This window comes from Salinicola sp. CR57 (assembly GCF_003206585.1).
Lineage (GTDB): Bacteria > Pseudomonadota > Gammaproteobacteria > Pseudomonadales > Halomonadaceae > Salinicola > Salinicola lusitanus.
Genome location: NZ_PZJL01000015.1, coordinates 74,688 through 130,003 on the forward strand (window position 1 = coordinate 74,688; position 55,316 = coordinate 130,003).

General features: G+C 62.2%; 58 protein-coding genes and 1 tRNA gene (1 of these 59 only partly in view). 29 read left to right on the forward strand and 30 right to left on the reverse strand.

Annotated features, from left to right (window positions below; genetic code table 11):
* The 3 genes from DOM56_RS18835 to DOM56_RS18850 all read right to left on the reverse strand — a co-directional run.
* Positions 1–384, reverse strand: a 384-nt coding sequence (locus DOM56_RS18835) for a hypothetical protein (RefSeq protein WP_198655841.1), incomplete at its 3' end; no start/stop codon positions are given.
* Positions 385–393: 9 nt separating this feature from the next.
* A complete protein-coding gene (locus tag DOM56_RS18840) occupies positions 394–897 on the reverse strand; it encodes an ogr/Delta-like zinc finger family protein (protein ID WP_110710504.1) in 504 nt (167 codons plus the stop codon).
* 382 nt (positions 898–1,279) lie between these two features.
* On the reverse strand, positions 1,280–1,486 hold the full coding sequence (locus DOM56_RS18850; RefSeq protein ID WP_110710506.1) for a hypothetical protein: 207 nt from the start codon (positions 1,484–1,486) through the stop codon (positions 1,280–1,282).
* A gap of 90 nt (positions 1,487–1,576) precedes the next feature.
* Here DOM56_RS18850 and DOM56_RS18855 point away from each other — a divergent pair, with 90 nt between their 5' ends.
* The 3 genes from DOM56_RS18855 to vsr all read left to right on the forward strand — a co-directional run bounded on the left by DOM56_RS18855 (position 1,577) and on the right by vsr (position 5,306).
* Positions 1,577–2,233 carry a LexA family transcriptional regulator gene (locus DOM56_RS18855; RefSeq protein WP_157958285.1) on the forward strand — a complete coding sequence of 219 codons (657 nt, stop codon included), beginning with the start codon at positions 1,577–1,579 and terminating at the stop codon, positions 2,231–2,233.
* A 659-nt stretch (positions 2,234–2,892) separates the two neighbouring features.
* On the forward strand, positions 2,893–4,863 hold the full coding sequence (locus DOM56_RS18860; protein WP_110710508.1) for an ATP-binding protein: 1,971 nt from the start codon (positions 2,893–2,895) through the stop codon (positions 4,861–4,863).
* Positions 4,864–4,886: 23 nt separating this feature from the next.
* Complete coding sequence (gene vsr, locus DOM56_RS18865) at positions 4,887–5,306, forward strand: DNA mismatch endonuclease Vsr (RefSeq protein WP_110710557.1); 420 nt, start codon at positions 4,887–4,889, stop codon at positions 5,304–5,306.
* Here vsr and DOM56_RS18870 read toward each other — a convergent pair.
* Together DOM56_RS18870 and DOM56_RS18875 are read right to left on the reverse strand one after the other, a co-directional pair.
* A complete protein-coding gene (locus DOM56_RS18870) occupies positions 5,218–6,294 on the reverse strand; it encodes a DNA cytosine methyltransferase (RefSeq protein WP_110710509.1) in 1,077 nt (358 codons plus the stop codon). The genes vsr and DOM56_RS18870 overlap by 89 nt on opposite strands.
* A 66-nt stretch (positions 6,295–6,360) precedes the next feature.
* Positions 6,361–6,960, reverse strand: a complete 600-nt coding sequence (locus DOM56_RS18875) for an HNH endonuclease (protein ID WP_232822362.1) — start codon at positions 6,958–6,960, stop codon at positions 6,361–6,363.
* A gap of 177 nt (positions 6,961–7,137) precedes the next feature.
* On the opposite strand from DOM56_RS18875, the gene DOM56_RS18880 reads away from it, so the two are divergent.
* From DOM56_RS18880 to DOM56_RS18885, 3 genes are all read left to right on the forward strand, one after another.
* A complete protein-coding gene (locus DOM56_RS18880; protein ID WP_280951305.1) occupies positions 7,138–7,569 on the forward strand; it encodes an SOS response-associated peptidase family protein in 432 nt (143 codons plus the stop codon).
* Positions 7,524–7,793 (forward strand): SOS response-associated peptidase family protein, encoded by a 270-nt coding sequence (locus tag DOM56_RS20065; RefSeq protein ID WP_280951306.1) that lies wholly within the window; start codon positions 7,524–7,526, stop codon positions 7,791–7,793. Before DOM56_RS18880 ends, DOM56_RS20065 begins: the two co-directional genes overlap by 46 nt.
* Before the next feature lie 155 nt (positions 7,794–7,948).
* Positions 7,949–8,428, forward strand: coding sequence for a CopG family transcriptional regulator (locus tag DOM56_RS18885; protein ID WP_110710511.1), 480 nt, complete (start codon positions 7,949–7,951; stop codon positions 8,426–8,428).
* Between the two features lie 23 nt (positions 8,429–8,451).
* On the opposite strand, the gene DOM56_RS18890 is transcribed toward DOM56_RS18885, so the two are convergent.
* A complete protein-coding gene (locus tag DOM56_RS18890; protein WP_232822363.1) occupies positions 8,452–8,781 on the reverse strand; it encodes a DUF4113 domain-containing protein in 330 nt (109 codons plus the stop codon).
* A gap of 139 nt (positions 8,782–8,920) precedes the next feature.
* On the opposite strand from DOM56_RS18890, the gene DOM56_RS18895 reads away from it, so the two are divergent.
* Positions 8,921–9,286 carry a hypothetical protein gene (locus DOM56_RS18895; protein ID WP_110710513.1) on the forward strand — a complete coding sequence of 122 codons (366 nt, stop codon included), beginning with the start codon at positions 8,921–8,923 and terminating at the stop codon, positions 9,284–9,286.
* Positions 9,287–10,284: 998 nt separating this feature from the next.
* Here DOM56_RS18895 and DOM56_RS18905 read toward each other — a convergent pair.
* The 7 genes from DOM56_RS18905 to DOM56_RS19795 all read right to left on the reverse strand — a co-directional run bounded on the left by DOM56_RS18905 (position 10,285) and on the right by DOM56_RS19795 (position 17,823).
* Positions 10,285–11,292, reverse strand: a complete 1,008-nt coding sequence (locus DOM56_RS18905) for a contractile injection system protein, VgrG/Pvc8 family (protein WP_110710515.1) — start codon at positions 11,290–11,292, stop codon at positions 10,285–10,287.
* The gene (locus DOM56_RS18910) at positions 11,289–11,732 is read right to left on the reverse strand and encodes a phage tail protein (RefSeq protein WP_110710516.1); all 444 of its coding nucleotides are present in this window, start codon (positions 11,730–11,732) and stop codon (positions 11,289–11,291) included. Before DOM56_RS18910 ends, DOM56_RS18905 begins: the two co-directional genes overlap by 4 nt.
* Before the next feature lie 170 nt (positions 11,733–11,902).
* On the reverse strand, positions 11,903–14,230 hold the full coding sequence (locus tag DOM56_RS18915; protein ID WP_110710517.1) for a phage tail tape measure protein: 2,328 nt from the start codon (positions 14,228–14,230) through the stop codon (positions 11,903–11,905).
* 168 nt (positions 14,231–14,398) lie between these two features.
* Positions 14,399–14,734: a phage tail assembly protein gene (locus DOM56_RS18925; RefSeq protein ID WP_110710519.1), complete on the reverse strand. Its 336-nt coding sequence runs from the start codon at positions 14,732–14,734 to the stop codon at positions 14,399–14,401.
* Positions 14,735–14,818: 84 nt separating this feature from the next.
* On the reverse strand, positions 14,819–15,331 hold the full coding sequence (locus tag DOM56_RS18930; protein ID WP_110710520.1) for a phage major tail tube protein: 513 nt from the start codon (positions 15,329–15,331) through the stop codon (positions 14,819–14,821).
* A gap of 40 nt (positions 15,332–15,371) precedes the next feature.
* Entirely contained in the window at positions 15,372–16,556 is a 1,185-nt protein-coding gene (locus DOM56_RS18935; RefSeq protein ID WP_110710521.1) for a phage tail sheath protein, read from the reverse strand.
* Positions 16,557–16,920: 364 nt separating this feature from the next.
* Positions 16,921–17,823 carry a BRO family protein gene (locus tag DOM56_RS19795; protein WP_157958286.1) on the reverse strand — a complete coding sequence of 301 codons (903 nt, stop codon included), beginning with the start codon at positions 17,821–17,823 and terminating at the stop codon, positions 16,921–16,923.
* Positions 17,824–18,192: 369 nt separating this feature from the next.
* Here DOM56_RS19795 and DOM56_RS19800 point away from each other — a divergent pair, with 369 nt between their 5' ends.
* Entirely contained in the window at positions 18,193–18,474 is a 282-nt protein-coding gene (locus tag DOM56_RS19800) for a hypothetical protein (protein ID WP_157958287.1), read from the forward strand.
* Positions 18,475–18,504: 30 nt separating this feature from the next.
* On the opposite strand, the gene DOM56_RS18945 is transcribed toward DOM56_RS19800, so the two are convergent.
* The 8 genes from DOM56_RS18945 to DOM56_RS18980 are packed head-to-tail and all read right to left on the reverse strand — an operon-like array spanning position 18,505 to position 25,883.
* Complete coding sequence (locus DOM56_RS18945; protein ID WP_110710523.1) at positions 18,505–18,867, reverse strand: HEPN domain-containing protein; 363 nt, start codon at positions 18,865–18,867, stop codon at positions 18,505–18,507.
* Positions 18,867–19,718 carry a hypothetical protein gene (locus DOM56_RS18950; protein ID WP_157958288.1) on the reverse strand — a complete coding sequence of 284 codons (852 nt, stop codon included), beginning with the start codon at positions 19,716–19,718 and terminating at the stop codon, positions 18,867–18,869. Before DOM56_RS18950 ends, DOM56_RS18945 begins: the two co-directional genes overlap by 1 nt.
* Before the next feature lie 23 nt (positions 19,719–19,741).
* Positions 19,742–20,362 (reverse strand): DUF4376 domain-containing protein, encoded by a 621-nt coding sequence (locus tag DOM56_RS18955; protein ID WP_110710525.1) that lies wholly within the window; start codon positions 20,360–20,362, stop codon positions 19,742–19,744.
* Positions 20,359–23,427, reverse strand: coding sequence for a hypothetical protein (locus tag DOM56_RS18960; protein WP_110710526.1), 3,069 nt, complete (start codon positions 23,425–23,427; stop codon positions 20,359–20,361). Before DOM56_RS18960 ends, DOM56_RS18955 begins: the two co-directional genes overlap by 4 nt.
* 10 nt (positions 23,428–23,437) lie before the next feature.
* A complete protein-coding gene (locus DOM56_RS18965) occupies positions 23,438–24,001 on the reverse strand; it encodes a phage tail protein I (RefSeq protein ID WP_110710527.1) in 564 nt (187 codons plus the stop codon).
* Positions 23,994–24,893 (reverse strand): baseplate J/gp47 family protein, encoded by a 900-nt coding sequence (locus DOM56_RS18970; protein WP_110710528.1) that lies wholly within the window; start codon positions 24,891–24,893, stop codon positions 23,994–23,996. Before DOM56_RS18970 ends, DOM56_RS18965 begins: the two co-directional genes overlap by 8 nt.
* Position 24,894: 1 nt before the next feature.
* Positions 24,895–25,245 (reverse strand): GPW/gp25 family protein, encoded by a 351-nt coding sequence (locus tag DOM56_RS18975; protein ID WP_110710529.1) that lies wholly within the window; start codon positions 25,243–25,245, stop codon positions 24,895–24,897.
* Complete coding sequence (locus DOM56_RS18980; protein ID WP_110710530.1) at positions 25,245–25,883, reverse strand: phage baseplate assembly protein V; 639 nt, start codon at positions 25,881–25,883, stop codon at positions 25,245–25,247. Before DOM56_RS18980 ends, DOM56_RS18975 begins: the two co-directional genes overlap by 1 nt.
* Before the next feature lie 141 nt (positions 25,884–26,024).
* On the opposite strand from DOM56_RS18980, the gene DOM56_RS18985 reads away from it, so the two are divergent.
* Both DOM56_RS18985 and DOM56_RS19995 read left to right on the forward strand, forming a co-directional pair.
* Positions 26,025–26,714, forward strand: a complete 690-nt coding sequence (locus DOM56_RS18985) for a hypothetical protein (RefSeq protein WP_110710531.1) — start codon at positions 26,025–26,027, stop codon at positions 26,712–26,714.
* Positions 26,715–26,960: 246 nt separating this feature from the next.
* A complete protein-coding gene (locus DOM56_RS19995) occupies positions 26,961–27,122 on the forward strand; it encodes a hypothetical protein (protein ID WP_232822364.1) in 162 nt (53 codons plus the stop codon).
* 28 nt (positions 27,123–27,150) lie between these two features.
* Here DOM56_RS19995 and DOM56_RS18995 read toward each other — a convergent pair whose 3' ends face one another.
* From DOM56_RS18995 to ispB, 7 genes are all read right to left on the reverse strand, one after another.
* Positions 27,151–27,660, reverse strand: coding sequence for a phage tail protein (locus DOM56_RS18995; protein ID WP_110710533.1), 510 nt, complete (start codon positions 27,658–27,660; stop codon positions 27,151–27,153).
* Between the two features lie 95 nt (positions 27,661–27,755).
* Positions 27,756–28,130 carry a hypothetical protein gene (locus DOM56_RS19000; RefSeq protein ID WP_110710534.1) on the reverse strand — a complete coding sequence of 125 codons (375 nt, stop codon included), beginning with the start codon at positions 28,128–28,130 and terminating at the stop codon, positions 27,756–27,758.
* Positions 28,127–28,630 (reverse strand): lysozyme, encoded by a 504-nt coding sequence (locus tag DOM56_RS19005; protein ID WP_110710535.1) that lies wholly within the window; start codon positions 28,628–28,630, stop codon positions 28,127–28,129. Before DOM56_RS19005 ends, DOM56_RS19000 begins: the two co-directional genes overlap by 4 nt.
* Complete coding sequence (locus DOM56_RS19010) at positions 28,627–28,917, reverse strand: hypothetical protein (protein ID WP_198655843.1); 291 nt, start codon at positions 28,915–28,917, stop codon at positions 28,627–28,629. The genes DOM56_RS19005 and DOM56_RS19010 overlap by 4 nt, the downstream gene beginning before the upstream one ends.
* Before the next feature lie 4 nt (positions 28,918–28,921).
* Positions 28,922–29,134 (reverse strand): tail protein X, encoded by a 213-nt coding sequence (locus DOM56_RS19015; protein WP_110710536.1) that lies wholly within the window; start codon positions 29,132–29,134, stop codon positions 28,922–28,924.
* Positions 29,135–29,936: 802 nt separating this feature from the next.
* Positions 29,937–30,013, reverse strand: a tRNA-Pro gene (locus tag DOM56_RS19020).
* Between the two features lie 92 nt (positions 30,014–30,105).
* Positions 30,106–31,080 (reverse strand): octaprenyl diphosphate synthase, encoded by a 975-nt coding sequence (gene ispB, locus DOM56_RS19025; RefSeq protein WP_110710537.1) that lies wholly within the window; start codon positions 31,078–31,080, stop codon positions 30,106–30,108.
* A 334-nt stretch (positions 31,081–31,414) separates the two neighbouring features.
* Here ispB and rplU point away from each other — a divergent pair, with 334 nt between their 5' ends.
* From rplU to DOM56_RS19110, 16 genes are all read left to right on the forward strand, one after another.
* Entirely contained in the window at positions 31,415–31,726 is a 312-nt protein-coding gene (gene rplU, locus DOM56_RS19030; RefSeq protein ID WP_071230753.1) for a 50S ribosomal protein L21, read from the forward strand.
* A 32-nt stretch (positions 31,727–31,758) separates the two neighbouring features.
* Entirely contained in the window at positions 31,759–32,016 is a 258-nt protein-coding gene (gene rpmA, locus DOM56_RS19035) for a 50S ribosomal protein L27 (RefSeq protein WP_110603387.1), read from the forward strand.
* A gap of 108 nt (positions 32,017–32,124) precedes the next feature.
* Positions 32,125–33,318, forward strand: a complete 1,194-nt coding sequence (gene obgE, locus DOM56_RS19040) for a GTPase ObgE (RefSeq protein ID WP_110710538.1) — start codon at positions 32,125–32,127, stop codon at positions 33,316–33,318.
* A 33-nt stretch (positions 33,319–33,351) separates the two neighbouring features.
* Entirely contained in the window at positions 33,352–34,488 is a 1,137-nt protein-coding gene (gene proB, locus DOM56_RS19045) for a glutamate 5-kinase (RefSeq protein ID WP_110710539.1), read from the forward strand.
* A 238-nt stretch (positions 34,489–34,726) separates the two neighbouring features.
* Positions 34,727–34,993, forward strand: coding sequence for a 30S ribosomal protein S20 (rpsT, locus tag DOM56_RS19050; protein WP_110603393.1), 267 nt, complete (start codon positions 34,727–34,729; stop codon positions 34,991–34,993).
* A 251-nt stretch (positions 34,994–35,244) separates the two neighbouring features.
* Positions 35,245–36,870 (forward strand): murein biosynthesis integral membrane protein MurJ, encoded by a 1,626-nt coding sequence (murJ, locus tag DOM56_RS19055; RefSeq protein WP_110710540.1) that lies wholly within the window; start codon positions 35,245–35,247, stop codon positions 36,868–36,870.
* A 76-nt stretch (positions 36,871–36,946) separates the two neighbouring features.
* The gene (ribF, locus tag DOM56_RS19060) at positions 36,947–38,083 is read left to right on the forward strand and encodes a bifunctional riboflavin kinase/FAD synthetase (RefSeq protein WP_110710541.1); all 1,137 of its coding nucleotides are present in this window, start codon (positions 36,947–36,949) and stop codon (positions 38,081–38,083) included.
* 129 nt (positions 38,084–38,212) lie between these two features.
* Positions 38,213–41,062, forward strand: coding sequence for an isoleucine--tRNA ligase (ileS, locus tag DOM56_RS19065; RefSeq protein ID WP_110710542.1), 2,850 nt, complete (start codon positions 38,213–38,215; stop codon positions 41,060–41,062).
* A 28-nt stretch (positions 41,063–41,090) separates the two neighbouring features.
* Positions 41,091–41,648 (forward strand): signal peptidase II, encoded by a 558-nt coding sequence (gene lspA, locus DOM56_RS19070; protein ID WP_110710543.1) that lies wholly within the window; start codon positions 41,091–41,093, stop codon positions 41,646–41,648.
* Positions 41,645–42,112 carry an FKBP-type peptidyl-prolyl cis-trans isomerase gene (gene fkpB / locus DOM56_RS19075; protein WP_110603402.1) on the forward strand — a complete coding sequence of 156 codons (468 nt, stop codon included), beginning with the start codon at positions 41,645–41,647 and terminating at the stop codon, positions 42,110–42,112. The genes lspA and fkpB overlap by 4 nt, the downstream gene beginning before the upstream one ends.
* A 51-nt stretch (positions 42,113–42,163) precedes the next feature.
* Entirely contained in the window at positions 42,164–43,120 is a 957-nt protein-coding gene (gene ispH, locus DOM56_RS19080) for a 4-hydroxy-3-methylbut-2-enyl diphosphate reductase (protein ID WP_110710544.1), read from the forward strand.
* Positions 43,121–43,251: 131 nt separating this feature from the next.
* Complete coding sequence (locus tag DOM56_RS19085) at positions 43,252–43,800, forward strand: prepilin-type N-terminal cleavage/methylation domain-containing protein (RefSeq protein WP_110603406.1); 549 nt, start codon at positions 43,252–43,254, stop codon at positions 43,798–43,800.
* Complete coding sequence (locus tag DOM56_RS19090) at positions 43,797–44,576, forward strand: PilW family protein (protein WP_157958289.1); 780 nt, start codon at positions 43,797–43,799, stop codon at positions 44,574–44,576. The genes DOM56_RS19085 and DOM56_RS19090 overlap by 4 nt, the downstream gene beginning before the upstream one ends.
* Entirely contained in the window at positions 44,576–45,112 is a 537-nt protein-coding gene (locus tag DOM56_RS19095) for a PilX N-terminal domain-containing pilus assembly protein (protein ID WP_110710546.1), read from the forward strand. Before DOM56_RS19090 ends, DOM56_RS19095 begins: the two co-directional genes overlap by 1 nt.
* Before the next feature lie 925 nt (positions 45,113–46,037).
* Positions 46,038–49,463: a PilC/PilY family type IV pilus protein gene (locus tag DOM56_RS19105; RefSeq protein ID WP_198655844.1), complete on the forward strand. Its 3,426-nt coding sequence runs from the start codon at positions 46,038–46,040 to the stop codon at positions 49,461–49,463.
* A gap of 3 nt (positions 49,464–49,466) precedes the next feature.
* Positions 49,467–49,892: a type IV pilin protein gene (locus DOM56_RS19110; RefSeq protein ID WP_110710559.1), complete on the forward strand. Its 426-nt coding sequence runs from the start codon at positions 49,467–49,469 to the stop codon at positions 49,890–49,892.
* Positions 49,893–49,908: 16 nt separating this feature from the next.
* Here DOM56_RS19110 and DOM56_RS19115 read toward each other — a convergent pair whose 3' ends face one another.
* Positions 49,909–50,490 carry a GspH/FimT family pseudopilin gene (locus DOM56_RS19115; protein WP_110710549.1) on the reverse strand — a complete coding sequence of 194 codons (582 nt, stop codon included), beginning with the start codon at positions 50,488–50,490 and terminating at the stop codon, positions 49,909–49,911.
* Positions 50,491–50,549: 59 nt separating this feature from the next.
* On the opposite strand from DOM56_RS19115, the gene thiO reads away from it, so the two are divergent.
* Both thiO and DOM56_RS19125 read left to right on the forward strand, forming a co-directional pair.
* Positions 50,550–51,632 (forward strand): glycine oxidase ThiO, encoded by a 1,083-nt coding sequence (thiO, locus tag DOM56_RS19120; protein ID WP_110710550.1) that lies wholly within the window; start codon positions 50,550–50,552, stop codon positions 51,630–51,632.
* Between the two features lie 94 nt (positions 51,633–51,726).
* A complete protein-coding gene (locus tag DOM56_RS19125; protein WP_110710551.1) occupies positions 51,727–53,367 on the forward strand; it encodes an NAD+ synthase in 1,641 nt (546 codons plus the stop codon).
* Positions 53,368–53,476: 109 nt separating this feature from the next.
* Here the strand turns inward: DOM56_RS19125 and DOM56_RS19130 are convergent, their stop codons facing one another.
* Complete coding sequence (locus DOM56_RS19130) at positions 53,477–54,289, reverse strand: outer membrane protein assembly factor BamD (RefSeq protein WP_110603437.1); 813 nt, start codon at positions 54,287–54,289, stop codon at positions 53,477–53,479.
* A 146-nt stretch (positions 54,290–54,435) separates the two neighbouring features.
* Here DOM56_RS19130 and rluD point away from each other — a divergent pair, with 146 nt between their 5' ends.
* Positions 54,436–55,316: the 5' portion of a 23S rRNA pseudouridine(1911/1915/1917) synthase RluD gene (gene rluD, locus DOM56_RS19135; protein ID WP_110710552.1), read on the forward strand. 76 nt of this gene lie beyond the right edge of the window; only the first 881 of its 957 coding nucleotides appear in the window; its start codon is at positions 54,436–54,438; its stop codon lies beyond the right edge, outside the window.

Genomic DNA, 55,316 nt, shown 5'->3' on the forward strand with positions numbered 1-55,316 from the left:
CAGCGCCCGGCTGGGATGGTCGTGCCGATCGGTACCGAGCTGGTCGTTGAGGGTCTGGGCATAGCGGCTCATGCGGCCGATGGCGGCGCGAATGGCGTTGCGCTCGGTCTGGCTCATGCGGCCGATGTCGCGCGTGGCGTCTTGGGACGCCATGCCGGCACTGGCGATCACCGCGCGGCGCTCGGCGTATTTCAGGCGCGACCAGAGCGCGACCAGGTCACGATCGGCACTGCGCGCATGCAGCTCGGCGCGCAGTTCGCCGAAGCCGGCACGGCCGTCCGACTGGACGACTGGCAGATGCGATTGCCTGGTGGCGACATTATTCGGGTCGAGCTGAGCCGCCCGTCCGGCCGCATGGCCAACGGGAAGGGTTGCGATATTCATGGTGCTACCTCAACGCTGGGGTTTCAGGAGGTCTTGAAACAGGTCTTTCGGCGGCTTCATCGGCTTGAGCTCATAGGGCAGATGCTCGGCAAACCGGCGCTGGTAGTCGGGGTTCGGGATACCGCTGGGACTGATGGTCTTGTCCACCACGTACTCGCCGATGCCGTGCCAGCCGCAGCGCTTGTTGGTGCAGCACAGGTACGTGACGCGGTAGTCGTTCAGCAACTGCTTGGACGTTCGGACGATGCAGCGCGAATGGCACTCGAAGCACTCCCATTGGGGCCGGCTCTCATCGCGTTGAACCGCGACCTCGCGCCGGGTGGCGATCTTCTCGGCTTCGCTGAGTGCCGATTCGGTGATCGTCTTCTTCGCCATGTGCGTGGCATTGCCGCACCAGCCGCAGGCCGGCTCCGTGCACTGCTGGTAGGTCACGCCGGGGCCGCCCGGTAGCAATCGGGAACGGCGCAGGCGGCTCGGCGAACCGCATTCCGGACACTTCCACAGATTGCGCATTACCAACGCCCCCCAGCCGAGGTCAGCCTGCGCGATCCGGCGGCACGTGGGGACATCGACCGCGTACGGCCCCGTGCCAGGAATTCGGCCGCCTGATCGGTCGTTGCCAATCCCTGCTGATCACGCACCCTCTCCGATACCCGCTGTGTATCGCGGGCGGCTTCGAACGTGGTTTGGCGTGTATTGGGCATGGGACCTCTTTAGGACCTCTGGTGGGACCTGGTGGCGCTTCGGAATCGTCTGCAAAACGGCGACACTGAAGGCATCGAACTCATGGATGTCGCGAGCGCCCGGCATCTCGAGCGCTTCCCGAATCACCACCTGGCGGAGCAGGGCGGCTTTCCCGATGCCGGTGTCATCGACCAGGACGAGATTTCTTGCGTTACTGGACGGGCTGGGTCGACTGGGTCTCGGCACGGTAATGACCGACGCCGCGGAGATAGATGATCCGGGCCATGGAGGCGGCCGAGCGCACCTCTTCGCCCGCGATGCGTTCCAGCTCGGCGCGCTCGGCGGGCATCAATCGCATGGCGACGGGCCTCTCGACGCCGCGCGGACTACGGGTGGGCTTCGACGGCTTCACGTCCATGGGGTAAGCTCCGGGTTAGTGTCACGCTAAGTAGCTAAGTGCAATCAGAATGGAATCGTTTGATTCCCCTGTCAAGGGTATTTGCTCGATATGGATTCTATAGGGCTTCGTCTACGCGAGGAAAGGAATCGTCTGAATCTATCTCAGACGGAGCTCGGCGAGGCCGCGGGCATCACCAAGAACACGCAACGCCTCTACGAAAGTGATCAGCGCAGCCCCAAGGCTGACTACCTGTCGACCCTTGCGAACCTGGGTGTCGATGTTCAGTTCGTGCTGACAGGGCTCCGATCGCATCCCGACAAGAGCGATGCATTGGCACTAAACGGATCCGTAAATGATGCGCTGCCGGTGCCGATGTATGACATCGAGGCCGCAGCGGGGGCGGGGCGCCTCTTCGATGCCGAGACGATCCAGTCGACGTTCTACCTGCCGGTGGAGCTTTTCGAGGCCGAAGGCGTGGACCCGGCCCAGGTGGTTGGGGTGACCGCCCGTGGCGATTCCATGGGCGACACCATCCGCGACCGCGAGCAGGTGCTGGTCAACCGCGCCCAGCGCACGCCTGACGGCGTTTTCCTACTCCGCATGGGCGATGAGCTACGACTAAAGCGCGTGCAGCGCGTGGCCGGCGGCGCGTGGATACTGATCAGTGACAATCCGGCCTACGAGCGGGAACTGATCAAGCCCGAGGATCTCGGCGGGGTGGAGATCATCGGGCAGGCATGGCGGAAGGTGGGCAGGGTTTTTTAGGAGTTATTATGGCTAGAAATCGAAAGCGCCAGATTAGGTCCGGGGACCAACTAGCGAAGCCGAGTATCCATGACCTACTTCGAGTTCTGAATGATTCTCAATATAGGTTTCGTACAGCGCAAGGTGTGGCTAAAGATCTCGGCTTAAACCAGCAACAATCATTGCTGTTGCTTCGTGAAGGTGTCGAGTCCGGAGCTGTAGTAAAAGTCGCGAGAAAGAATGATGATGGGAGGATGCTTTATACAACCCCCGAGCGCTATCGGAAGTCCGCGAGTCTTGTAGAAAAGGTGCTGACTGGGGTGGCCGGTCGTGTTTTCTGAAGTTGTCAAAATTACAGGGCACAGCTTCAGTTACGAATGGTACCTTACAATATTTGGGTTGGTTGGTGGATATATTCCTTATCTTCTGGATATTTTTCTGATTCACGATCAGGAAAAATCTGTCAGACCCTACAGAGATACAGTCTATCATTTGACAAAGTTGATAATGTTGCCATCTTTGTCTTGGCTGTTGGTTGCACTGCTCGTTTTCAAACAAGGCATGTCGGGAGAGCTCTCAGCCTTATATGTTGGAGCCACTTTGCCAAATTTATTAAAAAGTATAATTAATAGAAAGCCTCCCGTAATTCATACTGAGCCAGGGGCATAGAAGGAGAATTAATGAACATTCATAATACTGGGTTGCCAATTTCCATTGATCTAAATGTACTGAATCACCTTGGCATTGGTTTGTACAGCAACACCCCGGCTGTGCTTACGGAAATTGTTGCAAATGCCTGGGATGCGGATGCTCATCTAGTGGATGTCACTATTGCAGAGAATAAGATCATCATAAAAGATGATGGCCATGGTATGGACAGAACCGCACTTGAGACGAAGTTTTTAACTGTCGGATACGATCGCCGTAATCACGGGGAAGAGGAATCGCCTGACGGGCGTCAGTGTATGGGAAGAAAAGGCATTGGAAAACTTGCCATGTTTTCCTTGGCGCATAAAGTTAGCGTTATTACAAAAACTGTTGAAGGGCCTGTTTCTGGTTTTATAGTTTATGTTGATGAGCTTAAGAAGAAAATCGAACAAAAAGAGCCTTATTATACCACTACTATCTTCGAATTTTCCGATTACCCTGAAGCCCATAACATAGAAAAGGGTACCATAATATACTTAGATGATCTTCAAAACAAAGTTGATAATGCTTCCGCGTATTTTAAACAACGTATTGCGCGCAGATTCAGTGTTATCGGTGAGCGGGAAAATTTTTTTGTAAAAGTCAATAATAGCTTGGTTACGCTCAAAGATCGTGGTTTTTACCATGCTGTTCAGTTTTTATGGACATTTGGAGATGATGAGGAAGAAACAGTAGAACTTTGCACTAATGCTAAAAAAATCAAGAATTTCGATGGTTCAGCGCCAAGTGGAAATCAAGTTTCGGGATTTATTGCAAGTGTCAAAAAGCCCGAGCAGCTACGTTACGACGACGGTAACAATAACGTTATAACTTTGATGGCCAACGGCAGGATTTTTGAAGAAGACATCAAGGCGAGACTCGACGATTCACGCGTTTTTAATAGTTATCTTGTTGGTGAGCTTAGGTACGATGTTATTGACGATAATGCTCGCCCGGATATAGCTGTCAGTAGTAGGCAGGGTGTGCAAGAGAACGATCCACGTTTTCAAGAATTTATTGGTTATATTCAGACTAGGATGAATGATATATCCAGTGATTGGGATGATTGGCGCCGTGAACTAGGCGCAGAAGAAATTGTAGAGGAGTTTCCCAAGGTTAATGAGTGGCTGGAAACACTCCCTTCTAGCTTAAAGATTCGCGCCAGACAATTAATTACTCGTGTCAATACAATGCGTTTCGGTGGAAGCGTTTCTAAACAGAAAGAACAAAGACGCGAGGTTTTAAAGTCTCAGATACTTGCTTTTGAAAAGCTGAAGCTTAATTACAATCTGGAAGCCGTAGACAAGGTTGATTTTTCACAAAGCTTCAAGGCTTTTCAAGATTTAATGGTGAGCGTACAAGACTTAGAAGCATCTCTTTATTGGCAGATAACTAGCCAGCGCTTGGCTGTCATCAAGAAGCTTGACCAAGCACAAGCAGATAGCGTTAAAGAGAGAATTGTTCAAGATCATATTTACCAAAATCTTTGGCTAGTTGATTCTCGCTGGGAATACAAGCAGTTTGAAACTCAATATGAAAAAACACTCACTGCTTATCTCAAAAAGGCTGTGCCAGATACTAAGGAAGGAGCTCGTTTCGATATCGGCTACCGAAGCACTTCTGGCCGATTCGTAGTTATGGAGCTCAAGAAGCCTGGATTGACAGTCAATGCCACAAAATTGATCGAACAGGGTGAAAGGTATTATCTGGCCTTAAAACAATTTTTCAAAGATCACCCGAGTGAGTCGCCGACGGGTGAGCCTGATCCGTATATCGATGTAATTTTGGTGGTCGACCGGACACCCTCGTCCATGAATGATTTACTAGCCGACAGATTAGTCCGAATCAACGGCCGCATCCTCACTTACAGGGGAATCGTGCAACAAGCCTATTCCGCTTACGAGGACTATCTTGCAGCGTCTCAATCAGTTTCTAGAATCGATGCCATACTTGAAGCTTTATGACTGATCCGGGCATTTCTAACAAAATGAAAGCCGTGCGCCAAAAAAACACTGGCGCCGAACTCATTACCCGACAAGTATTACACGGGCTAAGACTTCGCTTTCGTCTTCACCGCAAGGATCTGCCGGGCTCGCCGGATATCGTGCTGCCGAAATACGAGACCGCCATTTTCGTTCACGGCTGCTATTGGCACCGGCACCCGGGGTGCAAGTACGCGACGATACCCAAGACGAATCAGGCGTTCTGGTTACCAAAGTTCGAGCGCAATGTGGAGCGAGACGCCCGCAAGGAGGCGGCCTTGCGGACGTTAGGGTGGCGTGTATTGATTGTGTGGGAGTGTGAGACGCGGGATCTCGCTAGGCTGGAAGCTCGGCTTCGTGAGGAGTTCGAGTTGCCGCTTGCTCCCGATACTGCGACAGATGCGCCTGAAAGCTCTGGCCGATGACCTTGCCGAGTCGTACCGGGACGGCGTTGCCGATCATCCTACCGACGTTCCTGAAGTTGACACCCGTACCCGCAGGGGCGAACTGATAATTCTCGGGGAATCCCTGTAACAGCGCAGCTTCGCGTAGCGAGATGGCCCGATCTTGCTCAGGGTGTCCGAATCGACCGTTGCCGTAGCCATAGCAGAGCGTGGTCATCGTGGGGCCAGGCTTCTTCCACTCCATCCGTCCGTACACGCCGATGTAGGTGCTCCCGGAACTCCGGCTATGGCAGTCGGTGACGAGATCCGTGGGCCAGTCTTTCCAGGTGCCGCCAGGCTTCGAAGCCCGCATACGCCGCATGTTTCGCTCGTTCAGCTTGGATGCTTTGTGAAGCGGATCATCAGGGTGGCATTCGCCGGATTCGATCGCCGGTAAATGCGAGATCGTCTCTTCAACCGTTTTCGGCTGCCCGACATGGGTCGGTGGGATGATCGAGATGGGACCGAGCTTCGAGGCCAGGAGTACGTGCCGCCGACGCTGTTGCGGAAGGCCGTAGTCCGCACAGGCCACGCGGCCGGCGGAGACGAAGTAGCCTTCGTTCTCGAGCGTGGCGACGAACTCGTGGTAGATCGCGTGCTTTGTGACATCGGGCACGTTTTCCATGGTCACCAGCTCGGGCTGGGATTCCTTGATCAACCGCGCGAACGCGCCAAGGAGTGGCCACTTGTCGTCTTTGGTGGTGTCTCGGCCTTGGTTGTAGGTCGAGAAGGGCTGGCAGGGCGCGCAACCTGCCAGGAGCCGAACGGCGCCCTCGGCATACCATCCATCGAGCTCATTTTTATCGACCTGCCCCACGTCTTTCTCGACGAAGGTCGCGCCGTTGTTGAACTCGTAGGCGTGGCGGCAGGCGCCCTCGATGTCGTATCCAGCCCGGACCCGGATACCTGCCTGGCGTAGACCTGCAGTGAGTCCACCCGCGCCGCAGAAGAGGTCGACGGCTTCGATCATGAATGTCCTCCTATTCTGCTGGCAGTTTATACAGTTTTCGGGAAAATCTCGAGCGGTATTTTCGTTTCAGTTGGTTGCCGAGATCAAGCCACGTAGTTCATCCATGCTCAACCAGGGCGCCCGCGCGTGGATCATACGGTGGCAGTTCGAGCAGAGTAACGCTAGTTCCGAGAGCTTCGTCTTCGAGCCTGGCGTCAGATCGCGCACGGGTCTGGTGTGATGGCATTCGATGAAGCCCTCGCCCCGTGGGCCATAGACCGCCGAGAAGTCGAAGCCGCACGCTTCGCAGGCGAGGTTGCCTTTGGCTTCGAGTACCTGGGCTTTTTTCCGCTCGACGATCTTCCGGTTACGCTCGCGCGAACGGTGAACCCGCGTCAGTAACCGGCCTTCTGATGCTTCTTCCAATTCGGATTCAGTGGATTCTAGCGCGATTTCTTTCTGTGAATGAATCCATGCTCGTATCGTTCCTGCCGTTTTCTCAAGCCTTTCACGATCGCCGATGAACTCTGCGTGGACCAGGGCGTCGAGTTTGCTCGCCGCCTTCATTCCCCGTTCCCCGCCAGTGTCGATATAGCGGAGATTCGCGAGCTTCAGTGCCACACCAGCCGGCGAGCGATAATTTTCGTTCCGGATTTCTCCATCGAGTGGCGGAAAGAAATTGAGCATACGGCTCAATTCCTTCACATGGTGCTCGCTCGCAGAAAACCGAGAAGGAGGCAGGTCCACGAACAGGCTCAAGGCTAGTATTAGTTCGTCTCGGGACCATGCTTTGTTTCTGCTAGCCACTTCAGTTCCCCTATATTGAATGACACAGCACAGCAAGAAGGTGGGCACCCAGGCGTTATGTGCAGCCGTTTTTCTCTTTACAGCACCTACCCGCGATTTGCTCACCGCATTGGAGAGCTTCGCATTGATGAGCCTCCCACGCCACGCTACAACGTGGCGCCGGGTACGTGGATCTCGTCGATTCATCGGCAGGCGGACGATCCGCAACTGACGTTCGACAGCGTGTGGTGGGGTTACAAGTCGAAGTGGGCAGGGGGGACAGCGCCGCAGCCGATCAACGCCCGCGTCGAGACCGTGGCCACCTACAAGTTCTACCAGGTGGCGTTTCAGCGCCATCGCTGCCTGACTCGACTGACGGCTGGTTCGAGTGGCTGCCGGGCGCCACACCCTAGCAGCCGCACTTTCTGTGCCGCGAGGGCCGGGAGCCGTTCTTCTTCGCCGGCATCTGGACCGAGCGCGCCGATGGCAAGCCGGGCGTCGCGATACTGACCGAACTCGCACGCGGTTCAGCGGCGAACATTCACGACCGCATGCCGCTGATTCTGACCGATGAGAGCCTTGAGCCTTGGCTCGACCCGGCGCTGACCGATCGCGACACCATCCGGCGCTTCGTGAAGCACGCCCCCGCCGAAGCGTTCACTCATTGGGCCGTCTCGACCGGCGTGAACCAGCCGGGCGAGGGTGAGGATGAAGGTCTGGTGAATCCGGCCTAGTTTCGTATCATATTGTTTAAAAAGGATAAAATATCTTCTCGAATCAGAGAGTGATATCATTTTGACATCATGTGGTTTCTATTTGATTATTTGCGATGCATAATGGCTGCGTAGTGTCCCCATTCGGTGGCACGTGTATCGCAGGAGTAGTTTAAATGCTCACCCTCAGGCTACCCTCGGAGCTTGAAGACACGCTTGCATTTTTCGCAAGCTCTCGGGGATTTTCTAAAAATGCCGTTATTGCAGATGCTCTAAGAGAGTACATAGAGCGACATTACGAAGATGAAAAACCGTTGGAAACAGCGGTTCTCGACCATCGCATTGAGGAGGTCAAGAAACTCATCGATGCAGACAGGGATCAGTATCGTGATGCGGCGGAGATCTCTGACTGGATCGAGCGTCGAGTCATTTGGACTGCTCGAGACAACCCTTCGGGAGCCCCTGACCATGGCAGGATTTACGGTAGAAACATCGTCACTGGCTTCAACTACGACAAAGATAGCGACTGTAAGTACCATCTAATTGTCGATCACTTGTCTCCTAATGGTCGACGTGGTTTCGAGCGGCACCACCGTTATATTTTCACTCTCGATGAGTGGCGAAAAAATATGCAGGTCATCCATAAACAGCCTTGAACTGTGATCTGGATCTTTCGGGTTCATGCCCTTGCACGGGGTATTTCTCTCCACCTCTTCGTATACCTCGGTGACCGATGCGCGCAGCGCAGATGCCAGGCGGCGCCTGCGCTGGGCGTGCCGATCTTGACGGTGCCGCGCCCCATCTTCTGATTCAGTTCGTCCATCACGCCCATCAGCTTTTCGCTGCGCTGACGCTCGGCGTCGCTTTTCTGTTTGCGCAGCTTCTCGGCACTGCGATGCCACAGCCGTACTGTGACGCCCGCGGGCAGTACTGCGGCAATCAGATAGCCGTGATGGCCTGGGGCGCCGGCCGGATGAGGCCGATCAGTTTGACATTGGCCATGGTGCATTAGCCTTCCTTTAAAGTGCTGTATGAGTATACAGTGCCTTATGGAAGGCGAGCCCTGGCAGAAGATTCTTTGGGGCCCGGTGGACGAAAATGGCACGGGGCGGGCAACGGCGCGGCTCCTGACGATCATGAAAAATTGCATGCGTGGGGAAACGATGCAGGTTCAGTACTTGGGACCACTGATGATGGGGCTGGGGCATCCAGCGTTGGCGGGCTATGACCTGGGGAGCTTCCCGCCGAGTTGCTTCGCCGTGGAGCTGAAGGAGGGCGCCGGCTTCGATGGCCCACTGATCGAGGGCGACGTGCTGATCGTGGACGAGGATCGGATGATCGGCAACGAGGATCTGATGATCGCCAAGGTGGAAGGCGAACACCTGCTGGTGAGAGCGTGGCGCATCGGCGGCCGGGTGCGGCTGATACCGCTGCACGGCCGGGAGTCACTCTTTGCGCGGGAGGAGATGCTGCTGGGCGTGGTGGTGAGCCAGGCGCGGCGATACCTGGTATGACTGACTAGCTGCCACCAAACGCCGCAATAAAAATCCAGACCACTGCGGCGACTCCGTATATTGTTCTAAAAACGTATGAAGGTCTTAGTGGGGACGGGTCGGTCAGTCGATTGAAATGGCTATCTGGGTATCGTCGAAGGTGTCTCTCAAGGACATTGAGATAGCGACTCAAGAGCCATTCGAGCAAGCCGAATCCCAACGACAAGAGGCTTACGCACAGACAGAGGACTCGCTCGGCGCTGGATAAGGAGCCGATATTGCTCTCCCAGAAGAGCACGGCGCTTATGCCTCCGGATATGGTGAAAAACAGCGTCAGTATGGCTAGTCGGAAATTGCTGTAATGGCGAAAGCTGGCGAGTGTTTCCTGGTACTCCAGGTCGTCACTGATGCTCATGGCTCCACCCTCCAGAGAGGATGAGTCTGAATATATCCACAGAGTGCCGAGCGAGAGCATGAAATTCATGGTGCTTTAGTGGCAAATTGCCTCATGAGGTCGATCGTCTCTATCCCGTTGCCACTCGCTCATCGGGTCCAGCTTCGGCCAGGCCTGAGACACTCGTGGCTGCTGCCGCGCGGCTTGATTACCGCTTGCCCCGGCCGGGGCAGAACCAGCGCTAGGCGCCCTTGCGGCCTCGCGCCAGTTCCTGGATCAGTGCTCTGCCATCCGCCTCCTGCCTCTTATCGTCAATCTTGGAGTCATAGCAACGCCGGGGGGCTGTGGGTCAATTCCGAATCATTCCAGTAACCCCGCTAATAGCGTTTTAACGCTATACCTTGGCCATATGCAGTTTTTTGGCTATGGCTTGGGGTGGGCCGAAATGTGATATCACGGCGCGAGTCAAAAAGCAGGCCCCGATGTGTGGGGCTTGGCTTCCCACGGCTTTTGTCCTTCGAAGGGGGCGGGTCATGACCTCGGCTGTCAGGGTTCTGAGTAGTGCCGTCACGCCGATGAGGAGTGAACTCGGTGCCCTGGTGCCTGCTGACCTAGCCGTCAGTATCTACGCTGCACTGGATGATGCGATCTCACACCGTATCCGGGTGCCGTAGCCGTTGTCGTCGAGGGCGTCCTCGACCTCCGTAATCAGCCAGTCGGCGCCGTCGATGTCGGCTTTCCAGCCGATGAGCGTGAGCGGTGTTTCGGGTGTGAGGTCGGCGCGGCCGTGTGCCAGGGTCAGCTCGAACGTGGCCTTGCCGCGCTGAATTCGACGGAGCTCGGCCTTGGCGGCGTCGAGGGCGTCGGTTTCGCTGGCGTAGGTGTCGCGCAGGGTCTTGGGCTTGTCGTTGCCGCCGACCTCGACCGCCTGACGCGCGGCGCCGGCGGTGTCGTTCCAGTGCGCGATCACGCCGGTGTGGTCGTCGCGGTCGCTCTGGGTGAAGCGATGGCGGTCGCCGTCGCGGCGGGTAAGGACGACGCCGGGCAGGGCCAGGCCGCTGGCGCTGAGACCTTCGCCGGCGCGGGTGAAGATCAGATGGCCGGCCTTGATCGTGGCGATGGCGTCGAACCGCTTGCCCATGCGGGTGATGAAATTCAAATCGGATTCATCGGTCTGGTCGATATGGCCGATGCGGATGCCGGCCAGCGTGTCGCCGATGACCGGGGCGAGGTCGTGGCGCTTGGCGATGGTGTCGATGATGTCGGCGATGGTGACGCCGTGCCAGGACTGCGAGCGCTTGCCGGGCAGCAGATTACGCATGTCGGCAGCGCGGGCGCGGATGGCCACGCGATCCGGTGAGCCGCTGTGCTCGACCTCGTCGACGATGAAGATGCCGCGATCGACCAGGCCTCCATCCTGCCAGCCGATGGCGACGTTCAGCGGGGCACCGTGAGGTGGCAGCGCCAGCCGGCCATCGTGGTCGGCGAGAGTGAGGGTGAGCTGGTCCGCCTTGCCACCGAGCTGGCCAGTGATGCGCAGGTTGATCAACCGGCCGTTGATGCGGGGGGTGATGTCCTGCCCGTCGAGCGTGATGCGATAGCCCGGGCGGTGGTAGCCGTGGCCAGCGCTCATGCGTAGGCCCCGGCGAGGCGAGCGAGCGATGACGTGGTGAGACTTCCGAGCAAGTCGGTTCGATCATCGTCAACGTGCTCGAGCGAGAGGAAGAACTCGATCTTGCCGGCGGTGCCGTCACGAAGCAGCTCGCTCGACGTCTCGTCGACCTGGGTGATCACCCACAGGCCGTACTGCCGGCCTGTGCCTTCGATCAGCGGCCAGGCGTTGCCCTGGCTGGCCATCTGGCGCAGAACATCGAGTTCCAGGCGGCCGCCGGTGAACTCGGGCAACAGGATGCCGCTGAGGGTCAAGGTGTCGCTGCCCGGGCCGAGATATTGATAGGCCGGGCGCGCGCCGACCCGGGACTGGGCGGCGTGGCGCCAGGCGCTCGCGCGCTGCAGCTGCTGGTAGGGCACCGAGCGCGTTTCGAATACGAACATACCGAGGGCCATGAGCATAGTGCTCTCCTGTGATCCGGTGGGGGCGTAGGGTCTGTACGAAAACTGCCTGCGCTCAGCAATACGGCGTTAAAAACCGACTCAAAATGCTCATTTACACCCCGTAAACTCCGCTTTTTCATCGTTTTTTGCCTTGTCTTGCCATCGCTCGCCGACTTTTCGTACAAACCCTAGTCTCGATCCCACATCGACGAACGTTGATACGCGGCCCGCTCTCGCTGCGCCTGCTCAAGGGCGCGCTGCACTTCCTGGGCGACCTGGCGCGCCAGGGCGTTTTCGTCCATGCCGGGGGCGGCGTGGATATGGATATCGCCGATCTGGACGCGGTTGTCGCTGGCCGGGGGCGGGCCGCCGGCGGTGAGCGGGGCGCGGGTATCGAGGGTGATCGGGGTCGGCCCAAGCAGAGCGAGTTCGGGCGCGAACGGTGGCTGGGCGCTGGCGGGGACGGCGGCGGCGGCCAGGGTGAGCCCGGCACCGGCCTGCGTCACCTGTTTGGCGATCTCGGCCATCCGCCGAACGGGCTCATGACCCTGCCGATCGATACCCTGATTGAATCCCTCGACGGTCGAGCCGCCGATCGCGCGAAACACTTTCGAGGGTGAGTTGATGTCGAGCCTATCGCTGACACCCTGGATGACAGTCTGGGCCATGTTGCTGGCGCGATCTCTGACGTCAGAGACCGCATTCTTGATGCCATCGCCAAGGCTAGTGGCGACATTCTTGCCCGCATCGAGCATGCGGTTGGGCAGCGACTTCAGATAGTCGATGGCGGCGTCCCACTTCTCCTTGAGCTGCCCCATCAGGTCCCAGTCGGTGACCAGTTTGACGACCGCGTCGATGGCGCGGCCGGGGGCCGTCTCGAACCAGTTCCAGAGCTCGGTGATGCCTGTCCAGGCGCTCTTGAGGCCGTTGACGATGGCGTCCGAGAGGGTGCTCATGCGCTCTGGGACTTCGATGCCGAGCTTGTCGAGGGTGGCGACGATGCCCTGATAGATCAGCCCCAGCGGCGACCAGTTGGCGAGTAGCTGCATGACGCTGCCGATACCGCCGGCGAAGGCGTCCTTGACCTGCTGCCAGCGCTGGCTGAACCACTCGCTGATCGCGCCCCAGTGGCGGTAGATCTGGTAGGCGGCGACGCCGAGGGCGGCGACCGCGGCGACGATGGCGAGGATCGTCAGGCTGGCGGGATTGAACCCGAGCAGGGTGAGCACGCCGCTGAGCGCGGTAAGCGGGGCGAGCACGGCGCCGATGCCGCTGGCGAGCAGGCCAATGGTGGCGAGCATGCCGCCGAGCACGCCGAGGAACTGGGCCAGCAGGGTGGTCAGCTCGGGGTTGTCGTCGATCCAGCCGGCGATGCCGCGGGTGATCGCGGCGATGGCCTTGACCAGGTCGCGCAGGGCGCCGTCGTTGGCGTCGGCGAAGGCGATGCTGGTCTCTTCCCAGGTCGCCTGCAGGCGGTCGAGGTCGCCGCTCAGGTCGTCCACCGCGCTGCGGGCGGCGCGCAGGTTTGTGCCGCTGAGGTCGGGTACGCGGGCGGCGGCCGGTGTGACGAGGTTCGGTGCGGCGACGTTTGGTGCGGCGCCGTTCGGTACGGCGACGTTCGGTGCGGCAATGGTCTGTGCGGCGACGTTAGGTACGGCGATGGCGGCCGGAGTCACGGTCGCGGCGCTGCGTCTGCTGGCACTGAGCACATCGGCGAAGTGGGCCATGGCGCCCTGTTCGGCGAGGTCGACTCCGGCCTGGCGGGCGAGCGTGCTGGTGCGGGTCACGCTCGCGACCAGCTCACTGCCGTTGGCCTGGGCGAGCAGCACCATATCGCCGAGGGAGGCCTGGATCGCCGCCGGGCTGACCTGGCGCTCGAGCAGCGCGGCCTGGGCCGCGGCGATGCGGGTGGCGCCGAAGCCGGATTGGGTGCCGAGCTCGCGGGCCTGCTGGGCCAGTGCCTGGGCGCGCAGGTCGTCCCGGGTGAAGTCGCCGGCGCGGCGCACGTGGCGCTGCTCGCGCTGGAATGCCAGGGCGGGGCCGAGCAAGGTCTTGGCGCCCTGGATCAGGCTGTCGAACCCGAGCCCGCCGCTGGGCAGCTCGGCGGGCTGCGGTTGCGGGCGAGCGCGCGCCGCGGTCGTTGCCGCGGATCTCGCGGCTGGCGTTGGTACGGATCTCGCTGCAGGTGTCGGCAGGGATCTCGCCGTGGGTGTCGGCGCCGGTAGCGCACGCCTAGCCTGGGCGGCCCGGGCCACCGGCGGTGGGGCCGAGGCCGCCGCAGTGGCAGCCGGGGCCGGCAGCAGGCGCTGCTGGCGCACCATCGTCTGGCGGAGCTGATCGAGGGCGTCGCGCAGGCGGGCGCTATCCCGCCAGGTGCGGTCAGCGACGGCGGTATCGGCGCCGACGGGCGTCGCCGGTCGAGCGAGCCAGGGCTGCTCGCGGCGTAGGCGGGTCAGCGGGGCGGTGAGCTTAGCGACGCTGGCGAGCAGCGCCGGGAGGGGGAGGTTGCGCGCCATGGGGGGCCTCGTTCATTGAGCGTTGGCGGGCGCGCTCGCGCCACTCCATCAGTTCGCGCAGGCTGAAGTCCGCGCAGTCCGTGGGGGTCCAGTGGAAGACGATGGCCAGGTCGGCCATCGCATCCTCCACCTGGGCCGGCAGCGCGATCTCGGCGGCGCCGCGGGGTGTCAGGCGGTCTCGCCCCGCGCCCGCTTCGAGAGCAAAAAACCGGCGATGTCGCTGCCGCACTGGACCAGGTCGGCCGGGTCCATCTGGCGCGCTTCGTGCTCGGTCAGGCTGGGCTGGGAGAGCCGTGGGATCAGCTTGATCAGGGCGTCGGTCTGCATCTGCAGCACGTCGGCCAGGTTGACCCCACGCAGCTCGCCGGCGCTCGGCTTGCGCAGCACGATCTCGTCGATGCGCTGCTCGCCGCGCACGATCGGCGTGTCCAGGGCGATGGTGACGCGGGTGCCGTCGGCGACGGTCTTGTCAGCGGCCGTATTAGCTTTCTGGGCTTGGCTCATGGAAGTCTCTCAGTGGTGATCGTGGGGTGAGGGATCGTCGGGCGACGTCAGCGGCGGGGAGGCCACCGCTGACGGGGGCGCGGCTTAGATGCCCAGCGCCTGACGGCGGCGGGCCAGGCGGTCGTCGCCGTTGACCTTGAACACGTAGTTGGGCAGGTCGATCTCGATCTTGGTCACGCCGTCGATCACCAGCTTGTAGTAGCTCAGGGTGCTGGTGATCTGGTGCTCGGTGTTCTCGCCATCCTGGGCGTCGCCGAAATCGATCTCGGTATGGCGGCCGCGCATCACCACCTCCACCGCGACCACCTCGTCGGTGTCGTCACGCTCGTAGCTGCCGGTCATGCGCAGCAGGTCGGCGTCGAGGCGCGAGGCGCCGAAGTTGTCGAAGATCGACTCGACCAGGCCGCCCACCGTCCACTGGCAGGTCATCAGGCCATCCATGCCCATGTCGATGCCGACGCTGCCGTCCATGCCGCCGCCGCGCCACTCTTCGATCTTGCGCGTGAGCGTGGGCAGGGTGACGGACTGAATCTGGCCCTGATAGTTGTCGCCGTTGCCGAACAGGTTCAGCGCTTTGAGTTTCTTGGGAAGTGCCATCGATCAATGCTCCTCAGGGGTCTCGGGGCCGAACCGGCGCTCAGGCGCTGGCCGCGACGCGGCTGGCGAAATCGGCGAGATAGGTGTCGGTGATGCGCTGCTGGAAGCCGAGGTCCTCGAGCGGCGGCACCGGGGTGTAGTCGTAGTCGATGCGCAGCTTGCCGGCCTTGAGGCTCTCGCTGGTGTTGAGCGATTCGTTGAGCCAGGCGCTGCCGTCGATGATCAGGCCCAGCGCCTTGAGCTCGGCGAACTTGGCGTTGATGCCTTCGATGATGTCGCGGGCCAGCGAGGCGTGCAGCGGCTTGTCCACCGCCCACAGATGCGCCTCGGCGACGGTGTCGGCGAGGATCTGCGCGGTGCGGGTGTAGTTCTCGAACGGGAACAGCGACTGCGGCCCGGCGCAGGTGCGCGAGCCCCAGAAACGGTAGCCGGACTGATTGATGAGCGTGGTGACATCGGCGGCGTTGAGGATGCCGGCGTCGGTGGCGGCGGACTGCAGATCCCAAAAGACGTCGCGGTCGATCCCGGTGACGCCGTTGACGACCACGTTGGAGAGCGTCTTGTGCCAGCCGATCTCCTGGTCGAGCTTGGCGCGCAGGCCCAAGGCGACGGCGACGGGAGAAAGACCGACGGTCTCGGCGACATCGGTATCGAATCCTTCGAACTTCGGCCAGATCACCATCAGCTCGCGGGCGCCGAACTGGTCGCGGTAGGCGGTGGCGTCGGTGATCGTCTCGCAGCCGTGGGCGTAGACGTAGCCGAAGGCGCGCAGCGATTGCACCACCGAGACCATCGCCGTCGCGACTTCCTGGGTGTCGAGATCCGGGCAACCGATGATGCGCGGGGTCACGCCCAGCTTCTGCTTGGCGGTCATCAGCGCCTGCAGGCCGGTGCGCTGGCCATTCTCGAGCGTGGTGCCAATGACGTTGGCGCTGGTCTCGGTATCGTCTTCACCTTCTGCGACGCGGACCACGACAATGACCGGCTTGGCCTGGTTGCCGATTGCGGTCAGCGCGTTTTTCAGCGTGCCGCTGTCGCCGGCCTTGCCGACGGCGGTCGCGACGTTCGTCACCAGCGCGGGCTGATTGAGCGGGAAGGTCGCGGCGTCAGCATCGGACGCGGTGGCCACGATGCCGATGACGGCGGTGGAGATGGTGCGAATGACACGCGTGCCGTCGTTGACTTCCGAAACGCGCACGCCGTGGTGGTATTGGTCGAGTGCCATGGTGGATCCTGATCAGGGGATGGGCTATCAGGTCTCCATGGTGTGGGAGCCAATAAAGTGGGGCGAGCGATTGGCGTTGTAGAAAGGGTCCGGACAACAGTAAGTTCATGGAGCGTTAGTGATATAGCGACACTTAACAGGAGAAAATAATGAGTAATTTGATCAGCATCAGGTTTTTTGACCCGGAGCATGGCCCGGGCTCCGATATCCTCCTCCTTGTTAACGAGGAGGATGCTGAGGCTATTCAGGAGTTCGAGAAAATCGAAACTCGACTAGATCTACCGAGTTTGCCTGGGATGATGGTCAAAAAGCACGATGGCCGGGTAATTTTTACTCACTTCAAGGGAGAGAGGCAGGCTAGAAGCTACACATGTAGCTCAGCCGAGTTGGCTGAGAGTTTAAACAATCCTGAAAACCGCATACCAGATGAGTGAGTTTTGAACTGAGAACGCGCCAGAAGGCGCGTTTCTCTTTTTCCGGCCTCCCAAACCGTTACCGTTCTGCCCGCGACAACGGCTGCGTGCGCCGTGCAATCGAGGCACCATCGGTCAAATGCCCATACAGCCCCGGCCCGGCGGGGGGATTTCAGCGCGCCCAATACGTCATAGAGCCGGTACTCCCGGTAGATCTCCTGCAACCGCAGCATATTGCTGCATAGGGCGTAGAGGTTCACCCGGTCCGCCTCGTCCAGCGCGGCGTCGTTGGCCGGGGAGGGGAGCCAGCGGCCGTCCAGCGCGCAGGCGGCAATGAAGTTGCAGGCGTCGCCGAGATCGGCGGCGGGGATCATCTCTACGCGGGGCACGTTGAAGCGGGTATGGACGAGGCTCCAGAGTTTGGCGCGGGCCTGGCGCTGGGTGGTGCGGGGTAGCACCTTGATCTTCTTGCCGGTCAGCTCGTGAAGAATGTGCAGGCCGTCGGTGCCGATAGTGGCTGTGACGATGTCGTGGCGGCCGTACTCCCGGTTCGCGGGCAGCACCTCGGCGATGACCCATTTCTTGAAGCGCTTCGCCTCGGCCTTACGAGAGCAGAGGATCAGTGAATACAGTCCTGACTTGTTGATGAGAACCGGCTTTCTGCCCGAACACGAATAATCTTCGTGTTCGCGGTTTTCATCCACATCGAGATCGAGTAGCGCTTTGTTCGTGCCGCTCAGGGCGGGCGACCCGCAGACATCCATAGCGAAGAACCACGGCTGATCGTCGGTTAGCAGCGTGCGGGCTTCTTGGGTGTCGAACTGGAAGGGGAGAACTTGGGCGGTAGCAGTCATGATGGAACTCCAATGTTGCTGATCGGAGTCCGCACCCATTCTTCCTACAGATGGAGGCGGGCCGTACGCGGGGTAGGAAGACCGGGGCAATAAAGGAAACCCGGTACACCCGAAGGCGTCCAGCGCACGGCCCGCCATAACACGGACACGCAAAAAACTCCGATGGCGCCGTGCGCCTTGTTGCTGATTCGGGTTCCTACGCCCGGCCGCTGATTTGGCAGCGGCAAGGAGGCGGTGGGTCAGCAACGGGGCGGAGTCAACTTTTTTGCGAGTGGCGCGAATTTGCTCCCAAAATGGGCAGCAGGCGAAGCGGTGTCGTCGGCAAGCTGGGATAACGTGGTTGGGCAACTCCATAATCGAGGAAACCCAATGAAAACGATTCGAAATCTGACTGCCCGTGCTGTCCCGCCGATCGAGCGTTGGCCCAATTGGCTGGCGTGGTCGCTGAGCCGGCTGGCACGGTATTGCAGTCGTCAGTGTCGCCGAATGGCCATCGCGATGGTCGTTGCGCTGGTGCCTGCCACCTACCACGTGGGCATCACGCGCGAGGCCATCGTGCTGTGGGGGTATGGGTTGCTGTTTATCGGGGCTGCGCTGTGGTTCGCGCACGAGGCCGCGTGGATCGATAGCACGCGGGGTAGCCAGCCCTGATGGCATGAATAAGCCCGCTGGGCGGTGGGCTTATTCGGTGGACGAGCTGGATGGCTGCAAGGCGTCTATCAGCTCTCGGCAGGTCTTCAGGGTCTTCTTGGCGTCTCGAGAGGACACGTCGCGACCCCAGTCGTAATCGGCCTTGTGGCGCAGACGCTTCATGTCGTTGAGCTGGTTGCCGTATCGGGAGAGGTCTCGGCGGTCGAGCAGCGAGCCGATCACCTTTTCGTGGCTCGCGCCGGTGCCGGTGGCGAGCTTCTTTTCTTCGCAGTATGCCCGCGCGGTGAGGAAGGCGGCGTAGTAAGCCCGGTTGATGGCGCTGCGCAGACGGGCTTGATCGGTAGAGCTGGCGTCGAGCTGTTCCTGAGCGATGGTGAGCAGGCGATCCGGCATCAACAGGCCTCGGCGTCGAGGCTCTGGGGGTAGTCGCGGACCAGCACGCCAACGCACTTGTTGAGCGCCGGCCGAACCCGGCTGGTATCCGAGAGCAGTTCCAGCACTGCGGCGTCGATGGCGTCGAGGGTGTCATCGTCCAAGGCTAGATCGAACTGCAGGACCAGTTCCTGATGACCATCATCGAAGTCTTCGAGTTCGATCCCATAGCCAAGACGGATATCGGGACGCTGCGATAGGAAGCCACGGACTAGCTCACAGATGAGCTGGGTATAGCTCTGAAACTCATCATGGGTCACACCACAGTCTGCAAGCAGTCGGGTGCTCTCTTCGTGTGGGCCCCGTAGCTCGACGTAGCTCTCAGCACCGAGCTTTTTCAACCGTTCGACCGCTTGCGCGTAGAGATCGATATCGCCGGCATGCCAAGCATTCCTTGTCACGTGCTGGATGAACTCGGGGTTGTTTTGATTGAACTGAAACGCCTTACGATTCAATTGACTGCCGAGGGCTGGGTTCAGCGCGTTATGACAGATCAGAGCAAAATTGACATAGAGCGTGCCCGGCTCGCTCAAACCGTACATATCGAGCAACGCTGTTGCTGTTGCATCGAACTCCGCAAAATTTCTATCCCATTGGGCCTTGATGGCTGCCTTCGCAACCTCACTTTCCGGGCTGTCATCCATGCTAGTAAGCGCGCGGAGTAGACGTCGCTCATCCAGCGCAGTCGTATGGCCTCGTCGGGGCTCCATTCGTTGAAGCTCATCCAAAGCCTTGGTGATGACACTTGCTCGGGTTGCGGGTTGAAGCATCGAATTTTCCGGGAAGACGGTATTACGTGGAACTTCAGTCATCTTCGTCACTTTCCCACGCATCGTCAATTTGCGGGTTGGTCGGTAGTGTCGGTGTCCCAGGTGACCGCCTCGAGCGCCTCGCGATCGCCTGCCGCCTCGGCGGCGGTGATGGCGTCTTTGAGCCGCCAACTTTTGGCCAGCAACCCCTGCTTGAACGTCTTGGCGGCATCGGTGAGCGCGATCATCTGCGCAGGCGTGAGCGTGTAGACGGTATTCGACTTGGCACGCAGGGCCATGACGGCGCCAGTCTCTCCGGAGGTGCGCAGGTCGCGGGCCTCGATCGCCAGGCCGAGCAGGTTCGCTTCATCCTGGTCGGGGCGCGTCTGGACCACGTCATCGGTGCCGTCGGGCAGGGTGTAGGGCATACCGACGGCGAGGACGGCAGAGAGGGCGGATTCGATCTCTGCGCGGCGGCGTTGGGCGATCTCGCTGATCGGCGTGATACGGAGCGGGATCTCATCGACGTTTGCGATGATCGCGGCATGCAATGCTGGGCCGAGGGGCTCAAGGTCGTCCGGCGATGCGGTGAATGGAATCCATCCGAGCTGCTTGTGCTCGATTTCGCAGTCGATCGAGCCATCGATATTCGAGACTGGATTGCGCCAGTTCACAGGCTCGAATGCATCTGAGGATGTGCTTTTCATGAGACCCTCCGAAATAACGTTGCGACCCGAACTCGATTTACCGTGTCCCCCCCACCGCAGGCCTGCCAAGTGCCCGACATCGTCCTTCCTGTATTGGTTAGCTTGAGGTCGCCATTAGAGTCTTGAGCTACTGATGTGGCCGTCAAGCGGCTTCCGGATATCCTTGACGCTGTGGTGACCTGGCCTTCGTAATAAAGAAACGCGTAAGTGCCGACGACGTATTCATCCGCATCGGCGATGCGGTCGAGAACCCAGCTTCGCTCACTGCTACCCGTCCCGAGTCGAGAAACCGGAAGCGTTCCGGAATTGAGGTTTCCAGCATCGCGATAGTAGCTAGTTGGCTGACCACCGAGCTTGTTCGAGTCGTCGGATTTACCGTCGATGTTGATGTTATAGCTGCCTGAAAGGCGACTTCTACTCAGCGTTCCAGTATTCAGGTTTCCAGCATCGCGGTAATAACTGCCGTGCTCGCCGTCCAGTTTATCGGCGTCGAGATTCGAGCCCGACCCCATGTTTCCGGTGTGCCAGACTTCTCGGGTGCTGCCCCACGTTCCATTGTATGTAGTCTGCAACCACATTCTCGGCTCGGTGCCATTATTCCCCACGTACGCAAGCCTTGTGTCTCCGTAGCGTTGCAGAGCCAGTGCCGATGCGTAACGACATTCGCTAGGAATGTTCGAGTCGTTGTTACCACTGTCAATCCCGTATAGACCCGGCCCGGTTATCTTACTCAGCGAATTGAGTATCTGACCGCCACTTAACCCCAGCCCATACTGTTGGTACGCATCCCTGACCTGTTTTGCGCTCGGCACGCCATGCACATTCGAACCGTCGAGCGCCTCCGCATCGGAGGCTCTCCGCAAAATCCCGCGTGCCGTCTCGCTGGCCCATGGGAGTCGGTTTTCGGAAACGGTCCCGGCATTCAGGTTACCGGCATCGCGATAATAACTGCCGTGTTGACCGTCCAGCTTGTCAGCGTCGAGGCCAGAACCGCCGCCCATGTTTCCGGTGTGCCAGAGTTCGTTCCAGATCGAACTCGCCCAGGCGTCGGCATTGTTGTTGCTACCCTTGAACGCCAGCCGGTTACCACGACCGTTGATGACGATCGTGTTAAGAGCGTTTCGAGACATGACCATCGCGGGACCATATCCCTCGAACCATCCATCTCCTGCATTCCCGCCGGACCCGGCTGTAAACTGGGACGCGGCTCCGAGCAATAGATCGACACTATTTGTCGGGGGCGGGCTGGAAGTGCCTAGACCGAATTGATTGATCGCGGCTTTAACGCCGGATGGCGTAGCGGCGCGGTTACCGTCGGAGCCTGTAGCGGTCTCGGCATCCGTCGCGATCTCGATAGCACCTTTTTTGCTCGTGGTCGCACCGAACATGCGCTCTGATGCCAGCGTCCCCGCGTTGATGTTTCCGGCATCGCGGTAATAACTGGCGCGCTGGCCTTCGAGTTTTCCTGCGTCGAGATTCGAGCCAGAGCCCATGTTTCCGGTGTGCCAAACCTCGCGAGTATTACCATACCCTCCAGTACTAGATTTGGATTGAATCCACATTCTGGGTTCTTCGTAAAAACTCCCCAGATATAAAAACCTAACATCGCCGTATCTTGGAATCGCCAACATCGAACAATACCGAACATCGTTAATAATATTCGGATCGTTGTTGCTGCTGTTTATGGCATAAAACCCGGCGCGACTGACGTTGTTCAGCGACTGTGCATCAACGCCCGATGTGGCACCCAGCCCAAACTGATTGATTCCCGCAATCAGGCCCTCGGGAGTCACCGCGCGATTCGAATCTTTGCCCTCCTTCGACTCGTCAACAGTTGCTATCTCGATGGCTCCCTTCGCATTAGTCGATGCACCTGCCATACGCGCCGAGGCTACGGTCCCAGTATTTAGGTTACTGGCATCTCGGTAATAACTGCCGTGCTCGCCGTCCAGCTTATCGGCGTCGAGATTCGAGCCCGACCCCATGTTTCGGGTATGCCATAGCTCGGCTGAAACGAATGGCGCGGCCGGGTCGATCGTATCGCGAGATCGAATCAGCGCGCGAGGTATGGCCCCGAGCGACTGGATCAATAACTGAACATCTCGCTTGCCGTCAGCACTTCGACTGATATTTAAGCCGATCGGCCAGCTAAGTCCGTCGATGTTTACTGACGAGTAGAAAAACTGACAGGGGGCGATGCCCTCACCACCGTCGATGCGCGGCACTTCCGTAGCGCCAAGCCCATACTGCCCATACGCGGCTCGTACTTGTTTAACGCTCGGCACAACCGAGTCGCTCTCTCCTGATAGCGCCTCGGAATCTGTCGACATCTCGACAAGCCCCGTCCGGCTTGTCGTTGATGTCCGTGAGTTGAGCGCGGCGGGTGTCACGGCGCGCGCGTTGTCCTTACCATCCTGCGTTTCGCCGTATGTGGCCAGCTCGACCATGCCCTGGGCCGATGTGGTGGCGCCGGGGTGGTCGCGGCTGGCTGCGTGATCGGTGAGCTGCTTTACCGTGGCGTAGGCTTTGAGCACCTTGTCGATGAACGCTTTCAGGTTGCGCGGAACGATGGCGCGACGGCGGTCAGTACCGGCGTCGACCTCGTCCTGGGTGGCGATCTCGACCACGCCCTGGACAGTCTCGCTCGCCGGCGGATTGAGAAACGCGGCATCGCCGAAGGTGATGCTCGAGACATCGAGTGACTCGATGATCAGATCGGTGGCAAGTAGCAGAGTGACCGGCGCGGCTTTTTCGATGATCCACTCGTCCTGCGAGTAGACCGCGAACAGCACGCCGGTCTCGGTGAACAGGCCGATCTCGCCGACCTGGTAGGCGTCGCCGGTTTCGTCCTGGACGGTGACGTGCAGCGTGTCGTCGGAGACCGCCTGGCCGGCGATGGTATCCACGCGCTTGATCGGCGATTGGAGTTCGGTCTGCTCCTTCGTCGGCGCGTAACGCCCGGACCCCAGCTCGACCTCGGCAATGACGACGGCGTTGGTGCCGTTGTTGTCGGGATCGATCAGCGCGGCGCGGCCGGCGTCGGTGATGGTGAAGACAATGGCCATGGGAGATCCTCTATTCAGCGGTGGCCGATAGCCGGCGGTAAATGATCGGGCGTGCGGCGCCGGCGATACCGATCCCGCCGGACGCGCTCAATCCAGCGGTGAAGGTAAAGTGCGAACGAACCGGCTTGGTGCGGCTGATCTCGTCGACGATGTCCTGCTGAAACTCGGCGGTATTGGGGACATCTGCGCCGAGCGTCAGCACCACATCGAAGGTGTGGGGCTCGCCCTGGTCGGCCTTTTGCCACCACTCGCGCAGCGCCAAGCTGGAGCCGAACGAGCGAACGACGTCGCGCACACTCTTGGCGGTGCCTTTGCGGCGCTGGATCTCGATGGCGTCGCGGATGCGCTGGCGCTTGATGCGCTCCGGCCAGTACGGCTGCCAGGCATCCAGCGAGAGTGCCCAGGCGAGCCAAGGCAGCAGGTCCGCCCGGCAGGTATCCGGGTTCCAGAGCGAACGCAGCGGTACCGGCAGGTCGCTGGCCGTGGCGGTGGTGGCCTCTAGCGCCCGCTCGGCGTCGGTGGCGTTGGGGGGCAGCAGGCTGACGGCGCGGTCTCGGGCGGCTGAATCACTCATCGAGGCCCCCGTCGATCAGGTCAATCGCGGTGCAGTAGGTGGCCTGGGTACGGTCGATCACGATGCTCGTCGCCGGCTCGGCAAGCTCGACGCGTTGCACGCCGGGCTGATGGAGCGCGGCATAGAGGCCGGAAATGGTGACGTCGAGGCCGAGGCGGTGTTGTTGCTCGGTATATTCGACCGCGGCCTTTCGCGCCTGGCGCATGACGACCTCGCGATCCGGCCCCGCGTAGAAATAGAGCGTGGCGTTGAGCGCATACTCGATGATCTCGGCGGATTGGACGGTGACATGATCGGTCAGCGGCCTGACGTCTTCGGCAGAGAGCGTGGCGTCGACGATCTGGAGGAGGGGCGCCGGCGCGTTGCCGTTGTCATTCCGTGAGAGCACGGTGACGACGACTTCACCGGGCGATGGGCTGGTCGCGCTGGCATCCAGTACCGCGCCGTCGGCAGAGAGCGCGTGGAACACATAGGCGCCTTCCGGGCCGGCGGTGCTGAAGCCCTCCAGCGAGAGCTGGATACGGCGGCGGAAATCGGCGTCCGTCTCGAACGTCGGCTCGACCGGGGGAATGGCATCGGGGTCACCGGCGGTCAGCGTCTGGCGCTCGACGCCGTAGAGCGCGCCGAGCTGGTCGAGATCCGACCCCAGGGCGTAGGCCAGCATCACGCCCTTGGCGGCCTCGTTTATGCGTTGGCGCAGCAGCATTTCGCGATAGGCCGCGACTTGCAGGACTTTATAAGCGGGGTCGGATTCGACGGTGACGTCGAAGCTGGGGTCGCGCTGGCGCAGATCGGCGAGCATGGTCTCGAAGATCGTTTCGAACGCAATCTCTTCGACGACTGCCGGTGCCGGCAGGCGGGAAAGGTCGACAGCGGTAAATCCTCCGGCCATGTCAGTTGTCTCCCGTTAGCGCGATGTCGAGGGTGATGTCGTCGCCGGTGTCGGTACGGCGCGCCGTGATGCTGAGATCGAGCCGGCCTGGGCGAGTGGTCGAGACGGTGCGGGTGATCTGTTTCACGCGGATCCGCGGCTCCCAGCGCATGAGGGCGACGACGGTCGCCGAGTAGGCGCGGAGCGCGGTGGCGCCATTCAGTGGCTGGTCGATCAGCTCGGGCAATAGCGAGCCGTAATCCCGGCGCATGACACGGGAGCCGATCGGCGTTGTCAGGATGTCGGCGACGGACTGTCGGATGTGCTCGACGCCATCCAGTGCCGCGCCGTTGGTGCCGTTCATGCCGGGCATCAGGTCACGCCTCCCGTGTTGTCGCCGCCGCGCTGCACGCCGTCATGGGTGTGGCTCGAGCTGATGTCCTTGCCGTTGCTTGTCACTGCGCCCTTGAAATGAACCGCGCCAGACATGGTCGCGGTCTTGCCGCCGGGCTGGCTCAGGTTGCCGTTCAACGTGACGTTGCCATTGATGACGACGTTGGCGTTGATCGTGGCGCCACCGGCCGCGGTCGCGGTGAGCGCCGCGGCAGTGGTGACAGTGACGTCGGCCTGGGCGTCTAGCGTTGCGGTGCCCGGTAGGGTGGCCTGCAGGTGGCTCGCGTCGTGGTCGTATTCGATCACGGCGCCATCCGGCATCAGCCAGTGAGTCAGGTTAGGCGCGTTGACCGGAGCGGGATTGGCGTTGGCATAGACCGCCGGCAGCGCGATGGCGGCGCGGAGTTCGCCACCGGGAGAGACGAGCACGACCTGCTCGCCGGTAGTCGGCGGGTTCCAGGTGCGGGTTTGACCGGCACGGCCGACGAGCCACGGGATCCAGTCGGTGAGCAGATCGCCGCTGCGCACCCGGATGCGCGCAGCGGCGTGGTCGACCTGGGCGACCACGCCGACGCGGATCAGGTTCTGCAGCAGGCGGGCGAGTTCGACGGGATTCATGGCGTACCGGACTGAGTGACTATGCGGCTATGGTCCGCAGCGGGGCGGCGGCTGGCGAGCGGCGGGCGTTGTAGAACGGGCGGTTACAGATCGTCGGTGGGAGGCCGATACGCTTTTAATTGCCATCGAGGAGGGCAAGACATGTCGACGGATATCAGAGAGCGTTACGCCCAGATTCTCGAGAATCACAAACTCGATGCGTTGGAGCCTGTCAGTGCCGAGTACACCGGCTTGTTTCTTCCATCGATGCCGGTCGGAAGCGACATGACGTTGCGTCGAGTCATGGTGGTGGGCCAGGAGACACGGCAATGGAATGGTCAACTGACGCGCTGGATGGAAGCCGTCGCGGCTGGTCAGGCTTCGGAGTACGTCGACCGAGCAATAAGGGGCTATATCGAAACGCGCTGCATGCCACCCTCGAAGTTCCGCTTCCTACAATTTCTGCGGTTATCGGAGCAGCGCTTGTCTCTTCCAGCGTACTCCGTGCAATGGGGTAATCTGATGGCTTGCGCCTACCGCCGGGGCTCGCCGAAGAAGCGTCCAAAGGCAGAGCTCGAGCAAGTGCTCGCACTTTCCTATGACCTTCTGGCCGCTCAGATCGAAGTGCTGAAGCCGCAAGCTATTCTCTTCACGACTGGGCCCAGCTATGACCGTTTCATCAAACAGTTCTCGCTCCGATTCGGCGGCTGTAAAGGCTCGGTAGTCCATGAACCGCGCCGTCTTTGGGAGTTTAGGCTTGGGGATATCCCATGTTTCCGAACTACTCACCCGCGCTACGCGGCAGGCAACAGCACGCGTGAAAAAGCACTGGTCGCTATCTCGGCTCTCTAGCTACCCAGAAATTCGAGGATGCCGTCGCGAACCCCGGTCGCGATCGGCAGCGCTGAACCCGAGCGGCTCGCGCTGGGCGTCTTCACGCGGGGGCCGTTGTCGGTGACGTGGTCGCGGAGGCCGTACTGGTGAGGGGCGGACGATGCTGGGCACGCGGCCAAAAAACCGACCGTGGCGCCGCTGGGGCCTGATCGGGTCTGCAGATATTTGGCGGTGTGCAGTGTGTCGAAGGTGGCCTTGCGACGTATGCGGCCTTGGCAGCCGCGGGAGCGGCGGGGTGAGAAACCGGAGTTGTCCGGGGGGCTGCTAGCGCTCGATGCACTCGCGCCGGCCGCGGCGCAGATCGGTGGCGACAGCGCGGGCGAGCTGACCACGGCCGCTGGCGTCGAGGTGGCCGATCAGTGGTGATAGCCACTCTTCGATCCGGGAGAGATCGTCAGGGGCCATCGGCGTCGTGCTTGAGAGGGCCATCCCACTCGGCAATCAGCTCGTAATCACCGTCGATGTGGGCATTGCGGATGAGCAGTTGCCAATGTTCGGCGGGGCATTCCTCGCGCTCGAATGTTGGCATGCGGTGCTCGATGTGGATCTGGCCGGTGGCGCAGTCGCGACGAGCGACGACACGCTCGGTGAGCTGGACGCGCAGCGCCAGGTCGACGGCGCCGTTGCTGAGTATCTTCGCTTCGAACGACACGGCCTGCTTTGGATCGAGGTCGGGCTGGTAGGTCCCGAGCCAGTCGAGCAGCGGGATCATGATCGCATCGACTTCGTCGGTGTAGTCGGTCAGCACGAGCTGGGCGGTATAGGTGTAGCCGTGGCTGAGATCGGACCCACGGGCGAACTCGATAGAACCACCCTCGACGAACGTGAGCAGGCGATCCGGGTCGTCTGCGACCCCAGGAACGGCATCAATCAGGTGCTGGCGAAGGGCGTTGAGCTTTTTCATCGAGGGTGTCCACTAGTCCGTTATGTCTCGTCGCGCAGTTGTGGTACTGCCATGCCCAGTCGCGCAGGGTCAGCACGACATCGCGGCCGGTGCCGTCAGTCAGCGGCGGGAGGGCCTGCGGGCAGCGGGTCAGCAGGGTCTGTTGAATCGGGGGCGCGGCCGGCGGCGGCGGCGTTGAGCAGGCGGAGAGCATCAGCGCCGAGACAGACGTTGCGATAAATCGGTTGCTGGATCTCACGGACGATTCCCCGGTCGATGATGCGTTCGTTGGCGTCGAGCGTTGAGAGCCGGGCCTCGACGACGCCGGCGATGACGGACTCGCGGGCGAGGGCCTGGTCGGCCGCGGCCTTGGCGGCTTCGATGGCGGTCAGGCGTTGGCTGTCCTCGAGCCAGCCGCGGCTGAGCCAGCCGGCGGCGCTCGCGACCGAGATGGCCAGGGCGAATAGGCCGGCCAGGATCCGCGTTCTCATTCGTCCAGCCCCGCCAGGCATAGCTCGCGCTCGGTCGCCCGACGCTTGACCAGGCCGGCGAGTTTGCGGCCGCCGGCGTAGACCCAGCGGGATAGCTGGTCGCAGGCGGCGCGCGTCTGGCCGGCATTCAGCCGCGCCAGCAGCGTCGAGTCGTGGAACGCGCCCTCACCGACGTTGAAGATGAACGAGGCCAGCGCCGCCCGGCGGGTCGGTGGCATCGTGGCGTTGATCTCCGGCGACACCTCTCGGTCGATGGTGTCGAACGCCGCTCCGAGATCGCCGGCGAGCAGGGTCTCGCACTCTTCTGCGGTCTTGGTCTGGTGGAGCTTGACGGTCGGCCCCGTGTGCCCGGTGCAGATAGTGGGGATGCCGACGGGGTCGGGATACGCCTCCAGCTCGGTGCCCTCGTAGTGTTTGACGACGTTGATCGACAGCGACAGGGCGATACCGCAGGTGCCCCCGATCGCGCCACCGCCGATCCAGCGGCCGAGGTTCTTCATGAGCGTTCCCGCCGGCGTTCGCGCCACTCCCGCAATCGCTCGAGGTACTTGGGCACGAGCAGGCCGATCTGCAGGCCGAGGTAGGCGAGCGTCAGAATGGTGATCCAGTCCGATGGCGTCATGCCGCCGGCGTGAAGCAGCGAGACGATGGCCGGTGGCGTGGTCTTGATGGCTTCGGTGGTGATGCTGAGCTGCTGGGCCATGGTCATCCCTGCATTTGCGATGAGTAGCGTGATCAGCACGACGATGGGGTCGGGCCGTTGGTTTTGGTGGTGGCGGGTTGTCATGGCATCAGTCCCATAGCTGCACGGTGGCTGTCCTGGGTGACTGGGTAGCGATGTCTGGCAGCGTGACGAGGGTCGCGCTGGGGAGTACCGGGCCGAGGTCTGCCAGACCGGGATTGGCCTGTAGCACTCGCTCGGTGACGTCCGCTGTCTGTCCGTAGACGCGGTAGCAAATGCGATCGAGGGTGTCGCCCTGGAGGCTTCGAATCGTGCGGGCCATCAGATCAGCTCTACCGTGACGTGTGAGCGGCCGGCGATCTCGGGGTAGAACGCGGCGTTGGCAATGCGATCGGCCCGGAAGGCGCGGATGTTACCGGCGGCGACGAAGCTGGACATCTCAAACCCTCCGGTATGTTGGACGCTCGCGCAGCGGCGGGGCGTCGAAATGAATCAGGCGACGGGCGACGGTTTCCGGAGAGCCTGGGCTTTCCGTCACCGCCGTGCCCCTGACGTCGGCGGTCGACTCTTGCCATCAACGTCGGGTGTCACCCTGTAGCGCCCAGGTCGGTGGAGCGCTGCCAAGGGTCGTCGCCGGGCTTGAGGTCGTGCCGAATGGCGTAGCGGCCGATGACGAGAGCGTCTTCGCGCGCTCAGTCAGTCAAGCGCTTTGTTCATGACGTCAATGGCGTCAGGTTCCCCGCCCCGGCGGTGAGTCTCAACGAATTGACGTTGTAGAGTGGAGGGTGACAAGCCGTTGATCGATAACGGCTTCTACCGTGTCGGTACGCTGGGCGCATTGCAGAGACGCAGGAATGCTCCTGCCCGATCCGGTCCGGCCAGCACCGCGGTCGCGCCACCACTATGCGCGATGAAGGTCATGAGGGGGCGGCTTTTTATGCGGCTTTCTGCATTGCAGGCGGGTCATGCATAGTAGTTGCGCGGCGGGCTTCGGTGAGCCCCTGGCGCGATCCAAGCCGCAAGGCACTAACGGTTCACTTGGAACCTATTTGGAACCTAGACGAGCGCGCAAAGAAAAACCGCCACGAAGGGATTTCCTAAGTGGCGGTTTTTACGGTGTTTTGTGGTCGGAATAGCAGGATTCGAACCTACGACCTCTGCCTCCCGAAGGCAGCGCTCTACCAAGCTGAGCTATATTCCGATCAAATCGTCGATTCACGCCGGTTGGGGCTGTTCGACGGAGGTGAATTATACTCATCAAAGGGCGCGGTGCAACCCTGATCGTGCTGCCTTTTAGACGTCCCGCTCGACGGCCACCCGCGTCAGTGTTTCCATGCTGTCGCGATAAGGGCTCGGCGGCAGGATTTCCAGCTGTTCCCGGGCCTTCTCGGCCATCTCCTCGGCGCGACGCTGGGTATAGTCGAGAGCGCCGGTTTCGCGCACGATCGCCAGCACGTCCGCCAGTTGCTCCAGGCCGCCGTCGGTGATCGCCTGACGGATCAGTGCCGACTGCTCCGGCGTTCCTTCGCGCATGGCATGAATCAGCGGCAGCGTCGGTTTCCCCTCGGCGAGATCATCGCCCACGTTCTTGCCCATGGTGTCGGCGTCGCCCTGATAGTCGAGCAGGTCGTCGATCAACTGGAACGCGAGCCCCAGGTAACGCCCGTAGAGCTTGAGTGCTTGCTCCTGCTCGGTGCTGGCGTCGGCGAGAATGGCGCCGCTGTGGGAAGCCGCTTCGAACAGCATCGCGGTCTTGCCCTGGATGGTATCGAAGTAATCCGACTCTTCGATGTCGGCATTGCCGATATTGGTCAGCTGCTGGACTTCGCCTTCGGCGATCACACAGGTGGCGCCGGAGAGTACCTGCATGATTCGCATCGATCCGACCTCGACCATCATCTGGAACGAGCGCGAGTAAAGGAAGTCGCCGACCAGTACCGAGGGCGCATTGCCCCAGGTATCGTTGGCGGTAGCCTTGCCACGCCGCCGGCTGGACTCGTCGACGACGTCGTCGTGAAGCAGCGTGGAGGTGTGCATGAACTCAATCAGGGTCGCCAGGGTGACGTGCTTGTCGCCCGGGTAGTCGAGTGCGCGCGCTGCCAGGAGCACCAGCAACGGACGCAGCCGCTTGCCACCACTCTCGATGATGTACTGGCCGATGGTCTCGACCAGCGGTATTCGCGACGCCAACTGAGCGAGGATCGTGCGATTGACGGCGGCGAAGTCCTCAGCCACCGATGCATGGATGGATGCAGCGTTGGATTGCATGGTCGGCTTGTCAATGAATCGGGTGGGGCCGCTCTGAGTCGGGCCGAGAGAGGCGATGTGAGGGGGTATGCTAGGTGGCGCCTACAGGTGCGTCAACCGACGGAGGCACGGCGATGGACCCGTTTCGCGCCCTCGTCGATATCGATGGATATTGGCGACGCAAGGACTTGCCTGGTTTCGGTTCAATCGTTATAATCCGCCGCCCAACTCATCATGCTCCCTGTCAGATGGTTGCCGGAAGGGGCACCACTCGACGCAGGTCGATGAAAGAGCGATTCGTACCGATGAGCTTGGCCGACGAGCTTCGGCTCCAAAAGCCCTGGAGAAAAAGTATATGTACGCTGTTATCAAGAGCGGCGGTAAGCAATACCGCGTGCAGGAAGGTCAGACACTGAAGCTCGAGAAGCTGGAAGTGCCGACCGGCGAGACCCTGGAGTTCGATCAGGTTCTGCTGGTCGCCGATGGTGACGACATCAAGGTCGGCGCACCGTTGGTTGGCGGTGCCAAGGTGTCCGCTGAAATCGTATCTCACGGTCGCGGCGACAAGGTGCAAATCATCAAGTTCCGCCGTCGTAAGCATCACATGAAGCGTCAGGGCCACCGTCAGTGGTTCACTGAAGTCAAGATCACCGGAATCTCCGCTTAAGCGGGACATTCCCCCAGAGAGAGGTATTCGCCATGGCTCATAAGAAGGCCGCCGGTAGTACGCGCAACGGTCGCGATTCCGAATCCAAACGCCTGGGTGTCAAGCTGTACGGTGGACAGAAGGCTACGGCCGGTAACATTATCGTCCGTCAGCGCGGCACCAAGTTCCATCCGGGTAGCGGTGTGGGTATCGGCAAGGACCACACCCTGTTCGCACTGAATGACGGCGTCATCAAGTTCGAACAGAAAGGCCCGAGAAACCGCAAGTTCGTGAGTGTAGTCTCCGCCTGAGACATCACGGACCTTGTGTGAAAAGCCCCGCTCAGGCGGGGCTTTTTCGTTGTTGCGGCAATATCATGCGGTATCCACGCGCGCGGCGCTCGCCGCCGGGAGAGTGACATGCAGTTCGTCGATGAAACCTCGATCACCGTCGAAGCTGGCAGGGGCGGCAACGGCTGTCTCAGCTTCCGGCGCGAAAAGTACGTGCCCAAGGGCGGCCCCGATGGTGGCGACGGCGGCCATGGCGGCAATGTATACCTGATCGGCGACGAGTCGCTGAACACCCTGATCGACTTCAAGTTCCAGCGCTTCTACAAGGCCCAGAGCGGCCAGCAGGGGCAGGGGCGCCAGATGAGCGGCAAGGCCGGCGACGATCTGCACGTCAAGGTGCCGGTGGGCACCACGGTGATCGACGAGGACACTCTCGAAGTGATTGCCGACGTGACCGCCGAGGGTCAGGTCGTGCTGGTGGCCCAGGGTGGGCGCCGAGGGCTTGGCAATATCCATTTCAAGTCCTCGACCAATCGCTCGCCGCGCCGGACCACGCCGGGCACCGATGGCGAGAGGCGCAAGCTGCGCCTGGAGATGAAGGTGATGGCCGACGTGGGGTTGCTGGGGCTGCCCAACGCCGGCAAGTCCACACTGATCCGGGCGGTCTCCGCGGCCAAGCCGAAGGTGGCCAACTACCCCTTCACCACGCTGGTGCCCAATCTGGGAGTGGTCAAGCTCGGCACGCATGAGCACTTCGTGATGGCGGACGTGCCCGGGCTGATCGAAGGGGCCTCGGATGGCGCCGGGCTCGGGCTGCGCTTTCTCAAGCACCTAACCCGCACGCGACTGCTGCTGCATGTGGTCGATGCCGCGCCGTTCGACGAGTCCGATCCGGTGACGGCGGTCGAGGCGATCGCCCGGGAGCTGTCGCAGTTCTCGCCGACGCTGGCCGAGCTGCCGCGCTGGCTGGTGATCAACAAGCTCGACTTGCTGCCGGCGGAGGATCGTGAGGCGCGGGTGGCGGACATCGTTTCGCGGCTCGACTGGCAGGGGCCGGTGTTCCGGATTTCGGCGATCTCCAGCGAAGGCACGGACGACCTGGTGCAGTCGGCGCACCGTTGGCTTACCGAACAGCGACAGCTGGAAAACGATGACGAAGAGGCCGCGGAGCGCGAGCGCGAGATGCGCCGACGCATGGAGGCCGAGTCGGTGGAGCGGGTGGAGGCGCACCAGACCCGTCTGCGCGTCAAGCGCGGTGAAGTCGTCGAGGAGTTCGACGATGACGACGACGACCACGATGTCGAAGTGGAATATACGCGTTGAACCCACCGTGGGTCATGTCGGACGGAGATTGAGATGGCGGCGGATGAACGCATGGGGCGCGGTGTCCTCGAGGGCGCGCGGCGGGTCGTGGTCAAGATCGGCAGCGCCTTGCTGACCAACGATGGGCGCGGGCTCGACGATGCGGCCATTGGTGGTTGGGTCGACCAGATGGCAGAGCTGCATCGGCGCGGTGTCGAGGTCGTGCTGGTTTCGTCCGGCTCCATCGCCGAGGGCATGGTGCGGCTGGGGTGGCACGTGCGGCCGACGGCCGTGCACGAGCTGCAGGCTGCCGCCGCTGTCGGCCAGAGCGGGCTGTCCCAGTGCTACGAAACGCACTTCGCCCGCCACGATCTGCGCAGTGCCCAGGTATTGCTGACCCACGACGATCTTTCTAACCGCAAGCGCTACCTCAATGCGCGCTCGGCGCTGCGCACCCTGGTGCAGCTCGGCGTGATCCCGGTGATCAACGAGAACGATACCGTGGTGACCGACGAGATCCGCTTTGGCGACAACGATACCCTGGGGGCACTGGTGGCCAATCTGCTCGAGGCCGATGCGCTGCTGATCCTGACCGACCAGGAGGGCCTGTTCGATGCCGATCCGCGCCACAACGCCGATGCCAGACTGATCGACGAAGCCCGGGCGGACGATCCCAGCCTCGATGCGGTCGCCGGTGGTGGGGGTGTGCTGGGCCGAGGCGGCATGGCGACCAAGTTGCGAGCGGCCCGGCTGGCGGCCCGTTCCGGTGCGGTCACTGCGATCGCCAGCGGGCGCCAGGCGGTGGTGCTGAACCGGCTGCTCGAGGGCGAGTCGCTGGGGACGCTACTGTATCCGGATCACGCGCCGCTGGCGGCTCGCAAGCGCTGGCTTGCGGGACAGCTGCAGGTGCGCGGTACGCTGACCTTGGATGCCGGCGCGGTCAAGGTGCTGCGTGGCCAGGGGTCGAGCCTGTTGCCGGTGGGTGTCAAGCAGGTCGAGGGCACCTTTCGACGTGGCGACATGGTGGTGTGTGTCGACGAGCGGGGCGCGCGAGTGGCCAAAGGCTTGGTCAATTACTCGAGCGCCGATGCTGCTCGGCTCGTTGGGCAGCCCAGTCAGCGCATCGCCGAAATCCTGGGCTACATGGAGGCGCCGGAGCTGATCCATCGAGACAATCTGGTGGTGATCTGAAACGATCCGGATGCACCAGTTGCTGCTGGATACCCCGTGGGTCCTGTGATAGAATCCCGCATCCTCTCAGACATGGCCCGTTAAGACTGCCTAAACGCAGTCGAAAATGGCCCCAAGCGTTGCTCGGGAGCCATTGAACATTCGGCCGAATCATTCAGGGTTGCCTGAAGCGGTTTCGAGGCTGTCCTGGGTGATTTAACTTACAGAATTAACTGTCAACATCTCCAAGGAGTCGACGGTGGCGAATACCAAGCAGGCGCGTAAGCGCGCACGTCAGGCGGAAGACCGCCGCAAGCTCAACGCAAGTCAGCGTTCCATGGTTCGTACCTATATCAAGCGTGTGATCAAGGCTATCCAGTCTGGCGATCAGGCGCAGGCGAACACCGAGTTCAAGGCCGCTCAGCCGGTCATCGATCGCATCGCCGACAAGGACGCCATGTCCAAGAAGAAGGCCGCGCGTATCAAGAGTCGCCTGAACAAGCGAATTAAGGCGCTGGCTGCCTGAGCCGGACGCGCTTGACGAAAAACCGGCTTCGGCCGGTTTTTTTGTGGCCTGCCATCCATGGCTGCCACCCTGCGGGCTGTCGCTGCGCGACGCCAAGAGCCGCTCCCGGCGATTTTTTGTGGCTGCCTTTCGTGGCACGGGCATCGAGGTCACGATATCGAAGCCAGGGTCTCGGTAGCACCGGCTCGAGATCGCCATGGGAGCAGCGCAGCGGGCGATGAGGGATTTCCTGAAGTGAGCGACGGCGCGGCATGAGCGAACAGCACGGACCTGCGGACGGTACGACGGACAAGGCGACGGTGGCCGACGCGGTGGCGGCGGGAACCGCGACCCCGGTCTCTCGCCGCGGGCTGCTGCGCTCCGGTATGGTCGTCAGCACGATGACGCTGCTGTCGCGCGTGCTCGGCCTGGCGAGAGATGTGGTGATCGCCGCATTGCTGGGTGCCGGTAGCGGGGCGGACGCGTTTTTCGTGGCGTTCAAGATTCCCAACTTCATGCGTCGCCTGTTCGCCGAAGGGGCATTCAACCAGGCTTTCGTGCCGGTGCTCTCGGAGTACGCCACCCAGCGCACCCGGGCCGAGGTTCGCGAACTGCTCGATGCGGTCTCCGGCAGCCTCAGCGTGGTGCTGGCGCTGATCACGGCGCTGGCCATCGCTGCCGCGCCATGGCTGGTATGGATCTTCGCGCCCGGCTTCAAGGCGGACCCCGGCAAACTGGCACTGACCGCCGACATGCTGCGGCTGACCTTTCCCTATCTGCTGCTGATCTCGTTGACGGCCTTTGCGGGTAGCGTGCTCAACACCTGGGAGCGCTTCGCGATACCCGCCTTCACGCCGGTGCTGCTCAATGTCTGCATGATCGGCGCGGCGGTCTGGCTGACGCCCTGGATGGACGACCCGGCCATGGGCCTGGCCTGGGGGGTATTGATCGCCGGCGCGGCCCAGTTGCTGTTCCAGCTTCCGTTCCTGGCCCGGCTGGGGCTGATGCCACGGCCGCGGGCGCGGTTCCGGCACCCTGGCGTCCGGCGCATTCTGCGGTTGATGACCCCGGCATTGTTCGGCGTTTCCGTCTCGCAGATCAACCTGCTGCTGGATACGGTGCTGGCATCGTTTCTGGTCTCCGGCAGTGTCTCCTGGCTCTACTACTCCGATCGGCTGGTGGAGTTGCCGCTAGGCGTGTTCGGGATCGCCATCGCCACGGTGATTTTGCCGGCGCTCTCCAAGCGCCATGCCGACGAATCCCGGGAACATTTCGCACGCATGCTGGACTGGGCGTTGCGGATGGTGCTGCTGATCGGGCTGCCGGCCGCGCTGGCGCTGATACTGCTGGCCGAACCGTTGCTGGTCAGCCTGTTCCACTACGGCGCGATGACCGATCACGATGTGGTCATGGCCGCGCGCAGCCTGCGGGCCTATGCACTGGGGCTGCTGGCGTTCATGCTGATCAAGGTGTTGGCGCCGGGCTATTTTGCGCGCCAGGACACCAAGACGCCGGTCAAGATCGGCATCGTGGCGATGTTCGCCAACATGGTGATGAACCTGGCGTTCATCGTGCCGTTGGCGCACGCCGGGTTGGCGCTCGCCACGGCACTGTCGGCGTTTCTCAATGCCGGGCTGCTGGGATTGGGACTACGCCGTCAGGGTGTGTTGAAGTTTCAGCCCGGCTGGGGGCGCTACGCCATTCAGGTCGTCGGCGGCTGCCTGTTAATGGGCGCCGCGCTTTGGTGGCTGTCGCCGGAGTGGCACACCTGGGTGACCTGGAGCGCGCTGCATCGCGCCGTGATGCTGACGGCATTGGTGATCGGCGGATCGGTGATCTATTTTGGCTGGCTGGCGCTCAGCGGCGTCCGTCTGAGAGACTTCCGCCTGCACGGCTGATAGGGGAAGGGGCCTTGTTTATACTGACGCTTTTCGAGGCAGCGACGCGGTTCGCGTCGAAACGGGAACAGACTCCATGGAACTGATCCGAGGCCTGCACAATTTGCCCCCCGGAAGCCCTGATCCGCAGGGTCAGGTGGCGCGTGGCTGCGTGGCGACCATCGGCAACTTCGATGGCGTGCATCTTGGACATCAGGCCATTCTCGAGCAGCTGCAGACGCTGTCCCGGTCGCAGAAGCTGCCGGTCACGGTGGTGATCTTCGAGCCACAGCCGCGCGAGTATTTCGCCGGCGACCAGGCGCCGCCGCGACTGACCCGGTTGCGCGACAAGGTGGCGTTGCTCAAGGCCCACGGCGCCGACCGGATCCTGTGCCTGCCGTTCAACGATGCCTTGCGCAGCCTCACTGCCCGGCAGTTCATCGAGCGGGTGTTGATCGACGGTCTGCAGGTGAAGCATCTGGTGGTGGGCGACGATTTCCGTTTCGGCTGCGACCGAGCCGGCGACTTCACGCTACTGCAGGCTGTCGGGCGAGAGCGCGGCTTTGCCGTCGAGCATACCCGAACCTTCGCCCTCGACGACGAGCGCGTCTCGAGCACTCGGGTACGTACGCTGCTGGCCAGCGGCAATTTCTTCCAGGCCGCGCGGATGCTGGGCCGACCTTACGGTTATCAGGGGCGGGTCGTCCGCGACCGCCAGTTGGGCCGCACGATCGGCGTGCCCACCGCCAACATCCCGCTGACCCGGCGGCCCATGGCGCTGCGCGGCGTGTTCGCCTGCGCGACCCGACTGGCGAATGGGGAGTGGGTCGCGGGCGCGGCCAACATCGGCTGGCGTCCCACCGTGGGCGCCGATCAGCCGATGCTGGAGGTGCATCTGCTGGATCGCGAGCTCGACCTTTATGGCGAGACGCTCACCGTCGTTCCCTGCGCCCGGTTGCGCGGCGAAGCCAAGTTCGACCAATTCGACGCCCTGGTCGCGCAGATCCATCGCGATCTCGACAACACTCGCCGCTATTTTGCGCGGCCGGAACTACAGTCGGGCTCGTTGGCTCCCGAGCCGGGGCCGGCGGAGATCGAGGCCGCAGCCGGTGGACTCTGCGCCGCCTCGTTGCCTCAGGCACGGTTTCCGCTCGCCTCGGCACCGTTGCCACCCGAACCGTCGAATCCCGGCGGGGCCGCGCACGCCGCGCCCAACGACGCCGACGGCGACTGAACAGCTTGAACGTCACGAATACCGCTTGGGCCTCGCGGATAGCGTCCTGAGCGGCACGAATATAGCCTCGAGCGCCACGATACCAACCTCGAGTGCCACGACATCAGCCCTGAGCGGACCGAAAAAGCCATGAGCGACTACAAGCACACGCTGAATCTGCCCTCGACCGACTTTCCTATGCGCGGCAATCTGCCGGCGCGGGAGCCGGGCCGAATCGCGCAGTGGAACGACATGAACCTCTACGCCAAGCTGCGTGAGGCACGTCGGGGGCGCGAGCGCTTCGTGCTCCACGACGGTCCTCCCTACGCCAACGGCAGCATTCACATCGGTCATGCGGTCAACAAGCTGCTCAAGGACTTCATCGTCAGGTCGAAGAGCCTGGCCGGCTTCGACGCCCCCTACGTACCCGGCTGGGACTGCCACGGCCTGCCCATCGAGCACAAGGTCGAGACCACCCACGGCAAGCACCTGCCGGCGGACGAGGCCCGGGCGCTGTGCCGCGAGTACGCGGCCGCCCAGGTCGAGGTGCAGAAGGAAGGCTTCGTGCGCCTCGGCGTCCAGGGCGACTGGGACAACCCCTACCTGACCATGAGTTTCGCCAACGAGGCGGGCGAAATTCGTGCCCTGGCCGAGATGGTCAAGGGTGGCTACGTGTTCAAGGGGCTCAAGCCGGTCAACTGGTGCTTCGATTGCGGCTCGGCGCTGGCCGAAGCCGAGGTCGAGTATCAGGACAAGCAGTCCGATGCGATCGATGTCGCCTTTCCGGCGGTCGACGATGCCGGGCTGGCGGCAGCGTTCGGGCTGGATTCGCTGGCCAAGCCGGCGGCGGCGGTGATCTGGACCACCACGCCATGGACGATTCCCGCCAACCAGGCGATGAACGTACACCCCGAGTTCGTCTACGCCCTGGTCGATACCGGCGAGCGTCTGCTGCTGCTGGCCGAGGACCTGGTCGAATCGAGCCTGGAACGTTTCGGCCTGAGCGGCGAGATCATCGCCACCGCCCCGGGCGAACGTCTCGAGCGCATCGCTTTCCGGCATCCGCTGGCGGCACTGGAGAGCGGCTACGACCGGCTCTCGCCGATCTATCTGGCCGACTACGTCGAGCTGGGCGCCGGTACCGGCATCGTTCACTCGGCACCGGCCTACGGCGAGGATGACTTCCACTCCTGCCGCCGTTACGGCATGAGCTTCGACGAAATCCTCAACCCGGTGCAGAGCAACGGCGTCTACGCCGAGACACTGCCGCTGTTCGGCGGCCAGATGATCTGGAAGGCGAATCCGCAGATCGTCGCCAAGCTGGAAGAGGCCGGGGCGCTGATGGCCCACGACAGGATCACCCACAGCTACATGCACTGCTGGCGTCACAAGACGCCGGTCATCTACCGGGCCACGGCCCAGTGGTTCGTGGGTATGGATCTCGAGGGTGCCGATGGCCGCACGCTGCGCGACAAGGCGCTGGCGGGGGTGGACGCCACCGGTTTCATCCCCGGATGGGGGCAGGCGCGGCTGCACGCGATGATCGCCAATCGCCCCGACTGGTGCATCTCGCGGCAGCGCAACTGGGGCGTGCCGATCCCGTTCTTTATCGACAAGGCGAGTGGCGAGCTGCATCCGCGCACCGTCGAGCTGATGGAAACCGTCGCCGAACATGTCGAGCGCGACGGTATCGAGGCCTGGTTCAAGCTCGACCCGCGCGAGCTGCTGGGCGACGAGGCCGACCAGTACGAGAAAGTAACCGATACCCTCGACGTCTGGTTCGATTCCGGCACTACCCACTGGCACGTGCTGCGCGGCTCCCACGCGCTCGGCCACGAGCAAGGGCCCCGGGCCGATCTCTACCTCGAAGGCTCGGACCAGCATCGCGGCTGGTTTCATTCGTCGCTGCTGACCGGTTGCGCCATCGATGGCCATCCGCCCTACAAGGCGCTGCTGACTCACGGTTTCACCGTGGACGAGAAGGGCCGCAAGATGTCCAAGTCGCTGGGCAACGTGGTCGCGCCGCAGCAGGTGATGGACAAGCTGGGTGCCGATATCCTGCGCCTATGGGTCGCCTCCACCGACTACTCCGGCGAGATGGCGGTCTCCGACGAGATCCTCAAGCGCACCGCCGATGTCTATCGCCGAATCCGCAATACCTCGCGCTTTCTGCTCGGCAACCTGACCGGGTTCGATCCCGCCACCGACGCCGTCGCCTTCGACGACATGCTGGCGCTGGATCGCTGGGCGGTGGGTCGCGCGGCCGAACTGCAGGCACGCATTCAGCAGGCCTATGGCGACTACCGGTTCCGTGACGTCTATCAGCAGGTTCACGACTTCTGCGCCCGCGACATGGGCGGGTTCTATCTGGACATCATCAAGGATCGCCAGTACACCACCCAGCCCGATTCGCTGGCGCGGCGCAGCTGCCAGACGGCGCTCTATCATATCGTCGAGGCGCTGGCGCGCTGGATCGCGCCGATCCTCTCGTTCACCGCCGAGGAGATCTACGAGAACATCCCCGGGGCGCGTGGCGAGAGCGTGCATCTCGAGACCTATTACGACGGGCTGAGCCAACTGCCTGAAAATGCCGAGATGGGGCGGCAGTTCTGGGAACAGGTGATCGCGGTCAAGCAGGCGGTCAACAAACAGCTCGAGGATGCGCGCAACGAGGGCGTGATCAAGGGCGCCTTGGACAGCGAGGTGACGCTCTACGTCGAAGACGCGCTGCACGCGCTGCTGTCCCGTTTCGAGGACGAACTGCGTTTCGTGCTGATCACTTCCGAAGCCACGCTGAAGCCGTTGACGGCAGCGGGCGATGCCAAGTCCACCGAGCTGGAGGGACTCAAGGTCGCGGTACGCATGAGTCCGTACGAGAAGGACGAGCGCAGCTGGGAGCGGCGGCCGGATGTCGGCGCCAGTCCCGAGCACCCGACGCTGTCGGCGCGCTCCATCGCCAACCTGCCGGATGGCCCGGGAGAGGTACGCCGCTTTGCCTGATTCCGCTTCTCACCCCGCCACCGATCGAATGCATCGCCCGCTGCGCTGGCTGTGGCTATCGCTGGTGGTCATCGTGCTCGATCTCGGCATCAAGGCGCTGGCTTCGGCGCATCTCGATTACGGTCGGCCACTGGAAGTGCTGCCGATCTTCAACCTGACGCTGCTGCACAACACCGGCGCCGCCTTCAGCTTCCTGGCCGAGCACGCCGGCTGGCAGCGCTGGCTGTTCGCGCTGATCGCGATCGGCGCCAGCGTGGGGCTGACGGTGTGGCTCTCGCGACTCAAGCGCGGCGAGACGCTGACCGCGATCTCGCTGACCCTGGTGATCGGCGGCGCCATCGGCAATCTCTACGATCGCCTGGTGCATGGCTACGTGGTCGACTATCTGTCGTTTCACTGGGGCGGCTGGTACTACCCGGCGTTCAACCTGGCCGACACGGCGATCACGCTGGGAGCGGTCGGCCTGATCCTGCAGTCGCTGCTCGATTCGCGTCGACCGAAGGTCTCTCACGCCGCCGACGACAAGACTGCTTCGACGGATAAATCTTCGACTGACAAATCTTCTTCGACAGGAGGTGACTCATGAGCGAGAACGGCCACCCGCACGATCACGACTACCGCGTCGGCGAAGGCATGGAAGTCACGCTCCACTTCACGGTGAAACTCGAGGACGGCGAAGTGGTGGACTCGACCCGGGACAAGCAGCCGGCGACGTTTCAGCTCGGCGACGGCAACCTGCCGCCGGGCTTCGAAGCGCCGCTCAAGGGCATGGCGGCGAACGACACCGGTGCCTTCGAGATCTCCCCCGAACACGCCTTTGGCCAGCACAACCCGCAGAACGTGCAGCGCCTCTCCCGTGACGCTTTCGAGGAGGCCGTGGAACCCGGTACGGTGATGTCGTTCGCCGATGCCGCCGGTGGCGAACTGCCCGGCGTGATCGCCCGCGTCGACGACCGCCATGTCGAAGTCGACTTCAATCATCCGCTGGCAGGGCGTACCCTGACCTTCGAGGTGGAAATCCTGGACGTGAAACCCGCCACGACTCATTGAGCCCGGGTCGGTTTTTCACCACGACATCCGAGCGTATCAAGCGAGGTCATTATGCAAATCAAGCTGGCCAATCCCCGCGGCTTCTGCGCCGGCGTCGATCGTGCCATCGACATCGTCAATCGCGCGCTCGATGTCTTCGGACCGCCCATTTACGTGCGTCACGAGGTGGTCCACAACCGCTTCGTGGTGGACTCGCTGCGTGAGCGGGGAGCGATCTTCGTCGAGGAGCTCGATGAAATCCCCGATGACGTCATCGTGATCTTCTCGGCCCACGGCGTGTCGCGGGCGGTGCAGCAGGAGGCCGAGCGGCGCGGGCTCAAGATCTTCGATGCCACCTGCCCGCTGGTGACCAAGGTGCACATGGAAGTGCTGCGCTACGCCAAGCGCGGCCAGGAGTGCATCCTGATCGGCCACGCCGGCCATCCGGAGGTCGAAGGTACCATGGGGCGCTACGACGAGAGTCATGGCGGCGCGATCTATCTCGTCGAGGACGAGGAAGACGTCGCCAGGCTACCGGTACGCGACCCCTCGCGGCTGGCGTTCGTCACCCAGACCACGTTGTCGATGGATGACACCGCCAGGGTGATCGATGCTCTGCGCGAGCACTTCCCCGAGATCCAGGGGCCGCGCAAGGACGATATCTGCTACGCCACCCAGAATCGCCAGGACGCGGTCCGCGAGCTGGCCGCCGACTCGGACCTGGTGCTGGTGGTGGGCAGCGTCAACAGCTCCAACTCCAACCGGTTGCGCGAACTGTCCGAGCGCGTCGGTACGCCGGCCTATCTGATCGATGATGCCGAACAGATCGATCCCGCCTGGCTTGCGGGAGTCGGCACCATCGGCATCACCGCCGGTGCCAGCGCGCCGGAGGTTCTGGTTGCGGGGGTCATCGACAAGCTCAGGGCGCATGGCGCCAGCGTGCCGGAGGAACTCTCCGGCCGCGCCGAAACCATCACCTTCTCCATGCCGCGGGAGCTGCGCGAACAGGTCATCGTCAGCGAGGCGTGATCCGCGCTAAATCTTCTTAGCTTCGAGCCGATATAGGGTAAACAAATGTAACCAGTCGCGTAGTGGCGCTGGTTGCCGAACCCTTGTCGGCCATCCTTTCCGGTGGCCGCGCAATCGCCGCGGAGTCTCGCGTGTCCGCCAATCCGCCCCACCGTCTCACTGTCGAGCCGCGTTCGGTCTCGATGCGATCAAGCGTTCGCCTCGGTGGACGCGAGCGTGGGGTCACGCTGATCGAATCCTTGATTGCGCTACTCGTGCTGAGCATTGCGCTGCTTGGCGTGGGCGCGTTGCAACTCATGACCCAGCGGGACGAGATCGAGGCGCGCTGGCGTTCGGCAGCCGTCGCCATGAGCGGCAATCTGATCGAGCAGTTGCGAACGGACCGGGTGGCATCGGAGGGAATAGGAATCCGCGATGGCGCCCCCGTTGGCTGCTCGGGGCCCAATCAGTGGCTATGTGACCTGATCACCGTCTGGTTATCTTCATTGGGCGATCAACTTCCCCATGCTGCAGCGCAGTTGAAAATCCTGAAGCTGGACGGTGACCTCTTGAAGGCCGATCTCTCCATCGCCTGGCGCCGTCTGCCCGACGACGACGCTCAGGTGACGTGCCGCCCGCAGGATGCCGACTTCTCGGTGGCGGCCGACGGCGGCTGCCTGCGCCTGGAGACGATACTGTGAGCCGCGTCCTGGCATCTCTCCCGGCCCGCCAGCGTGGTGTCAGTCTGGTCGAGTTGATGGTCGCGATGCTGATCGGCCTGATGTTGGTACTCATGGTGACCAGCTACACCATGTCCAGTCGCAGAAGCTATCAGACTTCCGTGGCCAACCAGGATGTTCAGGATGCTCGGCGGTTCGCGCTGAGCGTGATTCAGCAGCAGATCTGGCTGTCCGGCTACAGCGATCGCTGGGAGGATCTGAGCCTGCTGTTCCCCAGCTACACGCCGGCGGAAGACAAGCAGATACCCGCCTTTGCCGCCGGCCAGCTGGCCGCTGCCGACTCGGATGACGAAATATGGGTTCGTTATCGGGCCGCCGAGCTGAGCGGCCAGCCGCTGACCCACTGCGACGGTACCTCTTTTCCGTCTTCCGACGGCAGCGACGCCGATTCGATTGCCGTCACGGGCCTTTATCTGGATGGCCACACGTTGCGCTGCCTGGTCTCGCTCTCCGGTGGCGAAATGCATCGTTCGCTGCCTCTGCTCAACGATGTGGAGGCGATGCGCTGGGAATATCTCGATGACTCCAATGCGTTCCAGTCGCGGGAGCACGTCAACTGGACCACGGTCAGGGCGGTCAGGCTGGCGCTGATCCTTGCGTCGGCGGAGTCGACCGGCGAGCGCTACGTTCAGAGTTTCCCGTGGGGAGAAGGGACCGTCAGTTTCGAAGATGGCCGCGCGCGCACACGCCTGGAGACGACCATTGCACTTCGCAATCTTCCGGAGACCGCTCAGTGATGCCTGGCAATCAACGTGGCGCCGCCCTGCTGGTGACGCTCGTGATGGTGGCGTTGGTGTCGATGCTCGCACTGGCAGTCAGCGATTCGACGCGTGTCCAGCAACAGCTCTCGGCGAACGAGGCGGCACGCCAGATGGCGTTCCAGGCCGCGGAGGCAGGACTGCGCTCCGCCGAGGTCGCCATCGAGAATAGCGGGGACCTGGGACTGTTCTGCAATGCGGGAGGGGAGCGCTACAGCATCACGACGCTGGATGGCCTAGATGATGACACTCACTGGCAATCATTGGAGCGTACGGGAGCCGTCGCCAACTTTACGCTCTACAGCAGCGATAGCGGCGGTTTCATGACCGCGCCCCGCTACATGATCGGCTGCGTCGCGCCAGCGTTGGTGGACGGCTATCAGGAGGTCGATCCGGCGGTCAAAGGACAGGCGGAAGAGGATCCAGAGCAGCGTTACTTCTTCCGGGTGTTCAGCATCGGGTTCGGCCCGGGCGGTCGAGCGATCCAGCGCCTGGAGGCTCGCTATGTCTATTAAGGGCTGGGTGTTGGGCGGCCTGCTGATGGCAGCCGCGACCCAGGGGTGGGCGGCGGACGATGTGCCCCATTATCCGCCATTGAGCGCCCAGGCCGATACGTCGCCACGCAGCATGCTGGTGCTCTCCAATGACCACAACTGGTATTCGAAAGCCTACACCGATTGGTCCGACCTCGATGGCGACGGGGCGATCGATTCCACCTACCGCCCCGACATCGAATACTACGGCTATTTCGATAGCCGTGGCTGCTATGACTACGACACTCACCTTGACGGTGGGGCATTCAGACGCATCGGTAATGCTGGAAACGGAAACGGAAACGGAAACGGAAACGGAAACGGAAACGGAAACGGAAACGGAAACGGAAAGCCAGGCGATGACGAATTCAGTTGCAGCGGGAATAAATCCTGGAGTGGAAATCTGCTCAACTGGGCGACAATGACGCGGATCGATATCATTCGAAAGGCGCTGTATGGCGGCAAGAGACACCGAGACAGTGCGACAGAAACGACGGTGCTGGAGCGCGCGTTTCTGCCGATGGATTCCCATAGCTTCAGTAAAATCATTTCCGACCCGAATATCATCAACAAGAACACGCCCTTCAATGGCGCCAGCGCCGTCACATTCTGCAATACGACGTATCATCCACGACAAAATATATATTCTGGCAGCGTGAACGATCCCCCGCTGATTCGCGTTGCCACCGGCAACGAGAGCGGCAGCAAGGTAGGCTGGCCCAAATGGGCGAGTACCGAACAGTGGCAGTGCCCATGGCGAGGTGAGCGCCAGAATTGGGGGGATTTCCCTTACAGGTTATCCCGAGGATCTGAGGAGTATCGCGCCAGGGTCGAAGTCTGTGCCGCCGCTGATGAGAGTGAAAACTGTACCGCCTATCCAGACTCTGCCTACCCGAAGCCCACGGGTTTGCTGCATGACTATGCCAGCGATATCGAGTTCGGTCTGTTTACGGGCTCTTACGAGAACAACAAGCAAGGCGGCGTGTTAAGAGCCAATTTCAGCGGTTTCGGGAGCGAGTTCAGCGCTGCCACCGGCGTGTTCGCAGATGACTATAGCGGTATCGTCAGCAACCTCGATGCGCTGAAGATAGCGAAATACAGCTATCAGGACAGCAACTACAACGCAAGTTCGGGCGATAATTGCCCCTGGGGGCGAGGCTCTTTCAATAATGGCAGTTGCTCCAACTGGGGGAACCCATTTGGCGAGATTGCCCTTGAGGCGCTGCGCTATATAGGTGGAGAGACATCGGCAACGGAGAGGTTCTCTGTCGGAACCGGTCGTGTCGAGACCAGCTATATTCCGGGGCTGACATCACCTGCCTGGGACAACGATCTCTCCGGCAAGTGGTGTGCCGCACACTCGTTGCTGCTGGTCAATGCCAGCGAAATCTCCTTCGATAACGACGATCTGGGGGCTCCCGGTTCGTCACCGGTTTCGGCCGGCCAGATCCGGACCCAGACCAATGCCGTCGGCGCGGCCGAGGGCATTTCCGGGGACTACTTCATTGGCCAGACCCCCGCCAGCGCCGGCACGGACAGTGACAAGTTCTGCACGGCCAAGACGCTCTCCGGGCTCAGCGATGCGAAGGGGCTCTGCCCTAATGCCCCGGGCCTGGAGGGCGGCTACAGCGTGGCCGGGCTGGCGCGTTTCGCCCACCACGATACCGTCATTCGCGGCCCCGAGGGGAACGATGGCCAGCCGATCGATACCTATGCCGTGCAACTCGCGTCCAACGTCCCGCTTGTATCGATACCTATCGGTGCCGGCAAGTCCGTTTCCCTGATTCCCGCCTGTTCCAACACCACGGCGGGAGGCAAGTGCGCGATCGTCAACTTCCTCGTCGAATCGCAGGCGGCCGACGGCTCGAGCGGTAGCTTCCTGATTGACTGGGAAGATTCGGAGTTCGGTGGAGATTACGATTTCGATGCGGAAGTACGCCTGAGCTACGTGCTCTCGAACGAGCGTCTCTCGATCACCACCAGCGTGACCCGCGCCGCGGCGTCTCACAAGCTCGGCCTCGGCTATATTCTCAGCGGCACCAGTGGGCGCTACGGTACCGGGGAGAGCGCCGACCGGATCGTGGTTCAGCAGAGCGACGGCTTCAACGTCCACACCGGAATCAATAACTACACCAACAGCTATCCCGGATCGCTCTGTCCGCCGAGCGACCCATGTAACGGTAGCCCGGCGACGACGGCCACCTACCGGGTCGCGGGCAACACGGGACAGGAGCTCGAGACACCACTGTATTACGCCGCTAAGTACGGCAACGATAGCCGCCGCGAAGACGGATCTCCCGGCGCCTACTTCGAGGTCAACCGTATCGGTGAGCTGGCGGACACGTTGCGCGAACTGCTGGATCAGGTGCTGGAGAACACCAATCGCACAGGAGCGGGCGTCACCATCGGCCATGACGGCGACGTCGAGGACTATGTCTTCCAGACGCTCTACAACAATCAATACAGCTGGTCCGGCGATCTCCAGGCAGTGAAGCTCGGGAAGGATGGCGTCATCAGCAGTGTGTGGAGCGCCCGCAACCAGCTACCCCTGCCAGGCAATCGCCAGATCATTACCCATGATTCCGACACGGGGGCGGGGATCCCCTTCACGACGACTGCATTCGAGGGCGCCGGCGTCGACATGACCCAGCGGCTGCAGAATGTGGTCGGGTACATCCGCGGCGACACCGAAAACGAGCAGCGCAACGGGGGCGGTCTGCGTGACCGGCTCTGGTTGAACGGCCGCGAAAGCGCCAGGCTGGGCGACTTCATTGGCTCGCGGCCGTATCTCGTCGGCGTGCCCAATACCTACTACGTGCCGGATGAGGGCGACACGAGCTATGCCGAATTCCGGACTGCTCAACGCACGCGGGCCCAGATGCTCTACGTGGGTGGCAATGACGGCATGCTCCACGGCTTCGATGCGGCCACCGGGGTTGAGCGCGTTGCGTATGTGCCCGGGCTCGTGCTCGAGCAGTTGCCCGAGCTCGCCGATCCCGATTACCGGCATCGCTATTATGTCGACGGCAGTCCGACGGTGCTGGATGCCCGCCATGGCGAGGCGGGCACCGGTGCCTGGTTTTCGCTGCTGACGAGCGGCCTGGGGTCGGGCGGCAAGGGCCTGTTCGCCCTCGACGTGACCGATCCGGCTCGCTTCAGTGAGTCGAATGCCAGCGCGCTCGCACTCTGGGAATATGACCCCGCCGATGACGCTGCCGTGTTCGGGGAGGATGACCAGCAACTGGGTTACATCTACAACCAACCCAGTGTTGTGCGGATGGAGAATGGGCGATTCGCCGTGGTGGTCGGCAATGGCTATGCCAGTGAGGCTGGCAAGGCCAGTCTCTACATTCTTTTCGTCGATGGTGGCGCTGGGGGCGACTGGTCGAGTTCGGATGTCGTTCGGTTGACACCGAGCGCGGCCGACAACAGCGGTGATAACGGCATGATGACCGTCTCCCTGTTGGACCGCGATGAAGATGGTCGCGTCGATCTGGCCTACGGCGCCGACCTGCAAGGGAATATCTGGCGCTTCGACCTCTCCTCTTCTGATCCGGCTGGCTGGGAAGATAGCGTCCATCGGCTTTTCAGCGGCGTCAGAGCGGGCGAGCGCCAGGTCATCACTTCGACACTGGAGGTCGGTAGACATCCGGATGGCGGGCTGATGGTGCTGTTCGGCACTGGCGGCGGGGAGAACTACGGTTTGCCTACCACTCAGGACCGCGGGGCCTCCGACAGCTTCTACGCGGTGAGGGACTTCGTGGGCGGCGTCGCCAGAAGTGACACGCTGACACGTGCCGATCTGGCCGGGCGCGCTTTCCACCAGACGACGCTCGACGATCAGGACGCCTCTTCCCCCATGGTGCGATATCTCGATGACGTCGACACCAGCCGCTATCCGGAAAACGGTTGGTATCTCGATCTAGCGGACACCGAGAGGGTCGTCGATGGCCCCTCGCTACGCGGCAACCGGATTCTGTTCTCATCGTTGATTCCGGGCTATGGCGTCTGCGGTGCGGAGGATGCCGGCTACCTCTATGAGTTGAATGCCTGGTACGGCTCGGCCTTTCCGACGCCGGTGCTGGATGTCAACGGTGACGGCAAGGTCGACGACCAGGACAGCTACTATCCATCGTCGAATGACTCCACCCGCTATGTGCCGATCGCTATCGCGACCAATGGCGCGATCTTTACCCCGAGAGTGATGCTCGACGATGACGGTGGCCAGGAAACCAAAGTGAGCGCCGGCACCAATGGCGCGTTGACGAAGATTGCCGAGACCCCGCTCAACAGCATGCAGCTCGGCCGAGTGACCTGGCGCAGACTGGAGTGACGGATGAATAAACTATTGCGTGCCCGCGGCTTTACCCTGATCGAGCTGATGATCGCGGTCGCGATCGTCGGGATTCTGGCGGCCATCGCCATCCCGAACTATCTCCGCTATGTCGAGCGGGCGCAGGCGCGGGATGCCCAGGCGGCGATGCAGGCTCTGGCGCTGAACCTGGAGCGGCGCTACTCGCAGACCTACCGCTATGGGGAGGAGTCCGGCGATGCCGTCTCTCCCTCGACATTGGGCCTCTCTCCCAGTCAGTCCCCGGAAAGTGGCACCGCCCGATATGGCCTGGTCGTGGAGATCGACGACGGCGGCCAGCGCTATTTGATCACTGCCAGTCGCGCGGATGGCCGCACCAGTGGAGCGTGCGACATCATGAGTCTGGACAGCCAGGGGAGTCGCGCGCCGGCGCCCGGCAGTTGCGATTGAGCCTGGCCCGTCAGGTCTAGTTCTCGTCTTTCACTGCCTTGGCAGCGATCGTGTCGAGCCGAATACGGGCAAAGTGCACGACGATCCTGTGGCCTCCCCCGGCCGCAGCCGGGTTGGTGAGGGTGAAGGTCCCGAACTGTCGCCCCCGGGTAAATCCCAGCGGCGTGTATCCCATGCCCTTGGCAAAGCTGTTGGCGGTAATGCTGACCTGATTCCCGTTGGGGCGACTCACCGCGAGCATGCGCTCGTCATCGTCAGGCTGGCCGTTACCATTGCCATCGATGAACAGCAGTAAGGTATCGTCCCACTGGCCATTGTTGCTGCAGGTCACCCCGTCCTCGGTCGGGCAGAGCCAGGTCGGCTGCCCGCTGGTGGCGGCTTCCTGTCTTGCCCTTCTTATCAACTGCCATACCCGTTCCACTTCCTTGTCCAGCGTCATGCGGGCGCTCAGGTTCGCCAGGCCGGGCGCGGCCCAGCTCGCCAGAATGCCGAGAATGACCACGCAGATCATCAGCTCGATGAGTGTGAAGCCTCGCTGCTGCCGCCTCGTCAACGGATGATCGGTGCCGGGTTGCAGGGATGAAGCTCGAGAGACCATTGCGGCGTCCGGGTTCTGGACGAATGATAGAATCGTCCTTTTGTCAGGATATCGACACCATGCAGGATTTCTTGATCGTGGGCGGCGGTGTCATCGGCATGATGACGGCGCTGCAACTGGCCGATGCCGGCCATTCGGTGGCGTTGGTCGAGCGTGGCCAGTGTGGCCGTGAGGCTTCCTGGGCGGGCGGCGGTATCGTTTCGCCGCTCTACCCGTGGCGTTACTCGAAAGCGATATCGGCCCTTTCCAGCTGGTCCGAGGGGCGCTACCCCGAGCTGGCCGGGCGGCTGTTCGAGGAGACGGGCATCGACCCGGAGTATCGCCAGAAGGGGTTGCTCTACCTGCGCGTCGACGACGCCGACCGAGCCCTGCGCTGGGCGCGGGACGTGGCCAAGCCGCTGGCCACGATCGGCGCCGAGGAGCTCTACGCCAGAGAGCCCAATGCGGCGCCAGGCTTCGATGACGCGTTGTGGATGCCGACGCTTGGCAGCATCCGCAATCCGCGCCTGGTCAAGGCGCTGCGGGCGCGGCTCGAGCGCATGACGCAGGTCGAGATCCATGAGCGGTGCGAGGTAGCCGGCCTTGTCCGGCGCGGATCGGTGATCGAGGGGGTGGAGACGTCCGCCGGGGCGATTCGTGCCGGTCAGACGATCATCTGCGGGGGGGCCTGGTCGCGGGGGCTGCTGGCGGATATCGGGGTCGAGTTGGCCGTGCGTCCGGTCAAGGGGCAGATGATCCTTTTCAAGGCGCCGGCGGGGCTGGTCGAGCGGGTCGTGCTCAAGGATGGCCGCTACGTGATCCCGCGGGGGGACGGCCGCGTGCTGGCCGGCTCCACGCTGGAAGAGGTCGGCTTCGACAAGCAGACCACATCGGCAGCCCTCGAGTCGCTCCATGCCAGCGCCCTGTCGATCATCCCGCAGTTGGCCCGGTGTCCGGTCGAGCAGCAGTGGGCGGGGCTGCGTCCCGGCTCACCGGATGGCGTGCCGACGATCGGTGCGGTGCCTGGCTTCGACGGTCTGCACGTCAATGCAGGCCATTATCGCAACGGATTGGTGCTGGCGCCGGCAGCCACGCGGTTGCTGGTCGATCAGCTGATCGGCTGCGAGCCGATCGTCGATCCTGCCCCGTACCGGCTGATCTGAGGCGCTGTTTTGCCTCTGTACCCGGCATGCGCGAAAATGGATGACGGCCACCGAGGCGCTTGAGCGCCGCATCTGTCTGGAGACGAGTTTACCCATGCAAGACCTGACCCTGGTGATGGCGCAACTGGACCCGATGGTGGGCGATATCGCCGGTAATACCGCGGCGGCCATCGAGGCGGTGCGTGAGGCACGCATCGAGCATGGCGCGGATGTGGTTGTCTTCAGCGAACTGTTCCTGACCGGTTATCCGCCGGAGGATCTGCTGCTGCGCGAGGCGATGGAGTCGCGACTGCAGGACGCCCTGGCAGAGATGGCGCGCAAGATCGACAAGATCGCGCCGCAGACCCTCGTCATCATCGGCTATCCGGGCGTTCGCGACGGCCGACGTCACAACCTGGCCGGGGTGCTGCTGAGCGGTGAGTGGCGCGGCGAATATGCCAAGCAGGCGCTGCCCAATTACCAGGTGTTCGACGAGGATCGTTACTTCGAGCCGGGACACGAACCCCTGATCGTCGAGCACAAGGGGGCGAAGCTCGGGATTCTGATCTGCGAGGACCTGTGGGATGGCGCGCCGGTGCGTCAATCCGCAGAGGCTGGTGCCGATATTCTGGTGACCCTCAACGCCTCGCCGTTCCATCTCGACAAACCCGCCGAGCGGGAGCGGCTGTTCGCCGAGCGCGCGCGCGAAGTGGAGAAGCCGCTGGTCTACGTCAACGCCATCGGCGGCCAGGACGAACTGGTGTTCGACGGCGGCTCGCTGGTGCTGGACGCCACCGGGGAGGTCGCCGTGCGGGCGCCGTTCTGGCAGGTCGGGCTGATGCCGGTGCGCTTCAGCCGGGATGCCATGGGCTGGGAGCCGCAAGAGGGCGAGCGTGAGCCACTGCTAGGCGCCGAGGAGAATCTCTACTGCGCGCTGGTCACCGGCCTTCGCGACTACGTCAACAAGAGCGGTTTCAAGGGCGTGGTGATGGGGCTCTCCGGCGGTATCGACTCGTCGTTGTCGCTGGCCATTGCCGTCGATGCGCTGGGCCCGGATCGGGTCCACGCGGTGATGATGCCGTATCACTATACCGCCGAGATCTCCCAGGCCGATGCCGCCGAACAGGCCAGGATGCTCGGCGTCGGCTACGAGGTGATGCCGATCGCGCCGATGGTCGAGGCCTTCACCACGACGCTGGCCGAGAGCTTCAGCGGGCTGGCGGCGGATACCACCGAAGAGAACCTGCAGTCCCGCGTGCGCGGCGTGCTGCTGATGGCGATCTCCAACAAGAAAGGGCTGATGGTCCAGACCACCGGCAACAAGAGCGAGATGGCGGTGGGCTATGCCACCCTCTATGGCGATATGGTCGGCGGCTACAATGCGCTCAAGGATGTCTACAAGACCTGGGTCTATCGGCTGGCCAACTGGCGCAACGCCCAGGAGCCGGCGATTCCCGAGCGGGTCATCAGCCGCCCGCCCTCGGCCGAGCTGGCGCCGGATCAGCAGGACAGCGACTCGCTGCCGGGCTACGACGTGCTGGATGCGATTCTCGAACGCTATATCGAAGGCGACATGAGCGCGGAAGCGATCATCGAGGCGGGATTCGAGCGCGACGACGTCTATCAGGTGGTCAAGCTGGTCGACCGTAACGAATACAAGCGCCGCCAGGCGCCGGTCGGCGTGCGTGTCACGCTCAGAGGGTTCGGGCGCGACCGCCGCTATCCCATCGTCAACGGCTGGAAGCCGGGAAACTAGGCTACGGGCTACGCCGATTTCGGGGCGCTAAACAGCAGCTACGAAAAGCGCCAGCGANNGCTGGCGCTTTTCTTTGTAGATCGCAATCTGGGCCACGTAGCTCGTAGCTTTACCCTTTGGCCGTCAGCGGCGGGTCGACATTGACGTGCTTGGGCACGAAGGTATCGCCGTCGAGCTGGCTATTGTCCGGATCGTTCTCGATCAGCGTCTGCAGCACGGTTTCGGCGCGGTCACGCATCTTCAATCCCAGGTAGCCCTCCACCATCACCGCCAGGGCGTCGCGGGTGGCGGTGGACTTGGGATAGTGCTCGATCACCCAGCGGCCGCGCTCGACGGCCGCGACATAGGCCCCTTTGCGCAGATAGAAGTCGGCCACCTGCAGCTCATGGCGCGCCATCACGTTGCGCAGGTAGATGATGCGCTGACGGGCATCCGGGGCATAGGCGCTGTCGGGAAAGCGGCGCACCAGTTCGCCGAAGTCGACGTAGGCGTCACGTGAGGCACCCAGGTCACGCTTGGAGATGTCGATCAACTCCATGCTCTCGAGGCTGAAGCGACCTGCCTGATAGGCGCCGAGACCGCGCATGTAGTAGGCGTAGTCGACCTGCGGATGATCCGGATGGAGGCGAATGAAGCGACTGGCGGCGGCGCGAGTCTTTTCCCAGTCCTCGACTCGATAGTAGGCGTAGATCAGTTCGAGTTGCGCCTGTTCGGCATAGCGGCCGAAGGGGAATCGGGTATCCAGCGCTTCCAGCTGCGTTACCGCGGTACTGTAACGGCCGGCATCGAGGGAGCTCTGGGCTTGCTGGTAAAGATCCTGCTCCTGCAGGTCGGGGGCAGGCTCATTGCTGGCACAGCCAGCGAGCAGTGCGCCTGCCAGCAACAGGGCGGCCAGAGCGGAACATCGCGCAGAAAATCGCATCATCATCCTCGTATCAACCATTCCTTGGCGGCCGTGCTAGAATCCGCCGAATTCGACTCACTATAAAGCAAACCCTTGTACCGACGAAACGCGCCGACGAAACGCAGCGGCGACACGTACCGGCGAAACGGAACCGATCCTCACGTATGGCTGACATCCTCAAGCGCGATGAGCGTGTACCCGAGCATCTGGCAGGGCGACGTCTCGACCAGACCGCAGCCGAAATGTTCCCCGAATTCTCGCGAGAGCGCCTCAAGAGCTGGATTCAGCAGGGCGAGTTGACGGTCGACGGAGAGAAGGCACGGCCCAAGGATAAGGTGATCGGCGGCGAGCGGCTAGCACTCGACACCCGGCTCGAGGAAGAGACCCGCTGGGAGCCTCAGGAGATTCCGCTGTCGATCGTGTTCGAGGACGAGGACGTCATGGTGATCGACAAGCCTGCCGGGCTGGTCGTGCATCCCGCCGCCGGCAATCCCGATGGCACGCTGCTCAATGCACTGCTGCATCACCATGCCCCATTGGCGGCGATCCCACGGGCGGGTATCGTTCATCGTCTCGACAAGGACACGACCGGGTTGATGATGGTGGCGAAGACGCTGACGGCGCAGACCGCGCTGGTGGCTCAGTTGCAGGCGCGGACGGTGTCGCGGGAGTACGATGCCATCGTGGTGGGCGCGATGACCGCCGGCGGCAAGGTGGATGCGCCGATTGGGCGTCACCCCAAGGATCGTCAGCGTCAGGCGGTGATCGCCTCGGGCAAGCCGGCGGTCACGCACTATCGCGTCAACGAGCGCTTTCGCGCGCATACTCACGTTCGCTGCCGGCTCGAGACCGGTCGGACGCATCAGATCCGGGTGCACATGGCGCACGTTCGCTACCCGCTGATCGGCGACCCGGTCTACGGGGGAAGGCTCAAGTTGCCGGCCGGGGCGGGCGACTCGCTGAAAACGCTGCTCAGGACGTTTCCGCGCCAGGCCCTGCATGCGCATAAATTGCGCTTCGACCACCCCGTCAACGGGGCGCCGAT

Excerpts from the sequence above, each read along its gene's own strand:
- DOM56_RS19000 (WP_110710534.1), bottom strand. The coding sequence starts at position 28,130 with ATGAGAACGCGGATCCTGGCCGGCCTATTCGCCCTGGCCATCTCGGTC.
- DOM56_RS19115 (WP_110710549.1), bottom strand. The coding sequence starts at position 50,490 with ATGGTCTCTCGAGCTTCATCCCTGCAACCCGGCACCGATCATCCGTTG.
- thiO (WP_110710550.1), top strand. The coding sequence starts at position 50,550 with ATGCAGGATTTCTTGATCGTGGGCGGCGGTGTCATCGGCATGATGACG.
- murJ (WP_110710540.1), top strand. The coding sequence starts at position 35,245 with ATGAGCGAACAGCACGGACCTGCGGACGGTACGACGGACAAGGCGACG.
- ispB (WP_110710537.1), bottom strand. The coding sequence starts at position 31,080 with ATGCAATCCAACGCTGCATCCATCCATGCATCGGTGGCTGAGGACTTC.
- rplU (WP_071230753.1), top strand. The coding sequence starts at position 31,415 with ATGTACGCTGTTATCAAGAGCGGCGGTAAGCAATACCGCGTGCAGGAA.
- vsr (WP_110710557.1), top strand. The coding sequence starts at position 4,887 with ATGAAAGCCGTGCGCCAAAAAAACACTGGCGCCGAACTCATTACCCGA.
- DOM56_RS18950 (WP_157958288.1), bottom strand. The coding sequence starts at position 19,718 with ATGACTGAAGTTCCACGTAATACCGTCTTCCCGGAAAATTCGATGCTT.
- DOM56_RS18960 (WP_110710526.1), bottom strand. The coding sequence starts at position 23,427 with ATGGCCATTGTCTTCACCATCACCGACGCCGGCCGCGCCGCGCTGATC.
- DOM56_RS19110 (WP_110710559.1), top strand. The coding sequence starts at position 49,467 with ATGAATAAACTATTGCGTGCCCGCGGCTTTACCCTGATCGAGCTGATG.
- DOM56_RS18985 (WP_110710531.1), top strand. The coding sequence starts at position 26,025 with ATGTCGACGGATATCAGAGAGCGTTACGCCCAGATTCTCGAGAATCAC.
- DOM56_RS18970 (WP_110710528.1), bottom strand. The coding sequence starts at position 24,893 with ATGGCCGGAGGATTTACCGCTGTCGACCTTTCCCGCCTGCCGGCACCG.
- DOM56_RS18905 (WP_110710515.1), bottom strand. The coding sequence starts at position 11,292 with ATGAGCGCTGGCCACGGCTACCACCGCCCGGGCTATCGCATCACGCTC.
- DOM56_RS19010 (WP_198655843.1), bottom strand. The coding sequence starts at position 28,917 with ATGACAACCCGCCACCACCAAAACCAACGGCCCGACCCCATCGTCGTG.
- DOM56_RS19015 (WP_110710536.1), bottom strand. The coding sequence starts at position 29,134 with ATGGCCCGCACGATTCGAAGCCTCCAGGGCGACACCCTCGATCGCATT.
- ribF (WP_110710541.1), top strand. The coding sequence starts at position 36,947 with ATGGAACTGATCCGAGGCCTGCACAATTTGCCCCCCGGAAGCCCTGAT.
- DOM56_RS18910 (WP_110710516.1), bottom strand. The coding sequence starts at position 11,732 with ATGCTCATGGCCCTCGGTATGTTCGTATTCGAAACGCGCTCGGTGCCC.
- DOM56_RS18915 (WP_110710517.1), bottom strand. The coding sequence starts at position 14,230 with ATGGCGCGCAACCTCCCCCTCCCGGCGCTGCTCGCCAGCGTCGCTAAG.
- DOM56_RS18995 (WP_110710533.1), bottom strand. The coding sequence starts at position 27,660 with ATGAAAAAGCTCAACGCCCTTCGCCAGCACCTGATTGATGCCGTTCCT.
- DOM56_RS18870 (WP_110710509.1), bottom strand. The coding sequence starts at position 6,294 with ATGATCGAAGCCGTCGACCTCTTCTGCGGCGCGGGTGGACTCACTGCA.
- DOM56_RS18965 (WP_110710527.1), bottom strand. The coding sequence starts at position 24,001 with ATGAGTGATTCAGCCGCCCGAGACCGCGCCGTCAGCCTGCTGCCCCCC.
- DOM56_RS18925 (WP_110710519.1), bottom strand. The coding sequence starts at position 14,734 with ATGAGCCAAGCCCAGAAAGCTAATACGGCCGCTGACAAGACCGTCGCC.
- ileS (WP_110710542.1), top strand. The coding sequence starts at position 38,213 with ATGAGCGACTACAAGCACACGCTGAATCTGCCCTCGACCGACTTTCCT.
- DOM56_RS18975 (WP_110710529.1), bottom strand. The coding sequence starts at position 25,245 with ATGCCCGGCATGAACGGCACCAACGGCGCGGCACTGGATGGCGTCGAG.
- proB (WP_110710539.1), top strand. The coding sequence starts at position 33,352 with ATGGCGGCGGATGAACGCATGGGGCGCGGTGTCCTCGAGGGCGCGCGG.
- DOM56_RS18945 (WP_110710523.1), bottom strand. The coding sequence starts at position 18,867 with ATGCCGGATCGCCTGCTCACCATCGCTCAGGAACAGCTCGACGCCAGC.
- DOM56_RS19795 (WP_157958286.1), bottom strand. The coding sequence starts at position 17,823 with ATGACTGCTACCGCCCAAGTTCTCCCCTTCCAGTTCGACACCCAAGAA.
- DOM56_RS18860 (WP_110710508.1), top strand. The coding sequence starts at position 2,893 with ATGAACATTCATAATACTGGGTTGCCAATTTCCATTGATCTAAATGTA.
- DOM56_RS19800 (WP_157958287.1), top strand. The coding sequence starts at position 18,193 with ATGAAAACGATTCGAAATCTGACTGCCCGTGCTGTCCCGCCGATCGAG.
- DOM56_RS18885 (WP_110710511.1), top strand. The coding sequence starts at position 7,949 with ATGCTCACCCTCAGGCTACCCTCGGAGCTTGAAGACACGCTTGCATTT.
- DOM56_RS18930 (WP_110710520.1), bottom strand. The coding sequence starts at position 15,331 with ATGGCACTTCCCAAGAAACTCAAAGCGCTGAACCTGTTCGGCAACGGC.
- fkpB (WP_110603402.1), top strand. The coding sequence starts at position 41,645 with ATGAGCGAGAACGGCCACCCGCACGATCACGACTACCGCGTCGGCGAA.
- DOM56_RS18890 (WP_232822363.1), bottom strand. The coding sequence starts at position 8,781 with ATGCACCATGGCCAATGTCAAACTGATCGGCCTCATCCGGCCGGCGCC.
- DOM56_RS18840 (WP_110710504.1), bottom strand. The coding sequence starts at position 897 with ATGCGCAATCTGTGGAAGTGTCCGGAATGCGGTTCGCCGAGCCGCCTG.
- lspA (WP_110710543.1), top strand. The coding sequence starts at position 41,091 with ATGCATCGCCCGCTGCGCTGGCTGTGGCTATCGCTGGTGGTCATCGTG.
- ispH (WP_110710544.1), top strand. The coding sequence starts at position 42,164 with ATGCAAATCAAGCTGGCCAATCCCCGCGGCTTCTGCGCCGGCGTCGAT.
- DOM56_RS18855 (WP_157958285.1), top strand. The coding sequence starts at position 1,577 with ATGGATTCTATAGGGCTTCGTCTACGCGAGGAAAGGAATCGTCTGAAT.
- obgE (WP_110710538.1), top strand. The coding sequence starts at position 32,125 with ATGCAGTTCGTCGATGAAACCTCGATCACCGTCGAAGCTGGCAGGGGC.
- rpmA (WP_110603387.1), top strand. The coding sequence starts at position 31,759 with ATGGCTCATAAGAAGGCCGCCGGTAGTACGCGCAACGGTCGCGATTCC.
- DOM56_RS18875 (WP_232822362.1), bottom strand. The coding sequence starts at position 6,960 with ATGCTCAATTTCTTTCCGCCACTCGATGGAGAAATCCGGAACGAAAAT.
- DOM56_RS18980 (WP_110710530.1), bottom strand. The coding sequence starts at position 25,883 with ATGAATCCCGTCGAACTCGCCCGCCTGCTGCAGAACCTGATCCGCGTC.
- DOM56_RS18935 (WP_110710521.1), bottom strand. The coding sequence starts at position 16,556 with ATGGCACTCGACCAATACCACCACGGCGTGCGCGTTTCGGAAGTCAAC.
- DOM56_RS18895 (WP_110710513.1), top strand. The coding sequence starts at position 8,921 with ATGCGTGGGGAAACGATGCAGGTTCAGTACTTGGGACCACTGATGATG.
- DOM56_RS19125 (WP_110710551.1), top strand. The coding sequence starts at position 51,727 with ATGCAAGACCTGACCCTGGTGATGGCGCAACTGGACCCGATGGTGGGC.
- DOM56_RS18955 (WP_110710525.1), bottom strand. The coding sequence starts at position 20,362 with ATGAAAAGCACATCCTCAGATGCATTCGAGCCTGTGAACTGGCGCAAT.
- DOM56_RS18880 (WP_280951305.1), top strand. The coding sequence starts at position 7,138 with ATGTGCAGCCGTTTTTCTCTTTACAGCACCTACCCGCGATTTGCTCAC.
- DOM56_RS19005 (WP_110710535.1), bottom strand. The coding sequence starts at position 28,630 with ATGAAGAACCTCGGCCGCTGGATCGGCGGTGGCGCGATCGGGGGCACC.
- DOM56_RS18850 (WP_110710506.1), bottom strand. The coding sequence starts at position 1,486 with ATGGACGTGAAGCCGTCGAAGCCCACCCGTAGTCCGCGCGGCGTCGAG.
- DOM56_RS19995 (WP_232822364.1), top strand. The coding sequence starts at position 26,961 with ATGCGGCCTTGGCAGCCGCGGGAGCGGCGGGGTGAGAAACCGGAGTTG.
- DOM56_RS19095 (WP_110710546.1), top strand. The coding sequence starts at position 44,576 with ATGCCTGGCAATCAACGTGGCGCCGCCCTGCTGGTGACGCTCGTGATG.
- DOM56_RS19130 (WP_110603437.1), bottom strand. The coding sequence starts at position 54,289 with ATGCGATTTTCTGCGCGATGTTCCGCTCTGGCCGCCCTGTTGCTGGCA.